Source organism: Bacteroides salyersiae (genome assembly GCF_031172035.1).
GTDB classification, from domain to species: Bacteria; Bacteroidota; Bacteroidia; order Bacteroidales; family Bacteroidaceae; genus Bacteroides; species Bacteroides salyersiae.
The window spans coordinates 692056-749726 of the sequence record NZ_CP133452.1 but is presented as its reverse complement, the minus strand read 5'-3'; the positions used below and the strand labels follow the sequence as shown (position 1 = coordinate 749726).

General features: G+C 42.6%; 47 protein-coding genes and 2 tRNA genes (1 of these 49 running past the window's edge). 26 read left to right on the top strand and 23 right to left on the bottom strand.

Annotated elements, in window-relative coordinates; genetic code table 11:
• Nucleotides 1-22: 22 nt before the first annotated feature.
• From RB604_RS03010 to RB604_RS02990, 5 genes are all read right to left on the bottom strand, one after another.
• Complete coding sequence (locus RB604_RS03010; protein ID WP_055293769.1) at nt 23-1966, bottom strand: LruC domain-containing protein; 1944 nt, start codon at nt 1964-1966, stop codon at nt 23-25.
• A 127-nt stretch (nt 1967-2093) separates the two neighbouring features.
• Nucleotides 2094-4439, bottom strand: a complete 2346-nt coding sequence (gene topA, locus RB604_RS03005; protein WP_025819229.1) for a type I DNA topoisomerase — start codon at nt 4437-4439, stop codon at nt 2094-2096.
• A 227-nt stretch (nt 4440-4666) separates the two neighbouring features.
• Nucleotides 4667-5530, bottom strand: coding sequence for a hypothetical protein (locus RB604_RS03000; RefSeq protein ID WP_007479783.1), 864 nt, complete (start codon nt 5528-5530; stop codon nt 4667-4669).
• Between the two features lie 226 nt (nt 5531-5756).
• Nucleotides 5757-7475, bottom strand: a complete 1719-nt coding sequence (locus RB604_RS02995; RefSeq protein WP_055293767.1) for a TonB-dependent receptor — start codon at nt 7473-7475, stop codon at nt 5757-5759.
• A 6-nt stretch (nt 7476-7481) separates the two neighbouring features.
• Complete coding sequence (locus tag RB604_RS02990) at nt 7482-10490, bottom strand: tetratricopeptide repeat protein (RefSeq protein WP_005928632.1); 3009 nt, start codon at nt 10488-10490, stop codon at nt 7482-7484.
• 654 nt (nt 10491-11144) lie between these two features.
• Between RB604_RS02990 and RB604_RS02985 the strand changes: the two genes are divergently transcribed.
• The 3 genes from RB604_RS02985 (at nt 11145) to RB604_RS02975 (ending at nt 12348) form a co-directional block, all read left to right on the top strand.
• Nucleotides 11145-11480, top strand: coding sequence for a type II toxin-antitoxin system RelE/ParE family toxin (locus RB604_RS02985; protein WP_025819230.1), 336 nt, complete (start codon nt 11145-11147; stop codon nt 11478-11480).
• The gene (locus RB604_RS02980; protein WP_005928638.1) at nt 11464-11766 is read left to right on the top strand and encodes a helix-turn-helix domain-containing protein; all 303 of its coding nucleotides are present in this window, start codon (nt 11464-11466) and stop codon (nt 11764-11766) included. The genes RB604_RS02985 and RB604_RS02980 overlap by 17 nt, the downstream gene beginning before the upstream one ends.
• A 213-nt stretch (nt 11767-11979) precedes the next feature.
• Nucleotides 11980-12348 carry a thioredoxin family protein gene (locus RB604_RS02975; RefSeq protein ID WP_055293765.1) on the top strand — a complete coding sequence of 123 codons (369 nt, stop codon included), beginning with the start codon at nt 11980-11982 and terminating at the stop codon, nt 12346-12348.
• Here the strand turns inward: RB604_RS02975 and RB604_RS02970 are convergent.
• Entirely contained in the window at nt 12339-12875 is a 537-nt protein-coding gene (locus RB604_RS02970) for an NUDIX domain-containing protein (protein ID WP_055293763.1), read from the bottom strand. The two genes, RB604_RS02975 and RB604_RS02970, sit on opposite strands and share 10 nt — an antisense overlap.
• A 258-nt stretch (nt 12876-13133) precedes the next feature.
• Here RB604_RS02970 and ahpC point away from each other — a divergent pair, with 258 nt between their 5' ends.
• The 5 genes from ahpC (at nt 13134) to RB604_RS02945 (ending at nt 19088) form a co-directional block, all read left to right on the top strand.
• Nucleotides 13134-13700: an alkyl hydroperoxide reductase subunit C gene (gene ahpC / locus RB604_RS02965; RefSeq protein WP_005928647.1), complete on the top strand. Its 567-nt coding sequence runs from the start codon at nt 13134-13136 to the stop codon at nt 13698-13700.
• Between the two features lie 18 nt (nt 13701-13718).
• Nucleotides 13719-15269, top strand: a complete 1551-nt coding sequence (gene ahpF / locus RB604_RS02960; RefSeq protein ID WP_055293761.1) for an alkyl hydroperoxide reductase subunit F — start codon at nt 13719-13721, stop codon at nt 15267-15269.
• A 105-nt stretch (nt 15270-15374) separates the two neighbouring features.
• Nucleotides 15375-17513, top strand: coding sequence for a polysaccharide lyase 8 family protein (locus RB604_RS02955; protein ID WP_007479860.1), 2139 nt, complete (start codon nt 15375-15377; stop codon nt 17511-17513).
• 43 nt (nt 17514-17556) lie between these two features.
• The gene (locus RB604_RS02950; RefSeq protein ID WP_055293759.1) at nt 17557-18351 is read left to right on the top strand and encodes an inositol monophosphatase family protein; all 795 of its coding nucleotides are present in this window, start codon (nt 17557-17559) and stop codon (nt 18349-18351) included.
• Entirely contained in the window at nt 18351-19088 is a 738-nt protein-coding gene (locus RB604_RS02945) for a ComF family protein (RefSeq protein WP_055293757.1), read from the top strand. Before RB604_RS02950 ends, RB604_RS02945 begins: the two co-directional genes overlap by 1 nt.
• Before the next feature lie 22 nt (nt 19089-19110).
• Here RB604_RS02945 and RB604_RS02940 read toward each other — a convergent pair whose 3' ends face one another.
• The 6 genes from RB604_RS02940 to RB604_RS02915 all read right to left on the bottom strand — a co-directional run bounded on the left by RB604_RS02940 (nt 19111) and on the right by RB604_RS02915 (nt 21078).
• Nucleotides 19111-19392: a putative quinol monooxygenase gene (locus tag RB604_RS02940; protein WP_007479865.1), complete on the bottom strand. Its 282-nt coding sequence runs from the start codon at nt 19390-19392 to the stop codon at nt 19111-19113.
• 71 nt (nt 19393-19463) lie between these two features.
• Nucleotides 19464-20051, bottom strand: coding sequence for an RNA polymerase sigma factor (locus tag RB604_RS02935; protein WP_005928661.1), 588 nt, complete (start codon nt 20049-20051; stop codon nt 19464-19466).
• Complete coding sequence (locus tag RB604_RS02930) at nt 20044-20379, bottom strand: hypothetical protein (RefSeq protein WP_005928663.1); 336 nt, start codon at nt 20377-20379, stop codon at nt 20044-20046. The genes RB604_RS02935 and RB604_RS02930 overlap by 8 nt, the downstream gene beginning before the upstream one ends.
• Before the next feature lie 19 nt (nt 20380-20398).
• Nucleotides 20399-20632 (bottom strand): ATP-binding protein, encoded by a 234-nt coding sequence (locus RB604_RS02925; protein ID WP_005928665.1) that lies wholly within the window; start codon nt 20630-20632, stop codon nt 20399-20401.
• A gap of 268 nt (nt 20633-20900) precedes the next feature.
• Nucleotides 20901-20974: transfer RNA gene (locus RB604_RS02920), tRNA-Asn, on the bottom strand.
• Between the two features lie 30 nt (nt 20975-21004).
• Nucleotides 21005-21078, bottom strand: a tRNA-Asn gene (locus RB604_RS02915).
• Between the two features lie 76 nt (nt 21079-21154).
• Between RB604_RS02915 and RB604_RS02910 the strand changes: the two genes are divergently transcribed.
• The 3 genes from RB604_RS02910 (at nt 21155) to RB604_RS02900 (ending at nt 24822) form a co-directional block, all read left to right on the top strand.
• Nucleotides 21155-22141: an adenosine kinase gene (locus RB604_RS02910; protein ID WP_005928667.1), complete on the top strand. Its 987-nt coding sequence runs from the start codon at nt 21155-21157 to the stop codon at nt 22139-22141.
• A gap of 44 nt (nt 22142-22185) precedes the next feature.
• The gene (locus RB604_RS02905) at nt 22186-23868 is read left to right on the top strand and encodes a S41 family peptidase (RefSeq protein ID WP_005928670.1); all 1683 of its coding nucleotides are present in this window, start codon (nt 22186-22188) and stop codon (nt 23866-23868) included.
• Nucleotides 23869-24051: 183 nt separating this feature from the next.
• The gene (locus RB604_RS02900) at nt 24052-24822 is read left to right on the top strand and encodes a carboxylesterase family protein (RefSeq protein ID WP_055293755.1); all 771 of its coding nucleotides are present in this window, start codon (nt 24052-24054) and stop codon (nt 24820-24822) included.
• A gap of 68 nt (nt 24823-24890) precedes the next feature.
• Here RB604_RS02900 and RB604_RS02895 read toward each other — a convergent pair whose 3' ends face one another.
• The 5 genes from RB604_RS02895 to rpoN all read right to left on the bottom strand — a co-directional run bounded on the left by RB604_RS02895 (nt 24891) and on the right by rpoN (nt 30092).
• Complete coding sequence (locus RB604_RS02895) at nt 24891-26738, bottom strand: 4-hydroxy-3-methylbut-2-en-1-yl diphosphate synthase (RefSeq protein WP_055293753.1); 1848 nt, start codon at nt 26736-26738, stop codon at nt 24891-24893.
• A 119-nt stretch (nt 26739-26857) separates the two neighbouring features.
• Entirely contained in the window at nt 26858-27367 is a 510-nt protein-coding gene (purE, locus tag RB604_RS02890) for a 5-(carboxyamino)imidazole ribonucleotide mutase (protein ID WP_055293751.1), read from the bottom strand.
• Between the two features lie 123 nt (nt 27368-27490).
• Nucleotides 27491-27871, bottom strand: a complete 381-nt coding sequence (gcvH, locus tag RB604_RS02885) for a glycine cleavage system protein GcvH (protein WP_005928705.1) — start codon at nt 27869-27871, stop codon at nt 27491-27493.
• A 26-nt stretch (nt 27872-27897) separates the two neighbouring features.
• Nucleotides 27898-28575, bottom strand: a complete 678-nt coding sequence (locus tag RB604_RS02880; protein ID WP_005928710.1) for a hypothetical protein — start codon at nt 28573-28575, stop codon at nt 27898-27900.
• Between the two features lie 35 nt (nt 28576-28610).
• Nucleotides 28611-30092 (bottom strand): RNA polymerase factor sigma-54, encoded by a 1482-nt coding sequence (gene rpoN / locus RB604_RS02875; protein WP_005928714.1) that lies wholly within the window; start codon nt 30090-30092, stop codon nt 28611-28613.
• Between the two features lie 144 nt (nt 30093-30236).
• Here rpoN and RB604_RS02870 point away from each other — a divergent pair, with 144 nt between their 5' ends.
• The gene (locus RB604_RS02870) at nt 30237-31607 is read left to right on the top strand and encodes an aminopeptidase P family protein (RefSeq protein ID WP_007479879.1); all 1371 of its coding nucleotides are present in this window, start codon (nt 30237-30239) and stop codon (nt 31605-31607) included.
• Between the two features lie 100 nt (nt 31608-31707).
• Here RB604_RS02870 and RB604_RS02865 read toward each other — a convergent pair whose 3' ends face one another.
• A complete protein-coding gene (locus RB604_RS02865) occupies nt 31708-33261 on the bottom strand; it encodes a sensor histidine kinase (protein ID WP_007479882.1) in 1554 nt (517 codons plus the stop codon).
• Between the two features lie 117 nt (nt 33262-33378).
• Nucleotides 33379-35052 carry a nucleoside kinase gene (locus RB604_RS02860; protein WP_005928724.1) on the bottom strand — a complete coding sequence of 558 codons (1674 nt, stop codon included), beginning with the start codon at nt 35050-35052 and terminating at the stop codon, nt 33379-33381.
• Nucleotides 35053-35137: 85 nt separating this feature from the next.
• Here RB604_RS02860 and RB604_RS02855 point away from each other — a divergent pair, with 85 nt between their 5' ends.
• Complete coding sequence (locus tag RB604_RS02855) at nt 35138-36835, top strand: Na/Pi cotransporter family protein (protein ID WP_005928727.1); 1698 nt, start codon at nt 35138-35140, stop codon at nt 36833-36835.
• A gap of 95 nt (nt 36836-36930) precedes the next feature.
• Here RB604_RS02855 and rd read toward each other — a convergent pair whose 3' ends face one another.
• Entirely contained in the window at nt 36931-37092 is a 162-nt protein-coding gene (gene rd, locus RB604_RS02850) for a rubredoxin (protein WP_005928729.1), read from the bottom strand.
• A gap of 138 nt (nt 37093-37230) precedes the next feature.
• Between rd and RB604_RS02845 the strand changes: the two genes are divergently transcribed.
• The 9 genes from RB604_RS02845 to RB604_RS02805 all read left to right on the top strand — a co-directional run bounded on the left by RB604_RS02845 (nt 37231) and on the right by RB604_RS02805 (nt 45635).
• On the top strand, nt 37231-37815 hold the full coding sequence (locus tag RB604_RS02845) for a hypothetical protein (RefSeq protein WP_007479885.1): 585 nt from the start codon (nt 37231-37233) through the stop codon (nt 37813-37815).
• 62 nt (nt 37816-37877) lie between these two features.
• Nucleotides 37878-40562, top strand: a complete 2685-nt coding sequence (locus RB604_RS02840; protein ID WP_007479886.1) for a calcium-translocating P-type ATPase, PMCA-type — start codon at nt 37878-37880, stop codon at nt 40560-40562.
• A gap of 3 nt (nt 40563-40565) precedes the next feature.
• Nucleotides 40566-41192, top strand: a complete 627-nt coding sequence (locus RB604_RS02835) for an HAD family hydrolase (protein WP_005928735.1) — start codon at nt 40566-40568, stop codon at nt 41190-41192.
• A gap of 7 nt (nt 41193-41199) precedes the next feature.
• The gene (locus RB604_RS02830; RefSeq protein ID WP_055293749.1) at nt 41200-42123 is read left to right on the top strand and encodes a riboflavin biosynthesis protein RibF; all 924 of its coding nucleotides are present in this window, start codon (nt 41200-41202) and stop codon (nt 42121-42123) included.
• Between the two features lie 598 nt (nt 42124-42721).
• The gene (locus RB604_RS02825; protein WP_005928740.1) at nt 42722-43228 is read left to right on the top strand and encodes a DUF3836 domain-containing protein; all 507 of its coding nucleotides are present in this window, start codon (nt 42722-42724) and stop codon (nt 43226-43228) included.
• 37 nt (nt 43229-43265) lie between these two features.
• Entirely contained in the window at nt 43266-44084 is an 819-nt protein-coding gene (locus tag RB604_RS02820; protein ID WP_055293747.1) for a CPBP family intramembrane glutamic endopeptidase, read from the top strand.
• Nucleotides 44085-44089: 5 nt separating this feature from the next.
• Complete coding sequence (locus RB604_RS02815; RefSeq protein ID WP_055293995.1) at nt 44090-44740, top strand: DUF2975 domain-containing protein; 651 nt, start codon at nt 44090-44092, stop codon at nt 44738-44740.
• 11 nt (nt 44741-44751) lie between these two features.
• Nucleotides 44752-45399 carry a DUF2975 domain-containing protein gene (locus tag RB604_RS02810; RefSeq protein ID WP_005928749.1) on the top strand — a complete coding sequence of 216 codons (648 nt, stop codon included), beginning with the start codon at nt 44752-44754 and terminating at the stop codon, nt 45397-45399.
• A 23-nt stretch (nt 45400-45422) separates the two neighbouring features.
• The gene (locus tag RB604_RS02805; protein ID WP_005928752.1) at nt 45423-45635 is read left to right on the top strand and encodes a helix-turn-helix domain-containing protein; all 213 of its coding nucleotides are present in this window, start codon (nt 45423-45425) and stop codon (nt 45633-45635) included.
• Nucleotides 45636-45667: 32 nt separating this feature from the next.
• Here the strand turns inward: RB604_RS02805 and RB604_RS02800 are convergent, their stop codons facing one another.
• Nucleotides 45668-46324 carry a YczE/YyaS/YitT family protein gene (locus tag RB604_RS02800; RefSeq protein ID WP_055293992.1) on the bottom strand — a complete coding sequence of 219 codons (657 nt, stop codon included), beginning with the start codon at nt 46322-46324 and terminating at the stop codon, nt 45668-45670.
• A gap of 82 nt (nt 46325-46406) precedes the next feature.
• Between RB604_RS02800 and RB604_RS02795 the strand changes: the two genes are divergently transcribed.
• Nucleotides 46407-47252 (top strand): helix-turn-helix domain-containing protein, encoded by an 846-nt coding sequence (locus RB604_RS02795; RefSeq protein WP_224203528.1) that lies wholly within the window; start codon nt 46407-46409, stop codon nt 47250-47252.
• 33 nt (nt 47253-47285) lie between these two features.
• Here the strand turns inward: RB604_RS02795 and RB604_RS02790 are convergent, their stop codons facing one another.
• Together RB604_RS02790 and RB604_RS02785 are read right to left on the bottom strand one after the other, a co-directional pair.
• Nucleotides 47286-49241, bottom strand: a complete 1956-nt coding sequence (locus tag RB604_RS02790) for an FG-GAP repeat domain-containing protein (RefSeq protein WP_055293743.1) — start codon at nt 49239-49241, stop codon at nt 47286-47288.
• Between the two features lie 203 nt (nt 49242-49444).
• Nucleotides 49445-51712 carry a glycoside hydrolase family 97 protein gene (locus RB604_RS02785; RefSeq protein ID WP_055293741.1) on the bottom strand — a complete coding sequence of 756 codons (2268 nt, stop codon included), beginning with the start codon at nt 51710-51712 and terminating at the stop codon, nt 49445-49447.
• 374 nt (nt 51713-52086) lie between these two features.
• Here RB604_RS02785 and RB604_RS02780 point away from each other — a divergent pair, with 374 nt between their 5' ends.
• The 3 genes from RB604_RS02780 to RB604_RS02770 all read left to right on the top strand — a co-directional run.
• Nucleotides 52087-55026, top strand: a complete 2940-nt coding sequence (locus RB604_RS02780) for a galactose-binding domain-containing protein (RefSeq protein ID WP_055293989.1) — start codon at nt 52087-52089, stop codon at nt 55024-55026.
• Nucleotides 55027-55318: 292 nt separating this feature from the next.
• A complete protein-coding gene (locus RB604_RS02775) occupies nt 55319-57094 on the top strand; it encodes a glycoside hydrolase family 43 protein (protein WP_122282020.1) in 1776 nt (591 codons plus the stop codon).
• Between the two features lie 12 nt (nt 57095-57106).
• A protein-coding gene (locus tag RB604_RS02770) for an FG-GAP-like repeat-containing protein (protein WP_055293736.1) crosses the window boundary here: on the top strand, nt 57107-57671 show its start. Its footprint extends 1154 nt past the window's final position; the window shows 565 of its 1719 coding nt (coding positions 1-565); its start codon is at nt 57107-57109; its stop codon lies beyond the right edge, outside the window.

Here is a 57671-nt window from a genome sequence, read left to right as displayed (position 1 = left end):
CAGGGATGAATGATGTTTCTGATTATTCTTTCTTGTGTAAGTACCAGTCAGTGTTTTCATTACCATTACTTTTTACCCAATTTGTGAAATTCGGATAAATCTCGTCAATTCGTATGCCTTCATTTGAGCAGTCGAAGTCTTTGATGTTAGGCAAATGTATGGCATAAGGCATGTTGTCTTTAGAGATATAATACATTTGTTGGCTCTCATCGGTCAGATCATTTCCTTTTCCAAAATGGCTGCTGTCTGCCCGTTTAGTGGGTACATAATTGGGAAGATGCAGTTCTTTACCTCTTTCATTCAAGGCATTGATAATGATAAACGGATTATAAGGGGGGAGCATGGCTGCTGATTCGATCTGTGGAGTTCCGAAAGTTGTAGTGACGGTAAACTTACCTTTTTGTTTTACAGCTTGCTTCATGTTGTCTGCAACAATAATAATGGCATTGTCATTATCTGCTCTTTCCTCCAAACCTTTATTGTCAAACTGGAACAGGGGGCTTGCTGTGAATGTATAGTTCTCATAAGCAATATTTACGGCAGTTACTTTATCGGGAGTAACTGATAGGCGGTATCCGAATCCGTTAAAATTATTGTATCCGGCGCCATCCCAATAGGGAGTGAATTCGTCTATAGTAGAGGTAATCCGGTTTTGCATATTCTTATATACTCTTGATTGATAGTATACCACTACGTCGTTCAAGTCATAGTCTCCTTGATCTGGCCATAGATCTTCAAAAGCGAGCAATCCGAAATAGGTTGTATAGTTATCCTCTTCGGAAGGACCCGGATCTTCTGGCTTTTCCAATTCAGCCATGTTGCTCCCATCAATAGCTCCTTCCACATCTGCATGACAATACATAATAACGTCGGTATAGTTAGGTCGCTGGCTTTCCAATGGTCTGTCTTCTATCCCTATGGTAACCGAGCTGTTGGCCTTATCAAAAATAGCGATTGTGTGCTGATTGTTTTCATCGCCGTTTTTGGTATTGAGTGCATTGACGGAGTAATAGTTATGATTTCCACTGGAGTGGCCGATATTTCCTTTGATAAAAGCACTCGAAGAGACTCCCCAACCAATAGTAACTCCTGCTGGAAATTTATCTTCGAATTGATTGGTTTCCTTATTCCAATAATGTAGTTGTATCGTACTTCCACAAGAGATACCTGCCGATACAGGGAAAGCAATAATTTTTTGTATGTCGTTGACAGAACTTGGTAGCTGTCCGGTGGGGTAGGTATAATAGAGAATCGTATTACTTACTGAAGGTGCATATTTTCCTATCATAGCCAAGTTCACCTTTGTTTCCTTTATAATGGGAATGCCTGTTTCTACTCCCGGTGTGAAATATTGTGGAAAATAACTTTGCATTTCTTCTTTGTATGGAGATGTAGTAGCTTTGGTAATGTTGTATAGTTCGTTTTCCGGGAAGATGAAACGCTCCGATAGTAAATAGCTGGGGTAACCGGATTCGTTCCAATTTCCTAATACCAGCATATCGGAAGGATAGGTGTATGTCGTGGCTCTGGTGTTTCCGCTTCTGTTTTTGGGGTCTTCTATGCCAGCAGAAATCCTGCTTGCAGTAACCTCTGTCTCTATGAAAGGTACACCTACATACGGTGAGTAGATATAGGCTTTCTTGATATAGGCTGGCAGGGTCGTTTCTCCTTTCAGTATGCCTTTGGCATCTGTTATACCGCGATAGATCGGCTCAATATCTTTCTTTGTACTGATCCCATCGTTTTCTTCAAAAGGGTTTTCGCTGTAAATTTCTATCGATACAGTATAGTCCTGCAAGCCTAAATCTATGTCTATCGGACAATTAAGCGTAGTTTGAAAATCGAAATAATCGCCTTTTACAGGCTTCTCGGGAGCTTGTGATAAATCTACATCTTTTACGCAAGATGATAAACCGAACAGTAATATACTACTGGCGCAGAGGAGTCGGGTCGTAATTTTTTTCATATATATGTTATTTGATTTGTTTGCTGCTGCAAAGATAATAAGAAATAGATATAAAACACTGAAAATGAGTAAAAAATAAGAGACATTCTACAAAATGAGAATGTCTCTTAGAAAAAATCTTATTATGTTATTTCTTTTTTGCTGTCCGTCCCTTTTTAGGAGTGGACGTTGCTTTTTCGCTTTGCAGCTTGATAATCTCCAAACAAGTTTTCAGATTCAAATCTGCGGGAACCACATCTTTAGGGATTTTATAGTTACTTCCTTTATAAGAGATATATGGTCCGTATCTTCCGTTCAGTATTTCCAGTTCCGGTTCTTCGGCGAATTGCTTGATGTGGCGTTTGGCCTCTGTGGCTCTCTTCTCTGTGATAAGTTCGATGGCTTCTTCAAGCGTAATGGCCATCGGATCGAGTGTCTTAGGCAGAGATATGTATTTACCGTCATGGCGTACGTACGGTCCAAAGCGTCCTGTACCTATGCTTACTTCTTTATCCTCGTATTCGCCAACGACACGCGGAAGTTTAAACAAGTCCAATGCTTCCTGAAGAGTGATCGTTTCCATTGACAGGCCCTTCTCCAAACGTGCAAAACGGGGCTTTTCTTCCGAATCCGTACTGCCGACTTGTACGACAGGTCCAAAGCGTCCGATTTTGACCGATACTACCTTCCCGGTTCCCGGTTCTTCACCCAGAATACGTTCACCTACTTTATGTTCTGTTTTAGTAGCTAATGTCGACTCTACCGAAGGATGGAATCCTTTATAGAAGTGTTTCATGATTGCTGTCCATTGCTTCTCTCCGTCTGCTACCTCGTCAAACTCTTTTTCGATATTAGCCGTAAAGTTGTAGTCCAGAATATTTGAGAAATATTCGTTCAGGAAGTCATTCACTACCGTTCCGATATCGGTAGGCAGTAATTTTGATTTTTCTGCTCCTACTATTTCGGTATGTATGGCATCACTTATATTTTGGCCTTTTAGTGTCAGTATATTGAAAGAGCGTTCCTCACCTGCTTTGTCTCCTTTCTCTACATACTCGCGTTGCTGGATAGTAGAGATAGTAGGAGCATATGTGGAAGGACGGCCGATACCTAATTCTTCAAGTTTGCGTACGAGACTGGCTTCTGTGTAACGCGGCGGACGTTGGGTGAAACGTTCGGTAGCGACAATATCATTGTGCTCGAGCACCTGTCCTTTTTTCAATGGAGGAAGCAGATGGCTTTCGTCTTCCTGTTCGTTTTCATCGTCATACGATTCTTTATAGACGCGAAGGAAACCGTCGAAAGTAATAACTTCTCCGGTTGCTGTAAACACATCATCATTGGTACTGATACCGATGGTTGCAGTTGTCTTTTCCAGTTCGGCTTCTGCCATTTGTGAAGCGATGGTACGTTTCCAGATCAGGTCGTACAATCTTTTTTCCTGTGAGGGTGCTTCTACGGTGGAGTTTTCCATATAGGTAGGACGGATGGCCTCATGCGCTTCTTGTGCACCTTTGGTTTTGGTGGTAAAGTGGCGCGGATGCACGTATTGTTCTCCCATCATGTTGATGATAGCCTGTTTGCTACCTTCAGTTGCATATTCCGACAAGTTGACCGAATCGGTACGCATATAAGTGATTAATCCGGCTTCGTATAATTTTTGTGCCAACATCATGGTTTGTGCCACTGTATACCCCAATTTGCGGGCCGCTTCCTGTTGCAGAGTCGAGGTTGTGAATGGTGCGGCCGGGCTTTTCTTTATCGGGCGTTTGGTAATATCTTCGATTGTGAATATAGCATCTTTGCAACTTTCCAAAAATGCTTTGGCTTCTTCTTTTGTCTTAAGGCGATGAGCCAGTTCCGCTTTCATTTCTGTCAGTTTACCGTCAGTGTCCGGTACGAGGAATATGGCGATAACGCGATAAGACGCTTCGCTCTTGAATGCCTGTATTTCCCGTTCCCGTTCTACAATTAGCCGTACGGCTACTGATTGAACACGTCCGGCGGAAAGAGCCGGTTTGACTTTCTTCCACAATACTGGAGAAAGTTCGAAACCGACGATACGGTCGAGGATGCGTCGTGCCTGTTGTGCATTGACCAGGTTGATATCGATTTCGCGTGGATTCTCGATGGCTTTTAATATGGCATTCTTGGTGATTTCATGAAAGACGATTCTCCGGGTCTGTTCCGGTTTTAGTTTCAATACCTCATAAAGATGCCAGGCGATGGCTTCTCCTTCGCGGTCCTCATCGGATGCTAACCATACAACGTCTGCTTTCTGGGCTTCTGCCTGTAGTTTTGTTACCAACTCTTTCTTGTCTGCCGGTATTTCATAATTGGGCTTGAAGTTTTTATCGATATCGATACTGAACTCTTTCTTCTTCAAGTCTCTGATATGACCATAGCTGGAGAGTACTTTGAAATCTTTCCCCAGAAATTTTTCAATGGTTTTTGCTTTTGCTGGAGACTCGACAATAACAAGGTTTTTCTGCATAACTTTTACTTTAATTAAGAATGCCGAGAGTGGTGCTTTTCTAAGTTTCAACTCCCATTTATTCTGAAATTCGCCGACAAAAGTAGAAAAAAACATTTTCCTTACCTTATAATATAGAGAGAATCTGTTCCTTTTTTGCAAAAAAAGACTTTTTTTAGGAGTCAGGGAAGCGAGGAGACGAGATTTTTTAGTAATGGACAAATCCCGGAATAGAGTGCAATACAGCTTTATCGTATCGGTATCGAAAAGCGTGGCGGTGCGAGGGTGGGACCGCTGCTGTTTTGTTTGTCAAAAACTGCTTCACGGAGAATTTCGTATATCAATCCGCCTACGTCCAATCCAAGTTTGAATTTCTCAAAGCGGTAGTAAGGAATCACGATCGGCACTGTTTCCCAACGCCCTCTCATAGCATTATAATAGCGCTGTGCCCCTACTTCCATACTGAATCGGTCGGACATGTCGACGGACATGGTGGCGCCGTATCGGTGGGTGCTCATCCCATAGGAGTTTCCAATATCATACGAGCCGAAGAACTTGAGGGTAACTTGATCCGAAGGATGATAGAGCAAGGCTCCCGAGGTACTGAATGCTTGTCCACTGATGTGGCTCATATTTATTTTCATAGCATTGACGCTCAGTTGTAATGCCAGTTTGGGATTTAAAACATGTTGGTAACCGAGAGAAGCGTTGTTGAAGCGTCCGATTCCCGGTAGACTTGTCTGTGTTCCGGAACCGAAGAAAGCTCCGTGGCGGAATTGTTTTATGATGCCGTCTGTTTGATAGTCTCCCCGAAAGATCGGGGAGGGATTGGTATAATAGGGCAGATAGATTTCCTTTTTCAGTGAGATTTCAGGTGGATGATTCATAGGTTTGTATGGATACGCATCGGACGGATACAAAGGATAAGTGGCTCTCTCCATAAACGGATCGGGTGGAAGAAGCTTAAATGAGGTTCGGGAGGAGGTATGTATGCTGTCGTTGATCATGTGTGTACTATCTTCCTGGGCAGAGAGCGACAGCGAAACCGAAATCAGCAGGAGAAACATGCCTAAACGGATTGAAAGACACGATATATCGGCTTTTTGTATCATATGCTTTTACCCTCCTTTGTTTTTGTGAGTTTTATGTACAAAAATAACTAAAATATTCTGAATAGCAAATAGTTAGTCTGTTTTTTGATTCTGTTGACAGGCGCTTTGTAGGGAATTTCCTTTTCGAAGAAACAGAATATGGGAATGGTACATAATAAAACACCCTTTGCTTTTGAAGTGCAGAGAGTGTTTTATCGTACCTATATTAATGAGAAAGTGATTCTGTTTAGAATTGGAAACTCAGTCCGCCTACGAAATTGATGCCTTGGGTCGGATAATCCAGGTAGTACTGATACTCCTTATTCAGTAAATTGTCTGCTTTGGCGTAGATGGAAACGCCTTTGAACAGGTTATAAGTCGCCTTTAGTCCAAGGTTACTGACAGCCGGCAGTTTGGCTCCGGTAAAGAAATAGGGTTCCGTCCGGGAGATATATTGATAGCTGATGTTCAATGACAGTGCATGGATAGGGCGCGCTTCTATCTGCAATCCGAGTTTAAACTGAGGTTTCATTAATAGGGCGTCGTTATAATTGACTGTTTCCGAATCGACGTTAGGATCGTCGGCATCCCAATGATAATAAGTAGCATCGGCAGCGAAAGAGAACAAATCCTTATAAGCATAACTGATTTGTGCTCCGGCATGGAAATTGTAACTGTCCGTTTGCCCGTAATCTGTAAATACGCCTCCCTGGCCACCGGTTATGTCACTCATGTATGGGTACAGGTCGTTTTTCAGATTCTGGTATCCACCAAATAAGTCAAACCAAAGTCCGTTCACCGGACTGGCTTTGAAACCGATACGGGCATTGACCTGTTCATACGTGTCTGTAATGGGGTGTGAGAAACAAGCGTATGGGTTTATCTGCTCCAGACGACGGAAATCGTTCAGCAATCGTCCTCCGGTTGCTCGGGCATAAAGTACATAGCTGTCTGAGAAAATGTAGGCAAGATCAATATCGGGAGAGACATAAAAACTTTTGCCGTTTTTGAAAGACAGGTCTACGTTAGCTCCGATATGAAGTCGCCAACTGTCGTCATTCAGTTCATAATATGGGTTTAAGTTTACCGTGGTACGGTTGTGGAATAACGTTTCTTTGTAGCAGCTTCCCATTTGTCGCGGATCATAAAGGAGGTTATCCATTTCTACAGCGATACTAATCAATTGTTCTTCGTTGATCATTCCCGTTACATTTCCTTTGGTACGAACTTGGGTTTCGGTGACTCCTAATTTATTTATCGCCGGGAAGCCTTGTTGTCGGTTGTACAACAACAGATTCGTTTCTGCCTGAAATTGAAGCGGTAATGTTTCGTCGGTCGACTTTAATCCGACGTGCATATCACCGGAAGTAAACTTCTGTTTATTGAAGATGGAATACGGGCGATAGTTGAAGTTGCTCAGTCCGAAGTGTCCGGCTATGTTCAGATTCATTCGGTTGAACTGGTGCAGGTAATCGATGCCTGCTCGTGTACGGTAGTAAAATGCATCCCATTCATCTGGCTTTGAAGTGCGGTAAGAAGGCATGTCCAATGTTCCTTTCATTCCCGCCATGTTGAAATTCACATTCAACTTATCCCGGTCGGAAAGGCGGAAAAGGTAATTGGCATAAGCGTCCAGATTATTGTAATTACCGTATCCTAAGCGTACATATCCCGGATGACTCGTGGCTTGTGTCTCTTTTCCCGTATAGGCCTGCATGGTTCCTGCCGGGATATTCGAAGCCGGTGTGGAACTGACAGCATATTCCACCTCTTTTTTATTAACTACGGGCTCTTCTACTTTCGGCAGAACATTCACCTTAGCGGCATCCATGATAATGGGATTGTATTCCTGCTCCACCACTACCGTGCGGTTTAGGGTAGTATCTTTTGGCTGGGTTTGTGCCTGTACTAATGAAGGGATGGCAATAAAGACCATTCCCAAGAAGATATATTGATTACGTTTCATACTTCGTTACTTATTAAGTTTTTCCAGTCTGCTTTCAATCATACTTTCGATATCGTCATTGGCATGGTAATTCTGTTGCAAGCTCAACAAGTATTGGCGTGCATCCAGTTTTTTATCCATGGCTACGTATACATCCGACAACAGGACGAAACTCCGTGCCAGCCAATAAGCATGTGGGGTGCTCCGTTCGATATAATCGAGTAGTTCTTTCTCGGCTGCTTCGTATTCTCCGGAGATGTAATATTGCTGGGCTACCAGGTATTTAGCTTCCGCACCGTAAAGGTTTCGGGTATCTTTGGCGAGTGCTTGTAAGTCGGCCAGTGCCTTTTTATCTGCCTTCTGATTCATATATGCCTTGGCACGATAGTAGAGAGCCTCGTTGCCCAATTCCGGAGTCAGTTTGGCTTCGGCCAGCAGATCGGTTGCTGCATGAATGGTTTCCGTATCATCTTTGATGAGATAGGCACAGCGCAGCATTCCTGTTTCGGCCAATAGGCGGCGGTCGGCTGTGGTTGCCTTTTCTTTCAGCATTTTATACGAAGCCAATGCATCGGCAAACTGTTGCATGTTGAATTGTACCTCTGCACGCATCACCAATGCCTCTTCTGAGAACGGATTATCCGGATATTCCAGTAACTTGCCCGAATGAAGCAGAATCATATCGTAGTTTTTCTGTTCTTTGCCGATGAGACAGAGATAATAATGGGCATTCAGACCGAAAGCCCCTTCAGGGAATGTTTGCAGGTATTTATTGAAACTGCTCTTGGCTTCTTCGATGCGGCCACGTCCATAAATCTTCTCGGCAGCAATGTAAGTCAGTGAATCCTGTTCGCTCGCATCGAAGCGGATATTGCCGGGCATGGCAGCCGCCAACGCTGCGAATTCGTCGATACGGTTCATGTCTACATAGATGGATTTGAGGTCGAGCATGGCCAGGCGGGCCTCTTCACTTCCCGGATATTTATTGATCACCTGTTTATAAGCCTCGATGGCTTGGTCGTAGTTCCCGTCCTGATAGTACAGCAATCCGATTTCGGCGGCGGCTTTTCTTCCGACCGGACTTTCGGGGTATTTGCTTAACAGATCTTTGAAAGAGGAGATGGCTTGACTGTTATTGTCCATCAGTACGTATGAACGTCCTTTTTCATAAAGGGCGCTGACTGCATAAGGGGATGAAGGGTACTTCCCGACCAAGCGGTTCAACAAGGTTATTTTTCCTGAATAATCTTTCTGTAATCCCGAAACAAGGGCAAGCTGATAGAACGAATAGTCTCCCGAAGGTGTCCCCATGTTTTCTGCCTGAGCATAATATTGCTTTGCTTCATCAAAACTGCGTTCGTTCAGGAAGCAGTCGCCGATGCGGTTGTAAGCATCCGCCAAGGCCGTTCTGTTTTCGCCTTTTTCCAGTTGTATGTATTTAAGGAACCAGTTTCGTGCTTGTGCGTAGTCTTTCTGGTGGAAAGCAGTATAGCCCAGGTTATAGTGTGCCAGTGCATACATTTCGTTGTTTGTCTGGCGCGTCAGTTGCAGGTATTCGTTGAAGTTGCGGGTGGCTTCCTGCATCCGGTTCAGCCGGTAGTAAGATTCGCCACGCCAGTAAAGGGCATCCGCCTTTATCTGTCGGTTATATTGGCCGATGGCGATAGATCGGTCGAAATACCCGATGGCCTGTTCAAAAGAAGCATTGGCAAAAGCCTGCGTACCCAGTTGGAACAGGATTCTTTGTTTGGCTTCCAGAATGCGTGCACCCGGATGTGTGATACGGTCAATCGATTTTAAAGCTGCATCGTAACTGCGGGTGTTTAGATAGACCTCCACCAGATAGTTGCTTACCATGTCGGCATAGGCAGAATTCGGGAACTCGTTTAAGAACTTCTCGAATACGGTGACCGACTCTCCGAAAGCGGAGTAGGACGTCTCATGGATACACAGCGCGTAATTGTAGGCTGCCTGTTCTTTGATCTTCATATCGGCATTGGAGGCGGCTGCCTGCTCGAAAGCCATGCGGGCTTTATTCTTCTCGGCCAGTTGCAGATAGGCAAGTCCCATATGCAGATAAGCATTTTGCGTCAGGGCATCATTAACGGTGGTTACTTCTCCCAATGTTTCGGCGGCCTTGGAGTATACGCCTATCTGAAAATAGGAGAGTCCCAACATGTAGAGAGCGTCCCGGCGGGGAGAAGCATCGCTTTCAAGATAGCTTTCGAATGCTTTGATGGCTTCCTGATATTTACGGAAATGATAAGAAGCGTCTCCCAAAATACGGTACATTTCGGCGGCATGTTCGTTTTGCGGATAAGCCGACAGGTAATTTTGCGCTACTATTTCCGCTTTGTCGTAGTTTTTCTTGACGATGTAAATCTCGGCTATGTAATAAGGTACCAATGCTTTGTATTTCGGGTCGTCTTGCAAAGGCAGAAATCCCGCAAGGGCCTCGTCGTAACGTTTTTGAGTATAACGGATGTATGAGATGTAGTAAGCACAATCTTTTTCATATTTTTCGCTGCTGGCTCTCAGTGTCTCAAACCAGATAGCTGCCTCTTTCAAGTTTCCTGTTTTCAAATAACAGGTAGCCAGGAGGTAGGTCATATCATCGCGTTCGGTGTTACTCAGTTGGTCGAGCCGGGAAGAGTTGAGAAGTGCCAACGCTTCGTCGTATTTCCCTTCGTAGAAATAGCAGGCCCCTAACAGTGCATAAATCCGGTTGGCATAAGGAGTGTCCGGATGCTGTTCGAGATAGTCTCGAAGCAGGGTAATACTGTTTTTATCTTTCAGTTCGTAGGCCGAACATACAAGCATATACTCTGCTTCTTCGCGAAATCGGGTAGCAGGTTCCTGTTTCACAAAAGCTTTCAGGGAGGCAGTTGCCGCTGCATAATTTTTCTGTTCGAACAGGTATCTTCCTTCCTTATATAAATTGGCAGGCGAAGTGATCTTTTCGCTGGTTTGTGCCGAAGTAATGATAGGTGCACAACATATCAGGGCACATATAAATCGTGAAATTTCTCTTTTCATAATTTAGTGTTTTGGCAAAAGTACTTGTTTTTGTAGACTTTACAGCAAACAACTCTTTAGTTTTACAGGTTTTAACGTCAACGGGAAGAAAATGTTTTTGTTATCTGACAAAATATCTTTGTGAGGGAGTTGTTTCTGTAATCCGATCGGATAAGCATATAGTTGCTTAAAACCGAAGTAGAGATCTTGGAATGAAAAAGTTACTTAGAAAAATTAAACGAGTGTTTGGATTGTAATGTTTTGGTTTATAGTGATTTATTGCTTCTAATTCTAAGAGTGCAAGAGTCTGTATTTATCTGGATGAAAAGTCTATGCTTTTACTATGTAAGAGTATAGAGGTTTGTAGTGCTTAAGTGTATACTTTTGCATCACAAAGATTGGAATGTTAAATCAGAAGGTTAATAAGGTTAATGCAGATAAAGGAATAGGTGGATATTAGCGCTTCTCATTTAGGATTATACTTTATCTTAGAAACACCTCAACTGTGGGAAGAAGTTTAAGATGAAGGATAAATTTCTCATTTTTCTTTATTTGGAGAAGGGAAACTTCTGTAAAGCCGGTACAATAATAAAGAATCAAAGTAAGTTGTGGCTGAAATCGAAGAAAAAGCCGAATGAAGTTGTTATATATGTAAACTTTATCTATATTTGCACCATGAGAAAAGAAAGAGAAATATTATACTATGAGAATTATTTCATAGACTTCTTTATGTCATTAGAAAATGGCGCAAAGAAAAAAATCTCTTATGTGCTCGATATGCTTAAAACACAAGAACGGCTTAACAAGAATTTCGTTAAGCTAATTCGTGATGGTGTTTACGAGTTGAGAGCAAGCCATAATGGAAATATTTATCGGGCTTTCTTCATCTTTGATGATGGGAATATAGTAATGCTATTCAATGGATTTCAGAAAAAGACGCAGAAAACGCCGGATAGTGAGATAGAAAAAGCATTAAAACTTAAAAATGAATATTATGCAAGCAAACCCTAAGATTGGAAGCATGGATGCCGTATTAGATAAATTGTACGGTAAGGTTGGCTCACCTGAAAGAGAGGAGTTTCGCAAAGAAGCATACTCTTACTGTGTGGGGCAGATAATCAGTAACGCGCGGAAACAAGAAAAAATGACACAATCCGAATTGGCTGAAAAAGTAGGAACTAATAAAACTTATATATCAAGAATAGAAAAGGGAGTTATAGAACCGGGGGTTGGTTTGTTTTTTCGTATTATTGATGCGCTTGGGCTTAAAATTGAAATTGTAAAACCGATCATGTAGGCAAGGGCCGGAATACTAAACTGTTGCAATAGAAGTCTCTCCCCAACTCTCTCCGTGGGAGAGGGGGTATAGATACTCTTGTTTGTTAATTAGTTACAGAACTTACTTGGCTCCCTCTCCTATGGAGAGGGTTGGAGAGAGGCTTTTTCGACTTCCGAAACCGGTAATTTTGCATTGTGAAGATTGATAATGATAAATGGAAAATAAGAAGATATGAAAGTAGTTGATTTGACACATGAGAGTTTTGCCGAGAGAGTATCGGATTTTCAACAATATCCCAATGGTTGGGTATTTAAAGGCAACAGGCCTTGCATCGTTGATTTTCATGCTCCGTGGTGTATTTATTGTAAAAGATTATCCCCTGTTCTTGATGAACTGGCAGTAGAGTACGATGGTAAAATCGACTTTTATAAAGTGGACGTTGATCAAGAACCTTTGTTGGAATCAGCCTTTTCCATCCGTACCATTCCGAATCTCCTGTTTGTACCGGTAGAGGGTACCCCTTGGATGAAGTTGGGGACAATCGGAAAGCCTCAATTAAAGAAAATGCTCGACGATTTGCTGGCCGGGATTCATGAATAACTCGGAGAGTTACTGTGAATAAACATGTCCAGTCCTTTCCGGATAGAATCCAATCCGAAATCTTCCGGGTGTATTTCCATAAGAGGAACGAAAAATGCATCAGCTGCATCGTCCATAGCGGCGATGTGGCTGGTATCTTTTACTCTGCAGAGGAAGAACATGTCCAATGTATGAACCGGGAATCCCGAATAAACGTAAATGTTCGGTAGCGTAAACAGATAGGTCGTTTTTTCTACTTTGAGTCCTGTCTCTTCCAGTACTTCACGGGCCACTCCTTCTTCTCCGGTTTCAGTCATATCAATAAATCCACCGGGGAGGTCAAGCGTGCCTTTTGCGGGGGCTTTTGCCCGGCGGCATACAAGCAATTCGTTTTTCTCATTCAAAATCAATGCAACAGTGGCGGACGAGGGATTGAAGTAGTATATAAACCCGCAATCGGCGCATTGTTTGGATTTCTCATTATGTACCTTAAAATGCTCCGAACCGCATTTCGGGCAATATCTGAATTGGGATAGAGGATGTTCCATGTCTGATAAAGATTGATTCATTGCTGCTTTTTTGATGTGTATTCAACAAATACTTGTTGCAAAAGTATTTTATAAAATGGAGAAAACAAAAGAATAGGCTATAACATTTAAGGAAAGTTGATATACGCCTGTATGATGGATTTTATCTATCAAGGCATAGAATTATTCGATTGGACTTTTTTTGTTCTTCCGGTAGCCATCGCCTTATCTTTGCATCGAAATCAAAAACAAGTTTAATCAATAAATAATAAGTTTAGTATGGAACCAATTCTTAATTCTCAACTTCCTGAATTCAGTGTTCAGGCTTTTCATAATGGTAGTTTTAAAACAGTGACCAACAATGATGTTAAAGGTAAATGGGCTATTTTCTTTTTCTATCCTGCCGACTTTACTTTTGTTTGTCCGACAGAGTTGGTGGACGTGGCCGAGAAATATGATCAGCTTCAGGCAATGGGTGTCGAAGTGTATTCCGTAAGTTGCGATTCGCACTTTGTACATAAGGCATGGCATGATGCTTCCGATAGTATCCGTAAAATTAAGTATCCGATGTTGGCAGACCCTACAGGCGCTTTGGCACGTGCTTTTGGTGTGTACATTGAATCGGAAGGTATGGCTTATCGTGGTACTTTCCTGATTAATCCGGAAGGTCAGATTAAAGTGGCAGAGATGCATGATAATAATATCGGTCGTGATGCAAACGAATTACTTCGTAAAGTAGAGGCTGCTCAGTTTGTGGCTACCCACGATGGAGAAGTTTGCCCTGCCAAATGGAAGAAAGGGGAAGCTACCTTGAAACCGAGTATTGATCTGGTAGGGAAGATTTAACTTCTAATTTTCACCACTATGCTTGAATCCGCACTAAAAGAACAACTGAAAGGCATATTTGCCAATTTGGAAGGTAATTTTACCTTTGATATCTATGTATCCCCTCAACATGAACATCGCAATGAGCTGGTTGAGCTGCTGACTGATGTAGCTGATTGCTCTTCTCATATCTCTTGCCGGGTGAATGAGGGAAAGAGATTGGAATTCACTTTGTTGAAAAACGACCATAAAACCGGTATTACTTTCCGGGGAGTACCTAACGGACATGAGTTCACCTCTTTACTGTTGGCAATTCTTAATCTGGATGGGAAAGGTAAAAACTTTCCTGATGAACAGGTTTGTAACCGGGTGAAGGCTTTGAAAGGGCCGATACGGTTGACTACTTATGTCTCATTGACTTGTACCAACTGTCCCGATGTTGTACAGGTACTTAATGCCATGACTACGTTGAATGAGGCCATTACCCATGAGATGGTGGATGGCGCTCTTTATCAAGATGAAGTGGAAGCTTTGAAAATTCAAGGTGTACCTTCTGTTTTTGCCGACGGCAAGCTATTACATGTAGGACGTGGCGATTTCGGTGAACTTCTGTCTGAATTGGAAGCCCGATATGGTGTGGAGGAAAGCCGGATAGAGGCAACGGTGAAGAATTATGACGTTATTGTTGCCGGTGGAGGCCCTGCCGGAGTTTCTGCCGCCATTTATTCGGCCCGTAAAGGTTTGCGTGTTGCCATTGTTGCTGAACGTGTCGGTGGTCAGGTGAAGGAGACAGTCGGTATTGAAAATTTGATTTCTGTAGTACATACTACAGGGAATGAACTGGCTGATAACCTCAAAAGCCATCTCTTGCAGTATCCGGTTGATTTATTGGAACATCGGAAAATAGTATCAGTCGAAGTCATCGGGAAAGAAAAGGTGGTAACTACCTCTGTCGGCGAAAAGTTTTCCGCTCCTGCTTTCATCATTGCTACGGGGGCGAGTTGGCGTAAACTGAATGTTCCGGGAGAAGCTGACTATATCGGCAAAGGGGTTGCTTTCTGTCCCCATTGTGACGGCCCGTTCTATAAAGGAAAACATGTTGCGGTAGTGGGTGGTGGAAATTCCGGTATAGAAGCAGCTATCGATCTTGCCGGAATCTGTTCGAAAGTGACGGTTTTTGAATTTATGGATGAGTTGAAAGCTGATAGCGTTTTGCAGGAAAAAGCAAAAAGTCTTTCCAATGTCGAGATTTTTGTAAGTTCTCAAACGGTTGAAGTTATTGGAGACGGTGATAAGTTGACGGCTCTTCGTATAAAAGACCGTAAGACGGAGGAAGAGCGTCTGGTAGAGTTGGATGGAGTCTTTGTACAAATCGGCCTGGCTGCCAATAGCGCATCTTTCCGTGATGTTGTGGAGATGAATCGTTCCGGTGAAATTGTGATTGATACACATGGTCGCACCAATGTACCCGGTATTTATGCTGCCGGTGATGTTTCAACTGTCCCTTATAAGCAAATTATAATTGCCATGGGAGAAGGTGCAAAAGCTGCTTTATCAGCGTTTGAGGATAGGGTACGCGGAGTTATTTGACAAATAGGTTTTTCTTAGGAGATTTTTTTAAGAAGGATAATCGGTATTTCATGAAAAATCGCCAACTTTACTCACTGTTATGATAACTCTTAAAAAACGTACAGTATGAGAACCGTATTTCATTGCATGTGGTTGGTTGTGTTGTTGGTGGTGCCTTTTGTGTCCGGAATGGCAGCTTCTCCGGAAGTCGATGAATTTGAAATACTTATGGACAAAATACGGATGGATTTTGTCCATAATCCTTCGATAGAATCTGCTTTGTCCAAATACAATCCGGCTGATGGCTCGTTTACCGATATCGATTATAGTCGAACGGATCGTACAAACTGGGAGCCGTTGATTCATATCGATCGTATTTCTGATTTTGTTTTTGCTTATACGAATGAGGAAAATAAATATTTTCAGGATGAGGCGCTTTATGATAAGATTGTTGCAGCTCTTGAATATTGGTATCGGCGTAATCCGAATTGCAGTAATTGGTGGTACAACCAGATTGCCGAACCGCAAAAAACAGGTGTACTTCTGATTCAGATGCGGGCAGGGAAAAAGCAAATACCATCTGATTTGGAAAACAGGACGCTGCAACGGATGAAGGTGGAGGGCGGTGATCCCGGCAAATGGACCGGAGCCAACATGACCGATATTGCCTTGCATTGGATTTACCGGGCTTGCCTGACAGCTGATGAAGATTTGCTGAAAACGGCTATCGATTATTCGTATAGTACGGTTAAGTATACCACGGCTGAGGGGTTTCAGTATGATAATAGCTATTTTCAGCACGGTGTGCAATTGTATATCGGTGGATATGGTGACGAGATATTAAAAGGAGTGACGCAGGTGGCAATGTATACACAGGGTACTCAGTACGCTTTGCCTTCTGAGAAAATGGCTATTCTGGATAAGTTCATGCGGGAGACTTATTATCAGACCATTCGTGGTAAGTATATGTTGTTTGATGTATTGGGACGTGGAATGAGCCGTCCCGGTATTACCGATAAAAGCGCTATGTCTCTGTTTGCCAAACGAATGATTGTATTGGCTCCGGAGCATGCCGATGAATATCGGGCTATTGTGGAACGTCTGGAGGGACAAAGACCGGCCGATTATGGGATAACTCCTTTGCATACACATTACTTCCGGGGAGATTATACTTTGCATGTACGCCCGGGTTATACGTTTGATGTCCGTATGGTTTCTGCCCGTACGGCCCGATGTGAGTATGGTAATGGTGAGAATCTGAAAACTTATTTTCTTTCGGACGGTTGTACGAATATGGTTATTGACGGGGATGAATATTTCGGGATTTTCCCTGTGTGGAACTGGACAAAGATTCCAGGGGTGACGGCTCCACAAATGCCTGTTGTGCCGAAAGCTGCCAGTGACTGGCAAACACCGGGAACTGCCACATTTGCCGGTGGGGTTTCGGATAGTATTTATGGAGTAACCGCTTACGCTTACGATGATAGGTATGCCGGAATAAATACGGCTGCTAAAAAGGCGTGGTTCTTTTTTGATGATGAGATTGTATGTCTCGGGGCCGGTATTACCTCTACGGCAACAACGGATTTATATACTACTGTCAATCAATGCCTTCTTAAAGAAAAACCGGTTACCGCATCTGTAAATGACCGGATCACTACATTGGGAATGGGAGATTTCTCTTATGAAAATAATCTGAACTGGGTTTTGCACAATGGGATGGGATATATGTTTCCGTCAGGCGGTCGTCTGTCTCTTACCAATCGTATACAGACGGGAGACTGGTATGATATCAATACTGCGGCTCCTAAGGGCGAACAGGAAAAAGAGGTGTTTACATTGGGGTTTGAGCATGGACGGTCTCCTAAGAATGCGGCTTATGCTTATATAATTATTCCTAATAAAAATACAGTGGAAGAAATGGAGGCTTATCGGACTGATGATCTGGAGATATTGACCAATACTGATTCAGTACAGGTAGTCAGGCATAAGAAATTGGGTATCTGGCAGATGGTATTCTACCGGGAAGCGACCTTTAAGCATAAGCAGATAAGTGTAACGGTAGATAGAGGGTGTGCTTTGCTTTTTAAAGAGACAGATCGGACTATCACGCAGTTTCATATTGCAGATCCTGCTCAAACACAATCTGTAATTAATGTAGATATTCGTATACCTGCTAAAGTGAAGAAAACCCAAAGAGTGGTATGTGATTTTACCGGTACGGGAATTTATGCCGGAATGTCTAAGGTATATTCTCTCAAATGAATTATCTTCGCCGGGAGAATCGGAGAAATAAATAAAAGAAGATATGTTGGATTTAGAGCAATTGACAGCGGATGTATGCCGTATCGCTACTGCTGCCGGGCATTTTTTGAAAGAAGAGCGAAAGAATTTTCGTCGTGAATCAGTGATTGAGAAATGTACGCATGATTACGTCTCTTATGTCGATAAGGAATCGGAACGCAGATTGGTTACCGAACTTTCGGCTTTGCTTCCGGAAGCGGGATTTATTGCAGAGGAAGGTTCTGCTACATATAATGACGAGCCTTATTGCTGGGTGATCGATCCTTTGGATGGTACTACCAATTATATTCATGATAATGCGCCTTATTGTGTCAGTATCGCTTTGCGCAGTCGGGATGAGTTATTGCTTGGTGTTGTCTATGAAGTTTGCCGCGATGAATGTTTTTATGCATGGAAAGGTGGAAAGGCGTGGTTGAATGGTGAACCGTTACATATCTCCGATATCGATGATGTGACAAACGCTTTCCTGATTGTAGAACTGCCCTATAATGATGCGGCTTATAAGCAGATTGCCATGCATTTGCTTGATGATTTATATGGCAAAGCCGGTGCTATCCGTATGAACGGCTCTGCTGCTGCCGCTATTTGTTATGTAGCTGCCGGACGCTTTGACGGTTGGCTGGAGGCTTTCATCGGGAAATGGGATTATTCTGCCGCTGCACTGATTGTGCTCGAAGCCGGTGGGGAAGTTACGGATTTCTATGGAAGTAGAGATTTTATGGAAGGACATCATATTATCGCTACCAATGGTCATCTGCATGCTTATTTGCAGGATTTGGTGAAAGAGGTTCGTTTTTAGTGATAAGCGAGGTAGTGATAAGTACTGTGCGGAGGAAGAGTATATTGATAAAAGACTGGTTGGATGCTTTTCTTTCGATCTTTTTTCCGCGGTGCTGCCTTGTATGTGGTGGGGTGCTGGCAAAGGGAGAAGAGTGCTTGTGTGCCCGTTGTAACATGGACCTGCCTCGTACGAATTATCATCAAATGAAGGATAATCCGGTGGAGAAGCTTTTTTGGGGGAAAATTCCTTTGGAACGGGCTACTTCTTATTTCTTTTACCGGCGGGGAGGAGACACGCGGCGCATACTTCATTCACTGAAATATGGCGGGCAGAAGGAAATCGGGGAAATTATGGGGCGGCATCTGGCGGTGGAATTATTGTCTTCCGGCTTTTTTGAAGGAATCGATATGCTTGTTCCCGTCCCTCTTCACAAGAAAAAGGAAAAGCTTCGTGGCTATAACCAGAGTGAATGGATTGCCCGTGGAGTTTCGGTAATAACGTTGATACCCGTGTTCACTTCCGGTATGGTACGTGAGAAGAATACCGAGACACAAACTCACAAATCTGCTTTTGAGCGTTGGGAAAATGTGGACGGTATTTTTCGGGTTACTATTCCTGAATATTTTTCGGGTAAGCACATACTTATCATTGATGATGTGCTTACTACCGGAGCGACTATCGTAGCTTGTGCTTCTGCTTTTGACAAAGTGGAAGATATCCGTATCAGCATTCTGACATTGGCAGTAGCGGAGTAATGCCTCTTTTGGAGCTTACCTTTTAGAATGACTCGATTACTAACTCTGAAGCCAATAACCCTTCGATTGCCTTTCCGAATGCCTGAAAATGTGCAGATGCGGCATGTACACTTATGGCATTTTGGTCTTTGTACTCCTCATAAAAAATAAATGCTGTAGGATTGGAAGGATTTTGATAAAGGTTGTAACTGATGTTGCCCTCTTCTGCTCTTGTTCCCTGAATCAGCGGCTCAGCCTTACTGATAAATTCCTGTTCTTTGCCCGGGAGTACCTCGGCACGGGCTACGATTGTTTTCTTTTCCATAATGTTATGTGATTGATATGCTGCAAAAATAGATATTAGTCTTGAGAAAAGGCTTGGTTTACATCAAAAAATCAATTGTCATTCAGAAGTTCGTCGTATAATCGTGCTAAACGTTTCCGCAAATGAAGCACGGCATAGCGTTTTCTTGATATCAACGTGTTGACTGTGATACCTGTGGATTCGGATATTTCTTTAAAAGAAAATCCTTCCAGTTCTGTCAGTTTAAATATGGTGCTCTGTTCTTCCGGAAGTTCATTCATGGCATTTTCCAGTTCTTCCCAAACCAGTGAACGGATGAAATCCATTTCCGGTGAAGCATCCTCGTCTAAAAGCAGACCGGTGAGCTCACTGATAAATGATTGATCCTCTTCGTTATTGTGAACTTCGGGTAATGCTTCTTCACGCTTTTTGCGGCTCCAATCTATGATCTGGTTGCGCGTTACGGAATAGAGCCATGCTGATACCTGCTCAATAGGATTGGTTTCAATGTTTATTTTAGCAAGCTGATAGAAAACATTCTGCAAAATATCTTCGCAATCCTCTTTGGAGGGAACCCGCTTGGCAATGAAACCTTTCAGTTGGGCTTGGTATTTCCGGAAGAGCTCTGATACATATTGATTCTGATTATCTCCGATTTTCTGAGACTTTTTCTCATTCATGTGCTTCTTGCTCGTGGAATTTAGCCATACGGCTACGTATATAAGCGCGTTTTTCGTCCCAGGTCATATGTTTCATTCTGTCGTGCATTTCAATATGCTCTTTGTTGAAACGGAAAGTGTTTGCGGGATGAGGGAAACCGAATCCCTTGAATAAAATGCGGCATAGGATCAGCAATCCGGCAGCTTGCCAGTAATTGATGGTACTCCAGCCGATGATAGATGGAATTAACGCATTCCATAACAACATAACAATGACAGCAGCAACAGCTATCGACAATATTACAATGGTGATTCCCCGAAAGATGTGTACGGCATTTCTTCTTTTCATTTTCATATTTCTTTTTTGATTAATCTACTATTTTCTTTGTCATTAAGCGGATAGCGTCTTCCGGACAATATCTTTGACATCTGCCACAACCGGTACATTCATCCGGACGTACCGCCCAAGCCCATTTATATCCGCCTTCTTCTGCAAGAGATATTACATTTCTGCGACATTTGTCTATGCATGTTCCACAACCGGTGCACTTGGCATCTATAATGAGTAAAGATATGATTTTTCTACTTCTTATTCCAAACATATTTCTAACTTGTTTTTATTCAACTGATTTTTATTTGATGGTATACCTTCTACTGTTGAAGACGAATCAGCACCGAAGATATTTTAAAGAAAAGTGTTTTTGTGTGTCGTTTTCGCACTTGTTACGATGGGATAGTCTTTGTATGGATATTAGAGAGTGAGAACGGCCCTTCACCCTGTATTGCCGATGAATAAGACTTAGAACTTATGTGTGGGTGTATCAAAAATCGTTTATAAAAAAAGGCTCGCCATTATGGCGAACCTTCTTGCTCTTCCTCTTGGACTTGAACCAAGGACCCTCTGATTAACAGTCAGATGCTCTAACCGACTGAGCTAAGGAAGAATGTCTTGCAACTGAGATTTTCGAACTTTGCTCTTCCTCTTGGACTTGAACCAAGGACCCTCTGATTAACAGTCAGATGCTCTAACCGACTGAGCTAAGGAAGAATGTTTTTCTCAATTGCGATGCAAAAGTAATAGGATATTTTGAAATATGCAATATCTTTGCAAAAAAAATATTGAAATGGACAAAATAATTGGTTTGGGCAATGCCCTTGTAGACGTACTTGCAACCTTGAAAGATGATACTCTGCTTGATGAAATGGGTTTACCGAAGGGGAGCATGCAACTCATCGATGACATTAAGTTACAGCAGATTAACGAGAAATTTGCTAACATGAAAACCCATCTTGCAACCGGCGGATCAGCAGGAAATACCATTCTCGGACTCTCTTGTCTCGGAGCAGCAACCGGTTTTATTGGAAAAGTGGGAAATGATGATTATGGGAAATTTTTCCGCGAAAATCTGCAAAAAAACAATATTGAAGATAAAATTCTCCTCTCTGATTTGCCTTCGGGGGTAGCTTCCACTTTTATTTCTCCTGGTGGTGAGCGTACTTTTGGTACTTATTTGGGAGCAGCCTCCACTTTGAGAGCCGAAGACTTATCTTTGGATATGTTTAAGGGATATGCTTACCTATATATTGAAGGATATCTGGTGCAAGATCACGATATGATTCTCCGGGCTATTAAATTAGCGAAAGAAGCCGGTCTGCAGATATGTCTTGATATGGCAAGTTATAATATCGTTGAAAATGATAAAGAATTCTTTTCCTTATTAATAAGTAAATATGTGGATATTGTGTTTGCTAATGAAGAAGAAGCAAAAGCGTTCACTGGAGAAGAACCTGAACAGGCTTTGGAAACGATAGGCAAACAGTGTAGTATTGCCATTGTAAAGATAGGTTGCAGAGGGTCTTTGATCCGTAAAGGTACGGAGGAGGTAAGGGTATCTGCTATTCCTGTGGCGAAAGTGATAGATACGACCGGAGCCGGTGACTATTTCGCTGCAGGGTTTTTATATGGTTTGACCTGCGGTTATTCATTGGAGAAATGCGCAAAAATAGGTTCTATTCTTTCGGGAAATGTTATACAAGTTATTGGAACCACTATCTCAAAGGGACGTTGGGATGAAATAAAGTTAAATATTAACGAAGTTCTGTCTGAATAAGCAGGTAATGAGTTACTTTTACGTTTCATTTTAACTAAAAGTGTATGAAAAAGTTTCTGAATAGGCGAAATGGTATCATTGTAGCAATTGTATTGATTACTGTTGCGTTCTTTAGTTTTAAAAGCGGTGACGACCGTAATTTTCAGATCGCTAAGAATCTGGACATATTCAATTCTATTGTAAAAGAGCTGGATATGTTTTATGTAGATACGATTGATCCTAACAAGACGATCCGTGAGGGAATCGATAATATGCTGTATTCTCTTGATCCTTATACCGTATATTATCCTGAAAATGATCAGGATGAATTGGAAATGATGGTGAAGGGGTCCTATGGTGGTATCGGATCTTTAATCAGATATAATCCCAAAAGCAAATATACGGTAATTGCCGAACCTTATGAAGGAATGCCGGCAGCAGAGAGTGGACTCAAAGCCGGAGATTTATTGTTAGAGATCGATGGAAAGGATTTGAAAGGGAATTCGGATGTGAGCACGCTGCTTCGTGGACAGGTAGGTACCAGTTTTAAACTGAAAGTACAACGTCCCGGTGTAAAAGAACCACTCGAATTTAATATTGTACGTCGCTCTATTCAGATGCCGACTATTCCTTATTATGGAGTCATGGACGGCCAGGTCGGCTATATTAACCTTAGTAGTTTTTCCGGAAACCCTTCAAAAGATTTCAAGAAAGCTTTTCTTGATTTGAAGAAACAAGGAATTACTTCATTGGTGATCGATTTGCGTAATAATGGCGGTGGTTTGCTGGATCAGGCGGTGGAGATTGTGAATATGTTTGTGCCGCGTGGTAAAACGATTGTGACAACAAAGGGTAAAATCAAGCAGGCAAGTAATACCTATAAAACTCTACGCGAGCCGTTGGATACCGATATTCCGATTGCAGTGTTGGTAAATAGCGGTACGGCTTCTTCTTCGGAAATTCTTTCCGGATCATTGCAGGATCTTGATCGTGCTGTCATTGTGGGTAATCGTACTTATGGAAAAGGTCTGGTACAGGTGCCCCGTTCTTTGCCCTATGGCGGTAATTTGAAGATCACTACTTCCAAATATTATATTCCCAGTGGTAGGTGTGTGCAGGCTATAGATTATGCACATCGTAATGAAGATGGCAGTGTGGCACGTATTCCCGATAGTTTGACAACAGTCTTTCATACAGCTGCCGGACGTGAAGTGCGGGATGGGGGCGGAGTAAGTCCCGATATTGAAGTGAAGCAGGAACGGTTACCCAATATTTTGTTCTATCTGGTACGTGATAATTTGATTTTTGATTATGCAACGGACTATTGTCTCAAACATCCGGCCATTGCTTCGGCAAAAGAATTTGAGTTGACGGATGCTGATTACGAAGAATTTAAGAATAAGGTGAAAGGGGCGGATTTCAAGTATGACCAACAAAGTGAGAAGATTTTAAATACTCTGAAAGAAGCAGCCGAATTTGAGGGCTATATGAAAGATGCTTCTGATGAATTCAAGGCATTGGAGAATAAGCTTAAGCACAATCTGGATCGCGATCTTGATTATTTTTCTAAAGATATAAAGAAGATGATCGCCGAAGAAATAATTAAGCGCTATTATTACCAAGAAGGTGCAATCATTCAGCAGTTGAAGGACGATAAAGACTTGGATGAGGCTGTTAAGGTTTTGACGAATCCGGAACGTTATCAACAGATATTGAGTGTAACTGCCGTTACTGCAAAAAAAGAATGAGAATAATATGTCAATGTACCGGTTGCTTGCGCTATTTTCCCAACCGGTATATTGAAATATAGTGGAATTTATAAAAGAGTACAGAATATGTGCTCTTTTTTTTATGGAGTAATATCTGTAATATGGTTATTTGATGAATATAGTGTATCTTTACGTTTAATTTTCAATTAGATAGAAGAATATATGCGAAAGATTTTTAGTTTTTACTTGCTGTGTCTGTTAACTGTTTCAAGCTGGGCACAAGAGAATTATCAAAAGAAAGAATTTGTTTCTTCTTTCGGTGATTCATTGTCATACCGTCTGTTACGACCGGAAAATGAACAAGCCGGTAGTAAATATCCGCTTGTTCTTTTTCTGCATGGTGCCGGAGAACGGGGAAGTGACAATGAAAAGCAGCTTACACATGGTGCACAGATGTTTCTTAATCCGGTGAACCGTGAAAAATATCCGGCTTTTGTTTTAATCCCGCAGTGTCCGGCAGATGCTTATTGGGCATATACATCCCGTCCGGCCTCGTTTTTCCCGGCAGAGATGCCTGTGGTACAGGACATATCTCCGATATTCAAATCATTGAAGGAGTTATTGGATAGTTATTTGGCTTTGCCACAAATCGATAAGAACCGTATTTATATTATAGGGCTTTCAATGGGAGGAATGGGGACATATGACATGGCTATCCGCTTTCCGGAGGTGTTTGCGGCAGCTATTCCTATTTGCGGTACGGTCCATCCAATCCGGTTGGCAAACGCTAAAGGAGTGAGATTTCGTATATTTCATGGAGATGCGGACAATGTAGTAACGGTAGAAGGTTCCCGTATGGCTTATAGAGCATTAAAGGCGGCCGGTGCTGATGTGGAATACATTGAATTTCCGGGATGTGGTCATGATAGTTGGACTCCGGCATTTAATTATCCGGGATTTATGGATTGGCTGTTTAGCCAAAAGAAGAAATAAGAATAAAAACAAGGACGCGTTCCTGAGAGAGTTCTTGGGGACGCGTCCTTGTTTTATGTATCTGGTGATTATTTCTCCGTATAATCGTTGTTCCTTTTGATTAGTTCGATCAATTTTTCCACGGCTTCTTCTTCCGGAATATTTTTCTCTATACACTCCTTGCGCTTGTATAGACTGACTTTTCCCCGTCCGGCTCCGACATATCCGTAATCGGCATCTGCCATTTCTCCAGGACCATTAACGATGCAACCCATAATTCCTATTTTTAAACCTTTCAAGTGTGAGGTGGCTTCTTTAATACGGGCAATGGTATGCTGCAAATTGAATAAGGTACGTCCGCAGCCCGGACAAGAAATGTATTCTGTCTTGGAGGTACGGATACGTCCTGCCTGCAAGATTCCAAAGGCAGTAGCATCTATTACGGCATGGCTTAGTGAACCTTGGTTGAAAAGGAAAATACCGTCGCATAAACCGTCGAATATTAATGCCCCCATATCAGCGGCGGCCTTTATTTGCAGGTCTTCAGCAACTTCTTCCTGATAGTGCTGGAAGAAGATTACTGGATTTTTCAGTCCTTCGGACATTAACTGGTGTACCAGTGCGCGGTGTTCACCTACTCGGTTGGGATGATTACTTTGAGAAATAATGACGACTTCCGGATGTATTTTGAGACAGGCGATCACTTCATCGGTCTGTGCCATATAAGGCATAAACAGAAATTTCAGTTCTGACTGACACATGCCTATCAATGGAAGCTGGGCATGATTGAATGCCGGCCATGTCCCTGTCTCGCCCTCCCATACATTTGCATCCAAAATGTACTCGACATTGGCTTCACGTTCGGCCGGAAGTTCTCTTCCTGCATAGATATAATCGGGAGTAAATTGCGGATTTACTTCTGTGTTACCATCCATGCGGTCAGCCAGAACAACAGGGAGGTGATCACCGCCTATATTACGGATGGCATTTGTCTTTCTCCGGGAAGGAGACACGTAATTGAATCCGGTTGCTTCTATACCGGGAATATAGGGGTGTTCGTGACGGGCAGTGATATAATCGACTAATTTACGTGCAACCGGAATTTCTGCTTCCGGTTCTTCACTGAGCGACACGCGAATCGTATCTCCTAATCCATCTGCCAACAGGGCACCGATGCCCAAGGCCGATTTGATACGTCCGTCTTCTCCATCTCCGGCTTCGGTAACGCCTAAATGCAATGGGAATGCCATTCCCTCTTTTTCCATAACAGTTACCAGCAGGCGGACCGTTTTAACCATTACCACAGTGTTGGATGCTTTGATGGAAATTACTACGTCGTGAAATTGTTCTTCTACACAGATTCGTAGAAACTCCATACACGACTCTACCATACCTTCGGGGGTATCACCATAACGGGACATGATACGGTCGGACAACGAACCATGATTTACTCCGATACGGATAGCCGTACGATTCTCTTTGCAGATATTTAGAAAAGGAACAAAGCGGTCACGGATTTTCTGCAATTCCTGGGCATACTCTTCATCCGTATATTCCAGTTGTTTGAAAGTACGTCCCGGGTCAACGTAGTTTCCCGGATTGATGCGTACCTTTTCGGCATATTGTGCCGCCACATCGGCTACTTTGGGGTTGAAGTGTACGTCGGCTACCAATGGTACCATGTATCCCTGACTGCGCAAGCCGATATTGATATTCATCAGATTTTCCGCCTCTTTGATACCCTGCGTTGTGAGACGGACATATTCTCCACCTGCATCTACGATACGTTTGGCTTGCTCTACGCATGCTTCCGTATCTTGTGTCGATGTGTTTGTCATCGACTGAATGCGGATAGGATGGGGGCCGCCCAATGGGACGGCCCCGATATTTACTTCTGATGTCTCTCTGCGGGAGTAATTGAATAAATCCCTTTCCATTTACTGTTTGCTATTTATTATTTACCCTTTGAACCGTTGCGATTTACATCTTGCGGCTGCGACAAACATGCGGCTGTCATGCAGCTAAACAGTAAATTGCAAATCGTTCAATCGTAAATTTAATTGGTTTTATATTCAAACTTAACTTCTTTCAGTTCCTCATTGGCTTTTACAATTTTCTTTTTCAAGCCTTCTTTGTAAGTCGCAAAAGTGTTTGCAAGTTCTGTATCGCCCAAAGCTAACATCTGTACAGCCAAGATAGCTGCATTCATTGCCCCGTTGATTGCTACGGTTGCTACCGGTATTCCGGGAGGCATCTGGATGATAGAATAGAGCGCATCTACACCATCGAGTACGGAACCTTTAATAGGTACACCGATAACCGGAAGAGTCGTATTGGCAGCGATTACCCCCGGAAGTGCAGCCGCCATGCCAGCAGCGGCAATGATTACTTTTATACCGCGTGAACAGGCATTCTTGGCAAATTCTTCTACTGCCTCAGGAGTGCGATGGGCAGAGAGGGCGTTCATTTCGAACGGCACATGCAAATCATTGAGCAGTTGTGCCGCCTTCTCCATAACAGGAAGGTCGGATGTGCTACCCATGATGATACTTACAATTGGAGTCATGATTTTATTTAAAAATTTAATGATTCTAAATTTGGCATTCTGATTAGTAAAAGTATAGCTGTGTAGTCATTAATCACTTATCACTAATCATTTATCACTATTTATATTACTATTTACCAGGTCTTATCCATTAACTACCGCTTTATATGCTTCCGCATCCAGCAAGTCGTCGATGTCTTTTATATCGGCAGGTTTCATTTTGATGAGCCAACCTTCGCCGTAAGGGTCTTTATTTACCAATTCCGGGTTTTCTTCAAGACTCTCGTTCTGTTCGAGCACTTCACCGGCTACCGGCAAGAAAAGGTCGGAGATGGTTTTTACCACTTCAATCGTACCGAAAGTTTCATTTGCTTCCAGTGTTTCGCCTACCGTCGGGATGTCAACGAATACGATATCACCTAATTGTTCTTGTGCGTAATCAGTGATACCTACATAAGCGATGTCACCTTCTACACGAATCCATTCGTGTTCGTTGGTGTACTTTAAATTTTGTGGGAAGTTCATAATAATTAGTTTTTAAGAATTTATATTTAAAATAAAAAGATTCGAAACAATACATTACTTAGCGGATGCAGTACAAGTAATGCACATATCAGTCCGACGGCAAAGCCGGATAATACTTCACCTAATGAATGATGCCGTAGTATGATTCGTGCCGATCCCAATACTCCGGCAACCAGAATAAACAAACATAGCCACCATACCGGGTTATATCCGAAGAGTTCGCTGAATGAGATTAATCCACCGATAATTCCACCTATACCGGCCATATGTTCACTCAACTTCCATCTCAGATTGACGATGATGCAAATGATCTGTACGACCAGTGCAGCCAGTATAATGCCGGTCATATACCAGGGGATATTCAACTTATGCATCATCAGCAGGCAGAAAACATATGAGATGATGGTGAGTGTAAAAGGTATGTAGCGTTTTTTACGTTCGCTTAGTTCCTGTAAGGCAAATCCGTTAATCTTACGAAACAGGAAAATGGTGATGGTAGGCATCAGTATGGTGAAACAATATACGATTCCCAATACAATTAGCTTGTATTGTAAAGGCATAATACGCAGGTAAGAAAACAGGAAAAGAACCAAAAAGGCTAAAAAGGGGATAGAGAACGGGGTCAGTATCCATGATGTAACCTGTGCTGTTCTGATAAGCGTTTTATCTGCAATAATATGTTGTTCTACATTCACTTCTCCCATACGACGGGCCTTTGATTTTAATTATTAATTCTTCATTATTTCCTCAGCCTTGCTACCGGTATATTCAATTGTTGCCGGTATTTGGCTACGGTACGTCTTGCGATTGGATATCCTTTTTCTTTCAGGATATCTGCCAGCTCGTCGTCTGTCAACGGTTTCTTTTTATCTTCGTTGTCGATACATTCTTTTAATATTTTACGTATTTCACGGACAGACATCTCTTCACCATCTTCAGTGGTATATCCGTCACTGAAGAAAAATTTTAACGGGTAAATTCCGAAATTAGTTTGTACGTATTTACTGTTGCTGACACGTGAAATGGTCGAGATATCCAACCCTGTACGCTCAGCAACGTCTTTCAGAATCATGGGGCGAAGCAATGATTCGTCTCCTTCAAGGAAGAACGGCCGTTGCAGGTCGATGATAGCCTGCATGGTGGTCATCAATGTATTCTGCCGTTGCTTGACGGCGTCGATAAATCCTTGGGCTGCATCCATTTTTTGCTTTAGAAACATCATGGCTTCTTTGGCCTCTTTGGATTGATTGGCTCTGTTTTTCGTATGTTCTTCCACCATCTCCGTGAAATCACGGCTCATGCGAAGTTCCGGTACATTCCGGTTGTTGAGGCTGACATTGATACTGCCGTCGTCATAAGTGTCTACGATGAAGTCGGGAACGATTTGTTGCAAGTTACGTCCGATGGCTTCTCCTAAAGAGGCACCGGGGCGCGGATTTAGTTTCGTAATTTCCGCAATGGCAGCATTGAAATACTCTTCATCACAGCAGAGTTTTTTTATAATTTTATCCCAGTGTTTACGGGTGAATTCTTCATAATGATCTTGGATAATTCTTATTTCCATCATCAGTAACCCGTTGGGTTTTCCTTTCTTTATTTTTCGGCGAAGTTGTATCAGCAGGCATTCCTGAAGATTTCGTGCACCCAATCCGGGTGGGTCGAAACTCTGAATAATATGCAGGGCGTCTTCCAGTTCTTCTTCTGTGGCATCGATACCGGCGTAAATCGCCAATTCGTCACTGATGCTTTCAAGTGATTTGCGGAGCAAACCATCGTCGTCCAGTGATCCGATAAGGTATTCTGTCAGTTCACGTTGGTGTTCCGTGAGATTACGCTCGCGCAATTGCTCTTTCAGTATTTCATAAAAAGAGGTAGCATCGGAAAAGGGAATTTCTTCCGCTTGTTCGCCTTTCGAACGGTTGTTTTCCTGTAATTTATAATCGGGGATATCGTCTTCGTTCAAGTAGTCACTTAAAGAATCATAGTCATTGCTGTCGCCTTCTGTTTCGCTATCTGCAGCATTGCTTTCGCCCAGTTCATCGGAGGAGGATTCTTCTTTTCCTTCTTCAAGTGCCGGATTCTCCAGTAGCTCGGCATGTACACGATCTTCCAGTTCTACGGCAGGAAGCTCCAGCAGTTTTACTACCAGAATCTGCTGCGGAGAAAGCGTTTGTATCTGTTGCTGCGCCTGGGATTGTATTTGACGGGAACCTTGTGCCATACAATTTTTGTTTTCTATATTTGGTTATTTCTCGCTACAAAAGTAGCTTTTTCACCACAGATTACACATATTATGAAGATTATTTTTATTTGTATAACGCTAAATTCTCTATCTTTGTTGCATTAACTTAAAAAATAGAACATTATGTTTGGCAAAGAGACGTATGTGCAGCGACGAGCCCTGCTAAAAAAGAAATTAGGCTCCGGGGTATTGTTATTTCTTGGTAATGACGACTATGGGTTGAATTATGAGAGTAACACGTTCCGTTACCGTCAGGATTCTACTTTCCTTTATTATTTCGGCTTACCGTTTGCCGGGCTTTCTGCCATTATTGATATTGATGATGATAAAGAGATTATTTTCGGTGATGAACTGACGATTGATGACATTGTATGGATGGGAGTTCAGCCTACTTTGAAGGAGAAAAGTGAGCGGGTAGGAGTGACACAGACCTTACCGTCTGCGGAAATTATGAATTATCTGCATAAGTGTGTTCAGAAAGGCAAGGCTATTCATTATTTACCCCCTTATCGTGCCGAGCATAAATTGAAGCTGATGGACTGGTTGGGCATACCGCCTGCGCGTCAGGAAGGCTCTATCCCATTTATCCGTGCCGTAATAGCCCAACGGAATTATAAATCTGCCGAAGAAATAGTCGAAATAGAAAAGGCGTGTGATGTTACTGCCGATATGCATATTACTGCTATGCGAGTTCTTCGTCCGGGGATGTATGAATATGAAGTGGTGGCAGAAATGAATCGGGTAGCGGAGGCAAATAATTGTGAACTGTCCTTTGCCACAATTGCTACAATTAACGGACAAACATTGCACAACCATTATCACGGGAATAAAGTGAAATCGGGTGATTTGTTTTTGATTGATGCCGGTGCAGAGGTAGAATCGGGATATGCCGGTGATATGTCATCTACTATTCCTGCCGATAAGAAATTCACTGTTCGTCAGCGTGAAGTGTACGAGGTGCAGAACGCAATGCATTTGGAGTCGGTGAAAGCACTTCGTCCGGGCATCCCGTATATGGATGTATATGAATTGTCTGCCCGTGTGATGGTAGAAGGGTTGAAAGGGCTTGGCTTGATGAAAGGCAATGCTGCCGATGCGGTACAGGAAGGTGCTCATGCCTTGTTTTATCCGCATGGATTGGGACATATGATGGGGTTGGACGTGCATGATATGGAAAATTTAGGTGAAATCTGGGTAGGCTATAACGGCGAGCCGAAGAGTACGCAGTTCGGGCGTAAATCACAACGTTTGGCCGTTCCTTTGGAACCGGGCTTTGTGCATACTGTGGAGCCGGGTATTTACTTTATCCCCGAATTGATCGATATGTGGAAAGCGGAAAAGAAATTTACTGATTTTATCAATTATGATAAAGTGGAGACTTATAAGGATTTCGGCGGTATACGTAATGAAGAAGATTATTTGATTACCGAAACCGGCGCCCGGCGATTAGGTAAAAAGATTCCGTTGACACCGGAAGAGGTGGAAGCGGTATAAAGGCAGAGGATGTAATAAAGGGAGATGGGAGAATGGAGATGGGAGAAGTGCTATGCAACATGATAGCGCAGCCACTTCTCCCATTTCCATTCTCCCTTTATTACCCGTGTAGTTCCAGTATAAACCGGCTTCCCTTTGTATAACTATTATCCAATGTCAGACTGCCGTTCATCTTTGTGGCAATAAGTGAGCAAATGGGTAACCCCAATCCGTCACCCAGAGTGAGGTCTTTTACTTCCGTGAAAGGTTTGAAGATTGTTTCTTGTTGCTCTGCCGGAATGCCTGTACCGGTATCCGTTACGATAAACTGATGGGTATGTGCACCGCGTTTTTTAAAGTCGAGACTGATACGTCCTTCTTCCGTATAGTAGGCGGCATTTTGCAACAGATGGAGAAGGATGCGTTCCAATTGTTCTTTATTTGCTTTTACTTGTAGTTTGGGTGCATTTACTGAAGTCGTAATGTCTGCTTTTATATTGTTTTTAGCCTTCTCCATTATTTCTTCACAGAAAGTATTTGCGTTGATTTCGTTCATTTCATAAGGTTCGGTTAAAGAACTCTCAAGAGAAGAGAGTTCTTGAATGTCGTCACTGAATTTCTTCAATGCTCCTACTTGAGTCTGTATCTGCCGGGACTGTTGCGCTGCTATCGCGGACAAACCGTTTGCCGAGGCCGACAGGGTATTCAAGGTCGGTTCCATTTGCGAAGATATATTTTGGATAAATTGAGTTTTCAATTCGTTGTGTTCATTGGCTATTTGAATGTTCTTTTTTAGTTTTCGGTTGCCAGCCATGAAACGTAGCAATACGAATGCTAAAAGTACCAATGCGGCGACGAGAATGGCTGCGAGGGTACAAAGTCCTATGATAACATACTGTTTGGTCGATAGTGTATCATCTTTATCTTGTATCGTTTGCAGGCTTTCATCATATTTTCTTTTCAATACATTCAGTTCATCTTGGGCGGTAAGTGCTTTTACCGAATCTGTCCATACAATATAGTTTTCGTAGGTACGTCCCATCAGTGCAGCATTATTTGCTTTACGGGCTATGGATATCAGATTTTTATAACATTCGTCCACCTTCTCATAGTTTTTCTTTTCTTTGTATTGGAGGATGAGCTTCCGAAAACATGCATCTCCTTGTGTATTCAGTCCGAAAGTGTAATAGTAATTGGTCTTTGTATAAAGAAGATCTTCATTGATCGAATCGTTTTTAGCAAGCTTGGCTGTTTCTTCCAACTTGTCGAGTTGGAGTTTGGCTTGTGCAGGATTTTTCAGTGCAATATACATTTGCAGACGCTCTTTGGTGATTAGAAAACGCAGGTCGTACAGCGTTTTTTTAGTTTTCTGCTCGCCGGCCCAGACCAGTTGATCCATGCTACGGCAGAGTTCGAACCCTTCTTTGTAGAAATTTTCCCGGATATAGAACCCGTTGGCTTTTATGCCGCATTCGATGGCTTGTGGATAGTCTTCCCGGGCAGCAAATACTTCATAGGCTTTCTTGAAAAGATAGCGTGCTTTGATATAATCTTTCTGACTCAGACTGTTTTGAGCTTGTTCTTTTAACTCTTGTCCTCTGTTTGGAGTTGTTTGCGCTTGAGAGAGTACATTGAAACAGAGCATTATGGCAATGATGACTATGGGTGTTTTCATCTTTATATTGTTTGTTTATAACCGACACAAAAATAGGATAAATATATTATTTAAGGCAGGAAAACGAATTAAAAAACAGGATTATCTGTAATTACAGATAATCCTGATGATGCTTTGTTAATATTTAAAGCTGCTTCCTCCTAAAAATTCCCTTAACAAAGAGGTTGGTGGAATTTCTTTATCTTGTACGGGAGTGAAATATTTTATGAATTTTAATAACCGGTACGCTTCACAATATTCCGGACAATTTCGTGGTACTCCCATAAGGATAGGCTCGGCGTGAAGCCTCAGTACTGCAAATTCAAAAAGTAGGGCGGAATTGAACATTACGTCGGCATTTTCCTGATAAGGGAATATCCATTTATCTTCGCCGGCACGTACACTGGGCCAACGAGAGATTGTTTCCTGCGCCGAATATCCGCGATAATTAAAATCACGAATGATGCGCCGTAGCAGGCGGTTGTCTGTCGTAGGAATCCAGTTATGGTCATCCAGTGAAATGGTGGTCAGTGCCGATACATATATTTTGAATTTATTCTCACTCGGAATATGCGGAGTCAGTTCCGGATTGAGTGCGTGAATACCTTCCAATATTAAAATGGTATGTTCGTCTATTTTTAGCTTGTCCCCTTTGTACTCCTTTTTTCCGATGTTGAAGTTGAATCGCGGCAACTCGACTTCTTCTCCGCGGAGTAATGCTTGAAGTTGCCGGTTGAACAGATCCAGATCGAGGGCGTATAAGGATTCATAGTCATAGTTTCCATTTTCATCGCGGGGAGTTTCTTCGCGGTCAACAAAGTAATTGTCCAATGAAATCGGATAAGGCTTTAAGCCGTTTGTCATCAGTTGGATAGAGAGACGCTTGCTGAAAGTGGTCTTTCCCGACGAAGACGGTCCGGCTATCAGTACTAATTTTATACGGTCACCGTTTTCTCCACGATGGAAGATCGTATCGGCTATTTGGGCAATTTTCTTTTCTTGCAGTGCTTCTGCTACATTGATCAGGTCGGTGGCATGTCCTTCTTCACAGGCCATGTTAAAGTCACCGGCATTGTTCAGTCCCATGATGTTGCTCCAGTTCAGATACTCTTTAAATACGTCGAGCATTTTTTCCTGCTTTACTACTTCTTCGAGTATTTCCGGATTTTCTTTGTTGGGAATACGTAATAGCAGTCCATCGTAATATTTTACCAGATCGAACAATTTGATAAAACCGGTACTGGGTAACAGATTCCCATAATAATAATCGATGGTATCACCTAACGTATAATAATAGGTGTATAATGAACCGGAGGTTTCCAGTAATTTAACCTTGTCATTCATCCCGTGCTCGCTGAAAATGCGTACGGCTTCCGCAGTATGGCATTCGATACGGTGGTAGGGAATGTTTTCGGCAATAATCTCCTGCATCCTTTTTTTGATGAGCGATACATCTTCCAATGTGATGGCACGGCCGATGCGGAGGTTACAGAAGTATCCTTTTGATACGGGATGCTCCACGAAAAGTTTACCATCGGGAAACAATTCGCTGACAGCTTTGTATAATACAAAGCAAAGCGAACGCACATAGGTGCGCATTCCGGAAGAATCTCTTACATCGAGAAAGTCTACATCTTTGTTGTTATAGACACGGAAGTTGAGACCTTCGGAACGATTATTTACCTTGGCGCTAACAACCTGATAGGGAAAATTAAGATTAAAACCGTAATAAATATCCAAAAGTGAACTGCCAATAGGGAATTCTTTAGAAATATTATTATTTTTGCAATATATTTGTAACATCTGTTTCATTTTGGCTTTTTAAGGGGTTAAAATAGAATTGGATAAATATAGACATAATCGGTTAGAGAACAAACAACTATTAAAATAATTATAGATGGAATATTCTTTTTATGATTTTTTAAAGCTCATCGGTTCATTAGGGCTTTTCCTTTATGGAATGAAAATAATGAGCGAGGGCTTACAAAAAGTCGCAGGTGACAGATTACGAAGTATTCTGACAGCAATGACCACCAATCGGGTAACAGGCGTTTTAACAGGAGTGCTAATAACCGCCCTTATCCAATCCTCGTCGGCAACAACAGTAATGGTGGTTAGTTTCGTAAATGCCGGGTTGTTGACTCTAACCGAGTCTATCAGTGTGATTATGGGAGCTAATATCGGTACTACGGTTACTGCCTGGATCATTTCCATATTTGGTTTTAAAGTCGATATGTCTGCTTTTGCTCTCCCGCTTCTGGCCATTGCACTTCCACTTATCTTTTCCGGAAAAAGTAACCGCAAGTCTGTCGGTGAATTTATTTTTGGCTTTTCTTTCCTTTTCATGGGACTTGCTTATTTAAAAAGTAATGCTCCCGATCTGAATGCTAACCCCGATATGTTGGCTTTTGTACAGAATTATACGGATATGGGTTTTTTCTCTGTGCTCCTGTTCCTTTTTATCGGTACGATATTGACAATGATTGTACAGGCTTCTGCGGCAACCATGGCTATTACTTTGATAATGTGTGCTAATGGTTGGATTAGTCTCGAACTTGGAGCGGCATTGGTGTTGGGTGAGAATATCGGTACTACTATTACCGCTAATCTGGCTGCTCTTACTGCCAATTCGCAGGCCAAACGGGCAGCGTTGGCGCACTTGGTATTCAATGTGTTCGGCGTTATCTGGGTATTGATTATTTTCCATCCGTTTATGACTTTTGTTAATTGGGTAGTCGATACTTTCTTCCATCCGGGAAGCGCAGAAGTCGCTATCTCTTATAAGTTGTCCGCTTTCCACTCTATCTTTAATATATGCAACGTTTGTTTATTGATATGGGGGGTAAAATTAATAGAACGTACGGTGTGTGCTATTATCCGTCCGAAAGAGGAGGATGAAGAACCGCGTTTGCGATTCATTACCGGCGGTATGCTTTCTACGGCAGAACTTTCTATTCTCCAGGCCCGTAAGGAGATTCATCTTTTTGCAGAACGGACGCATCGGATGTTTGGCATGGTACAGGATCTTCTCCATACGGATAAGGATGATGATTTTAATAAAGTGTTCAGCCGTGTAGAGAAGTATGAAAATATTAGCGATAATATGGAATTGGAAATAGCTAACTATCTGAATCAGGTTTCCGAAGGACGTTTAAGTTCGGAAAGTAAATTGCAGATACGTGCCATGCTTCGTGAAGTAACGGAGATTGAAAGTATTGGTGATAGTTGCTATAATCTGGCGCGTACAATCAATCGCAAGCGACAGACCAATCAGGACTTTACCGAAAAGCAGTATGAACATATCCATTTTATGATGAAACTCACAAACGATGCTTTGGAACAAATGATTGTTGTCGTAGAAAAACCGGAACATCACAGCATCGATGTCAATAAATCGTTTAACATCGAAAATGAAATAAATAATTATCGTAACCAATTGAAGAACCAGAACATTTTGGATGTCAATAATAAGGAATACGATTATCAGATGGGTGTTTATTACATGGACATTATTGCAGAATGCGAAAAGCTTGGAGACTATGTAGTCAATGTAGTAGAAGCAAGCAGTGATGTGAAGGAGAAAAAAGCATCATAAATAAAGGGAGATGGGAGAATTGAGATGGGAGAAGTGCTATGCAGCATAATAGCGCAGCTACTTCTCAATTCTCCCATCTCACATCTCCCTTTCAATTACCCTTCGTACGGTTCGAAATCTTCTTTTCCTACCCCACAGAGCGGACATACCCAATCATCTGGAATGTCTTCGAAGGCTGTACCTGGTTCAATACCACTTTCCGGATCGCCCAATTCTGGGTCGTAAATGTATTCGCATACAGTGCAAATGTACTTCATATGTTTTATTTTTTAATAGTTTACCATATAATATAACGGAGAAAAACCGGATATTGTTCATCGAGCTTTCTTTTTTATCTGATAAAAATAAGTATCTTTGTCACAAGATAGGTGTAACAATCAGCTATTAAAAGAATTATGGTTATAGAAATCTTCTTAATTACTTTATGTTTAGTTCTTTTAATCGCTTTCCTTTGGGAGAGAAGAAAGTGGATGCAGACACGCCGGGCATTGCAGAAAGAGGCGGATGAATTGAAAAAGACAAGTTATATTGCAGGGGCGGTATTGAGAAGCGTACATGCTTTTGTATTGTTGATCGATTCAAGCTTCACTGTATTGAATACAAATTATTACAGGCGTACCGGAACCAGAAAAGGATCGGCTGAAAAGAAAGTCGGTGATTTGCTGCAATGCCGTAATGCTTTGTCTGCATCGGGCGGATGCGGTACACACGAACTTTGTGGTACTTGCCCTGTGCGTTGTGCTATTCAAAGTGCTTTTGATAAGAAAGCAAATTTTACCGACTTGGAAGTTATTTTGAACATCTATACTTCTAATTACGAATCGGTAGAGTGTGATACAATTGTTTCGGGAAACTATCTCTTATTGAATGGCGAGGACCGGATGGTTATTACTGTACATGATATTACTCGTCAAAAGCGTGCCGAACATGCTTTGCAGCAATTGAGAAGCAAAGAGAACTGCCCCCTTAAAAAAAACTAATAAATATTCTATACCAATTTAATGTTGTATTTTTGTGACTTAAACTTAACGTATGTATCTGAATGACTGCAAAGAACGATGATTATTATCATTTAGGCCTTACAGATAGTGAGGTTTTACAAAGTAGAGAAAAAAATGGTGTAAACTTATTGACACCTCCTAAGCGCCCTTCCCTCTGGAAACTCTATCTGGAAAAATTTGAAGACCCTGTTGTACGCGTATTACTTGTGGCTGCTGTTTTTTCATTGATTATCTCAATCATAGAGAATGAGTATGCAGAAACCATCGGTATCATAGCTGCTATTTTGCTGGCTACTGGTATCGGTTTCTTTTTTGAGTATGATGCGAACAAGAAATTTGACTTGCTGAATGCTGTCAATGAAGAAACCTTGGTAAAGGTGATTCGGAACGGAAAGATTCAGGAGATTCCCCGTAAGGATGTGGTTGTGGGGGATATAGTAGTACTCGAAACCGGAGAAGAGATTCCTGCTGATGGTGAACTGATAGAAGCTATCTCATTGCAAGTCAATGAATCGAACTTGACGGGTGAACCGGTTATTAATAAAACGATTATCAAAGCCGATTTTGATGAAGAGGCTACGTATGCTTCCAATAGGGTGATGCGCGGTACGACGGTAGTCGATGGACATGGTATGATGAAAGTGCTTCAGGTAGGAGATGCCACTGAGATTGGGAAAGTAGCCCGCCAAAGTACGGAACAGAGCGGGGAGCCTACTCCTTTGAATATACAGTTGACTAAACTGGCTAAACTGATTGGCAAGATAGGCTTTACGGTAGCTGCCGCTACTTTTATTGTTTTTGTTTCCAAAGATTTGTACCAATATATTTCGGCGAATGAGATTAGCGGGTGGCACCATTACATGGCCATCGCCCAGATTGTATTGAAATATTTTATGATGGCCGTAACGCTGATTGTTGTTGCTGTCCCCGAGGGGCTTCCGATGAGTGTTACCCTTAGCTTGGCATTGAATATGCGGCGTATGCTTTCTACTAATAATCTTGTACGCAAAATGCATGCTTGTGAAACAATGGGAGCTATTACCGTTATCTGTACGGATAAGACCGGTACATTGACACAAAATCTGATGCAGGTGTACGAGCCCGGTTTCTATGCATTGAAAGAGAGAGGTATCCTTTCGGATGACGATATCAGTAAGTTGGTAATGGAGGGAATCAGTGCCAACTCTACGGCTTTTCTTGAAGAAACGGACGATGGTGGCAAGCCGAAAGGTGTCGGTAATCCGACAGAAGTCGCGTTGTTGCTGTGGCTGAATTCTCAGCACCGTAATTATTTGGAGTTGCGTGAACAAGCCGGTGTGTTGGACCAGCTTACTTTTTCTACCGAGCGTAAATTTATGGCAACATTGGTACAGTCTCCTCTCATCGGGAAGAAGGTATTGTATATAAAAGGTGCGCCTGAGATCGTGTTGGGAAAATGTAAAGAGGTGGTACTCGATGGTAAACGGATAGATGCAACGGAATATCGTTCCACTGTGGAAGAACAGTTGTTAGGGTATCAGAATATGGCGATGCGTACTTTGGGTTTTGCTTTTAAAATAGTGGACGATCATGCTCCGGATGATTGTGTGGCATTGGTTGCGGAAAATGACCTGAACTTCTTGGGAGTGGTTGCCATTTCCGATCCGATCCGCCCTGATGTACCTGCTGCTGTGGCAAAATGTCAATCGGCAGGCATCGATGTTAAGATAGTGACAGGTGATACTCCGGGTACCGCTACGGAAATAGCTCGGCAGATCGGACTTTGGAAACCGGAAGATACGGAGCGTAATCGAATTACGGGCACTGCATTTGCAGATCTCACGGATGAGGAGGCTTTGGATCGGGTGATGGACTTGAAAATAATGTCCCGTGCCCGGCCTACCGATAAACAGCGTTTGGTACAACTGCTTCAGCAAAAAGGAGCCGTTGTTGCCGTAACCGGTGACGGAACAAACGATGCACCTGCTTTGAATCATGCGCAGGTAGGACTTTCAATGGGTACGGGAACTTCCGTTGCCAAAGAGGCCAGTGATATTACATTGCTGGATGATTCGTTCAATAGCATTGGAACCGCCGTTATGTGGGGACGTTCGCTTTATAAAAACATTCAGCGTTTTATCGTATTCCAGCTTACCATCAATTTTGTGGCGTTGCTCATTGTGCTGCTCGGATCGTTCGTGGGGACAGCCTTGCCTTTGACCGTAACTCAAATGCTGTGGGTGAACCTTATTATGGATACTTTTGCTGCTCTGGCTCTTGCTTCGATTCCGCCCAGTGAGGATGTAATGAATGAAAAGCCGCGTCGTAGCACTGATTTTATTATCAGCAAAGCGATGCGATACAACATATTCGGAGTCGGTACTGTCTTTTTGATCGTATTGATGGGAATGATTTACTATTTTACGAATGCTGAAAGTGGAATGACGGTACACCGGCTTACTATTTTCTTTACTTTCTTTGTCATGTTGCAATTCTGGAACCTGTTCAATGCCCGTGTATTTGGAACGAACGACTCTGCTTTCAAAGGACTTACCAAGTCTTATGGAATGGAATTGATTGTGATTGCCATTTTGGGTGGTCAGATTCTCATTGTGCAGTTCGGTGGAGCTGTGTTCCGTACGGAACCGCTCGATTGGCAAACGTGGTTAGTGATAATAGGGGCTTCGTCACTTGTTTTATGGGTGGGAGAACTTATTCGTTTCGTTCAGCGTTTAATACATAAATAAGGAATGAAAGCTAAAGGAATTAAAAATCTTCTTATTGATTTTGGCGGTGTCTTGATCAATCTCGATCGTCAGCGTTGTATAGAGAATTTTAGGAAACTGGGCCTGCAAAATGTAGATGAACTATTGAATGTCTATCATCAGCAAGGGATTTTTATGCAGCAGGAAAAGGGATTGATCACTTCTGCGGAATTCCGGGACAGCATTCGGGAGATGGCGTCAAAGTCGTTGACCGATCAGCAGATTGATGAGGCATGGAACTCTTTTTTGGTGGATGTACCGACTTATAAACTCGATTTGTTGCTGAAACTTCGTGAAAAATATGTCGTTTATCTTCTGAGCAATACCAATGAGATACATTGGAGGTGGTCTTGCGAGCATGCCTTTCCTTATCGGGGCTTCCGGGTGGAAGATTATTTTGAAAAAATATATCTCTCATTTGAAATGAGGATGGTGAAGCCCGATGCGGAGATATTCGAGACGGTGCTTGCTGATGCCAATATCGACCCGAAAGAGACTTTTTTTATAGATGATTCCGAAGCAAACTGTCAGGCGGCACAGAAATTAGGTATTTCTACCTATACACCGCAGGCTGGTGAAGATTGGAGTTCTATTTTTAACTTGAAGAGATAGCTTACTGATGCAGATTATTAGTGATATACCGGATATATTGCCCGAACTTTGTGTAGCTACCATCGGATTCTTTGATGGAGTACATGCCGGACACCGTTTCCTGATCGAACAGGTGAAAGAGGTGGCGGCTGTTCGTGGAATGCGTTCGGCATTGATTACTTTTCCTGTTCATCCCCGTAAAGTGATGAAGACGGACTATCGTCCGGAGTTACTGACTACTTTGGATGAGAAAACAGCATTGCTTTCTGAAACCGGGGTCGATTACTGCATCATGCTTGATTTTACTCCGGCGGTTTCACAACTTACCGCCAGAGAATTCATGACCGATATTTTGAAAGAACGTTATCGGGTAGAGGCGCTCGTGATTGGCTACGATCATCGCTTCGGTCATAATCGCAGTGAGGGCTTCGAAGAGTATCGCCGTTATGGTGAAGCGATTGGGATGCAGGTTATCCTCGCGCGCGCGTACATATATAATGATCTTCATATCAGCTCTTCCGCCATACGCGATTATTTGCATTTAGGAGATGTGAGCATGGCAAACCGTTGTCTTGGATATGATTATTTTCTGGATGGTATCGTTGTGGGAGGATATCAGGTAGGACGTAAGATCGGTTTTCCTACTGCTAATCTGAATGTGGACGATCCGGATAAACTTATACCGGCAGATGGTGTATATGCAGTTCATGTCAGTTTTGATGGCCGTATTTATGCCGGAATGTTGAATATCGGACATCGGCCTACTCTTGATAATGGTATGAACCGGAGTATCGAGGTACATATTCTTCATTTTCATTCTGATATTTATGATAAGTTTATCCGTATCTCTTTTGTACAACGTATCCGTTCTGAAATGAAATTCGATGGGATAGATGCACTTATCGAACAGCTTCATAAGGATGCGGCAACTGTAGAGGCATTATTGCTGTAACTATTGTCATTCTTTTATTTTTTTTGGACTTTTTCTTACATGATAGGAGCAGGCTTTTTCTGCTTGCTGTACTTTTTGTTGTATTTTATAAATAGACCTCTTATTGGTCGTAGAGTTTTGAACTGTTCCTCGTAGAGAAACGACCTCTTTCTCTACGAGTTTCACTCTTTTTCTCTATGGGGAAAAGTATGAGTGATTAATATGTTGATAACTAATGTGTTGTATATCTACTCTTCTGTTCGTATTTTTCATTGCCGAATACCTTCTTACTTTTCTTTTAGGAGTGAGTGATTGATGTTAAATAGTTACAAACGACTAATGACTGTTTTCATATACTGTATTTGGAACTGAATTGCTGTTGTCAGTTACTCTCTCTGCGGATCATTTTTCGGGTTGGTATTCCCTTTTCCCACCTCGTAAAACTCATATTTTTCGTATGATTATCGAAAAATAGGTGGAAAATATCGAAAAACGTACTTTTTTTATTGTTTTTCGATAATTTTTTATCGATTTACTTTGTGGGTTTAAAAAATATATCTTTCTTTGCATATCGAAAAACGATAAATAATCATTGAATAACAATTAAAAATATAGTCTTATGAAAAAGTCATTTATGAGTATCTCGATGTTGGTTGTATCCATCTCAATGTTAGCCCTGTTTTTGTGTAGCTCTGCAATTAATGCACAGGCCTCTTCAAAGTTTATTTATGATAAGAGTGAAAATTCGGAAACTGTGTATACTCTTGACAAAAGTGGAAAGTATCTGACTCCGAAACTTAAATACGAATATAATAAGGAAACAAAAGGCAATAAGGAGACGAAGAAAGCATACCGTTGGAATGCAAGTGAACGGAAATGGATACCTTATTACTTGATCAGTATGTCCGAGTCGGGAAATAATTCTATTGTAGAGTATGCGGCATGGGATAACCAAACGCAGGATTTTTCATTAAACTGCCAGAAAGCCGTATATAACAGAGGTTTTGAAAATGATATTCTGTCATATGTGCTTTATAAATGGAATCCGGTAGAGGAAAATTGGGAAGCCGATCAATACTTATTGTGCGGGGATTATCTGGCATTGGAAGCTGACAGTATGAATTAAAACAATTATCTTTGTACTCCTTTAAATACAGAATGAGATGAAAACTGCTATACAATTAGTCCTTATTTACTTTGGATTTCTACAGATTTTGGCACCGATGTTGATGGTTGTCCCTTGTATAATTTATTTACTGGCCACTACCGGTGCGGTAGACAAAGATTCGCTGATGCAGATGATCATTATTCCGGCACAGATGACGGGAATCCTGTTGATGGTAATCTATCTTTGGAAAGCAGGCTATATAAGTAAAGAGAAAACAACCTGGTCTGCGGTATCCCCTTCTTATTTGGGACTGAGTGTTGTTAGTCTTCTCTCATGTTCATGGCTGGTTTCTACATTAATTTCTCATATGGAGTGGTTGCCCAACATAATGGAGCAGACTTTCGATATTCTGCAATCCGGTTGGGGAGGTATCTTGGCTATCGCCGTGGCAGGGCCTGTTCTTGAAGAACTGTTGTTTCGCGGTGCTATCACCAAAGCCTTGTTGAAGCAGTACGATCCAGCAAAAGCAATTCTGATTTCCGCATTTATATTCGGCATTTTCCATATCAATCCGATACAGGTGGTTGCTGCATTTCTCATCGGGCTTTTGTTGGCGTGGGTGTATTATAAAACGGCCAGTTTGCTGCCTTGTATTCTGATGCACATATTGAATAATAGTATTTCGGTATATCTTAATATAAAATATCCCGGCATGGATGATATGGATGCTCTTGTTGGAGGAACGGCCAGTTTGATAATTACTTGCGTGGCTGTTGTATTATTGGTTGGATGTTATTGGCTGATGAAACGGACCACGATATCTTATCCCTGGAAAAAAGATACTGACATAGAAATATTGACTGATAACGATTGATAGCCATGAAAAAAAGATTGAATATACTTTGTTTATTGGTGATGCTGGTATTCTGCTACTCGGTATTCGAGTCCGCTTACTACATTAGTAGTGCGTTTGTAGATGGCTTTCGGGCGGGTATGAACTATGTTGACAACAAGGAGCAGTTTCAGAAGACGAATAATATGAAGAGCATTGCCTTGTTTCCGGATAACTTTGCAAACTTGAAAGATTCGGTTTATAATGAGAAAACGGGCGAGTTCGTTCCGGCTATTTATGGCAAACTGGTTGTGAGTGTGAATACACCTGTCAATATCTGGCTGAAGTTTATCACCATGATGTGTAACTTTATAGGGATTTTCACCATGATCTTCTCTGTGGTATTTTTTGCCAAATTGATTATTGCCATCAATAAGTCCAGAATATTTGATTGGAAGAATGTCCGGCGGCTTCGTTGGTTAGGGGCTATACTCATTCTTAATTTTATTTGTTCGGCTTTTCCTGCTTATATTTCCGCTTATGAGTTATCGGGGGTATTTTCTATATCCGGTTATTCAGTGAATTTGTCCGGTCTTGTTTCTAAATTGACTTTAGTCCTGGGGCTGGTTGCATTGATCGTTGGTGAGGTCTTCGCTATCGGATTGAAGATGAAAGAGGAGCAGGACTTGACTATTTAAAGAAAGAGGTTATGAAAAGAATTAGTTTTTTAGCTTTTTTTACATTATTATTTATGGCGGTAGAAATGGTAACTGCATTTATTGATATGTGGGGACATACCAATCCGCGTACTTTGGTAGAAAAGAGAACGGAACTGATACAAGAACAGGTGGAAACAGGAAGTCAGATTGGGACAAAGTTTGTGCAGGAACTGAATATAATGCCGGCTGATGATCAATTGACTTTAGATTCTGTACAAAACACCCGTTTTGACGTGCAGACTCCTTACGCAGTGAAGAAAGTGATCGCTTGCGGGTGGGTTCCCTGGTGGATGGGGCTTTTCGGAATTTTGTTTTTGCCGATTCTTCCGTTGCTTATTTGGGGGGCTGTCAACTTTATTAAATTGTTGATTTCTGTATTTAAGCATGAAATATTTACGCGGAAAAATGCGCGTAGATTGCGCATATTCGTATATACTATCAATGGCTCTTTGGCCTTCATCTCATTGTATGATTGGTTGGTATATCATTGTATAGCCAGTCAGACTACAGTGCCCGGATATGTGATAAGCAATTATGAATTTGCTATAAGCTGGAGTGATATGTTCCTGATGTTGCTTTTCGCCGAGATTTTTGCATTGGGTGTGAAGTTGCAAGAGGAACAGGAACTGACCATTTGACCTAAACTGAAAATAAAGAAATTATGGCTATAATAGTAAACCTTGATATTATGATGGCCCGAAGAAAAATCTCTTTGGGCGAGTTGGCGGAAAAGGTGGATATTACACCTGCTAATCTTTCGATCTTGAAAACCGGTAAGGCAAAAGCGATCCGGTTTTCTACGCTTGAAGCTATTTGTAAGGAGTTGGATTGCCAACCGGGAGATATTTTGGAGTATAAGGAAGGCGACGAATAAAAGGAGGGGCTTCCTGTTCGGTGCAATTTAGTTTACAGATGAACCGGATCAGGAAGCCTTTTCTGCAAGAAAGTCAGCTTATGGTTGAAGTACCGGGCTACTATCCCGACAAGTAATGCCGCAATGATGGTGCCTTCGCGTACTCCCGTCACTCCACCGGACAATAGCAGCGATGTGATGCATGCCAGTGTCATTAACGTGCAGTCAAAACCTATTTTTACCCATCCGAATTCTTTCTTCTTTTTCTGTGAGATTGCATGTACGAATGCTTCTCCGGATAGCATTACCACATTGGCTATTACTTCCAGACTTACCCCTAACCCCAAGATGATACAGCCCAAGACCAGAGTTATTATTTTCCAAAGATAAAATTCAGGCACGACCCATGACAGCATAAGCATGGATATGTCTATGAAAAAGCCGAAAAGGACGGAAATGGGGAGCTGTAGCCATTGCTTTTTCTGGAAATCTTTTTTTAATAATAGCATTTGTCCCGTTATGAGGAGCAGATTCAGGATAAAGGTCAATGTTCCCAAAGTGACAGGGAATCCTAAGCTGATGGTGTAGGGTAAACTGGAAATGGGAGAGGAGCCGAGACCTGCTTTGATAATTAAACTGATACCTACTGCATTTGTGAATAGTCCGATGGTGAATAGTGTGTATCTTCTTACCGTTTCTTTTTTTGACATCTTTATTACTTTTCTTTTCGGCGGCAAAATTAAGCAATTCTTCTTTGGTAAATTTATCGCTAAGTTTCAAAGTTTGTTGTCTGTGAGAGTCAGATTTGCTACCTTTGCCGGTATGAATCAACAGCGTGAATTTCGAAAATCAGAAGAACCTTTCTATTTTGTGTGTTATGACAAGCCGACACAGAAAGAGTTGTACGAACGCAATTATAAGCTGATAAAGGTAGCGGAAGGCGGAACGATTACCTTGTCTTGCTGTGGGGAGACACTTACCGCGAAGGAGGGAGATTATTTGTTTGTAAATCGTGGTGGATTTTCAAAAATACGGATATTACCCGGCAAAAGCGGCCGTTTTCGTTTGTTATGTTTGAATCTTACAGAAAAGTTTCTGAAAACATATGCGCAGAATAATTTGATTCCCGTGTATTCCTGCTCTACTTCATTTTATTTTCGGAAGATCGGTGAGAATACTCTGCTGAAAGCTCTCTTTTCTTCCTTGGCTGTTTATGCGGATGAGGAGGTAAAGCCCGATAAAAAGCTGGTTGAGTTGAAGTTAGAAGAATGTCTGCATCTGTTGACTTTTATAGATAAGGAAATTGTTTCGGCTCTTTTTTCCGGTCAACTGGATATTCAGAAAGATTTGGTGGAGTTTATGAATGCAAATTATATGTTTAATGCACCTTTGGAACATTTTGCCGAGTTTTCCGGCAGGAGTCTTTCCACTTTCCGCCGGGAGTTTGTACGGCTTTTCGGTACCACACCCAATAAATGGTTAATAGCTAAACGGCTTGAAGTGGCTTATCAGAAGATAACGGAAGAAAATCTGAAACCATCGGATATTTATTGGGAGTTGGGTTTTGAAACATTGGCACATTTTTCCCGGAAATTTAAAGAGCGGTATCATATAGCGCCTTCACAGTTGAGAAAATGATGTGCCAATGTGTCAATAGGTTAATGTGCCGGATTAAGGCAGTACGCACACTTTGTGCATAGCACCGGCTACTTTTACAATATAGATGCCGGTGTTTACCGTTTCGTCGGCTTTCTGATTGCATGTACCGTTTGCCACCGGTTTGCCATCGGTTGTAACGATTGTATAGTCTGCACAAACATCGCTTTCGATGATGATTTTACCATTGGCTGCATATACTTTTGCGTTTACGGCTTGAGCTTGTTTGATGCCGGTATCCTTGGAACTTGCCACGACAAATTTGCCGCCAAGATTACCGTTATCTACCGGCTGCACGGCAAATTCATAATCGGTAGTATTGAAACCTTTCATGCGGATTTGCTGACCGTTGATTAAACGCGCGCTTACTTTGGAGTCATAAGTGGTGTTTCCGAGTTGAAGATTGGTTTCAATGTTGGCAGGAACATAGGTATATGTATAGGTAGTTCCGAATTCATCCGCTTTTTTGGCTTTGATGTATATATTGTAACGGATTGCTTCTGCCGGAGTGGTATCATCTGTTGCACTTCCCCAAGAGATGATTACGTCGGAATCTTCTTCTTTTACTTGCACATCTGCATCATTCACGAACTTCGGAGCTTCGTTCATGGCCAGATCGCTGGTCAGATTGTTGGGAACGACCCGGTTGAACCAGTTAGGCTCTTTCGGTCCCCATCCACTGATAGAGTAGTCCAGAGCACCGTCATGGTTGAAATCAACGAAGTTAACATCGGATTCGTGAGAGTTAACATTGTCATTCAGGTATTCACGGGTGAAACTATTGTCTCCGTTGTTGTAATACAGGTTGGTAAGTGAATATTCTGTTTCGGTCTGTCCGTCTGTCGATGACCAGCCACACTGAATCATAATATCGATTTTTCCGTCGTTATTGATGTCACCTACAGCCGGTACGGCTCTGGCTGCCAACAACTGAGTCACTTCGGTTTTTAAAGGTTCGGCAAAAGTTCCGTCACCATTGTTGATATATAGGTTACCGATGGTGTTTTGAGTTTCTGTTTCGCTGTTTTTAAAGTCTCCAAACTCCAGAATATCCGGATAGCCGTCGTTATTGACATCTGCGGTAAAGGTAGTACCGCTTTTTTGTCCTTCAAAGAAGCCTTGTTGGGTTGTTTCGCGGAAAGTTCCGTCACCATTATTAAAGTAGATGGTAGTTGTAGCCACCCAGCCATTGGTCTGATCGTTTCCGGAGACAATGAGGTCGAGATAACCGTCTTTGTTTAAGTCGCTCAAGTAGATAGAACCGGTTGTGATTGTCTTGAAAGGCTCGATCCCTTCACCGTCTTCTCCTACCGGATTTTGTACCTCTTCAAAGGTTCCCTGATTATTCCGGTATAGAATGACGTGCCAGCTTTCGTCTTTACGCGCCCAGCCGGTCATGAATAAATCCGTCCAGCCATCATTGTCATAGTCGCCGGCTGCACAGAAATATCCCCGGTGTTGGCCTTCGCTTTCTCCGATGCCCAATTCGTCTATTTCTTGCTGAACCGCATGCTCAAAAGGATTTTCCGGGTCTCCCGTTCCTCTCCAAATGGCTGTATAGTTTTCCCGGCCGTTATCGGTTGCTCTTTTTCCTTGCACGTAGAGGTCCATGATACCGTCGTTGTCAAAATCTAAGACCACCGCTCCGGCAATTTCCAATTTGGGGATATCGACCGGTATGTTTGTGAATTCGCTTCCCTCTTCATTTCTGAACAGATATGCATGTCCCAAATCTTCGTGTTTTCCACCGATAACAAAGCGATCCATGTATCCGTCGTTGTTATAATCGAACCATAAATCCTGTCCCCATTGGAACCAGGAGCATACATTTGCCCCTTCCGGGTCGCTGGGGTCTCCCCAAGGTTGTTTGACGGGATCTCCCCATTCTACTTTTACAGGTTCTGTTGCCAGTGCATTCGAGGCTACTATAGCGCTCAATGCCATTGTCGATAGTAATTTTCTAATTTTCATAGCGTGAATATTTAATAGTTAATATTAATCAGAATAACTCATGGTCAGTAGTAAGCTGGGCAGTAGTAAGTAGTTAAGTAGTCAAGTAGTTAAGTAGTTAAGTAGAAATGACTTGTCTAATGTATCCTCCTTAACTACTTACTACTTAACTACTTACTACTGCCCAGCTTACTACTGCATATGAATGATTCCGGTTGAAATGATTAGTTTTTATAAATAAGTGTACTTTGGCTGATATCGGGGGTGGTACATTTTATACAGTAATATCCTTTGGATAAATAGGGTACCGGGATGCAAAGCGGATTATTATTGGCTGCATAGTTCGGATAAAACGGACGCCCTGCAATATCGTAAAGATGAATGTCGGCAGTAAGCTCCCGTTCCGGAAGTTGTACGTAGATACTTTCATTCTTCTGCTCATACCATATTTTTACTTTCTCCGTTATTTCCGTGCCTTTCATTTCGGTATCATCGGGATCCGGATAAATACGTATCACGAAACCGCCTCCTTCTGCTACTTGAAAACTCATTTGAGTCTGACTGGTAACATCGGCCGTATAGCATTTGCATGCTGTCGCATCTCCGGTACGGCTCGATGTATCGTTGTTCTTTTCCGGTATATCTTCAATAATGTAGGCTTTATAACGTGTATTAGGATCAAGGAATGAAAAATCAACGTTGAGACTGCGTTCTGTCCAGTTGCTTAATCCGCCTATATACCATTCGTTTCCTGCCCTGCGTGCCATGACTGCATATTCGCCGATTTTCCCTTGCAGGGGTTTCGTTTCGTTCCAGACGGTAGGTACGTGCTTTAAGAACTCCATTATCTCCGGGAATTTCCGGTATTCCGTCGGTGCATCGCTCACGAATCCCAATGTCTGATGATATACTACATACTGAGCCATCTGGTGTGCGCGTGTACCCAAGCTCCAAGGGGCGCCGGTACCTTTCCAGGTCCATCCTTTCCGGGTTTTGTTGCGCAGAGAGCCGGGTGTCATATCCATTGCTCCTCCAAGCATGCGAAGGAAAGGGATCACCGTGTGGTATACCGGGTTACAATTATCGTTCCATTTGTTACTTTCTTCACCTGTCACTGCCTCGTAACTGATGATATTCGGGTAGGTACGGTGCCATGCCACCGGTTTGGGACAGCCGTGCAGCAACAGCATCAACTGGTTCTTTGCACAACGTTCTGCCATAGTCGGTATCCAGCCGGCTGCAATCTGATCGTCTCTGGACATGAAGTCGGCTTTCACACCGGATATCCCCCATTTTTTGAAACGGGCAAGCATCGGTTCATCAACAAGCAGGAAATTGAAATAGCTCCACACCATAATTTTAATGTTCTTGCTCCGGGCATATGTACACAGCTCTTTGATGTACTCTTCCCCCCAGCCGGCATCACAGGTCATCCATTCAAATCCCATTTCTGCTGCAAAGTCGACATAATACTTATAGAATTCGAGCGTATGAGGACGTCCGTCGCCGAACGGACCATAGATAAAGCCTAAATCACCTTCAAGCTCGCCGTCGTGCAACCATTCGAAAGCGGTTCTGCCTCCCGATATCCAGGAAAAGTCTCCTTCTACCTGTGGTTTTGCTAATTTGTAAACCAAGTCATTGTTCATAAGTTCCGAATCATCATGGCTGATGATAAATCCACGCCACGGGTAAGTGCGTTTTCCCGGTGTCACGGCAATGTAGTCGTAACGCTCTAATACAGCCTGTGAGTCGTATTTATTTTCGTTCTTGATCTTTTTGGGATATTCGGCCCATTTGCCTACTAATTTATTTCCGGCCTCTTTTTTTAATAAGTACATACCCGGGTAATTTTCCAAGTCGGACTCGATAACCGTGATTCCGATTGCTTTCTTATTATTTCTGAAAAAGCAGGGATTAATGCCGTAGTCTCCTGTTTTGATCGACTTCACACTTAACTCACGTTTATAGGGGAGTTCCCACTGGCTCATGGTACGTTTGTCTTCGTCATAGGCAATCCAGACTTGCGGATTGTCTTTAAAATTGAATTCTGCTATTTCGGTACGAACGGTGATACTTCCACTGATTTTACTTTCCATCCGGTAGGCTACTCCTTCGTCATACGCCCGGCAGTGCAAGGAGTAAAGAGAGCCTAAATCGAGTATCATTTCATTGTAAGTGTCGTCTATTTCGTCATTTTCGCCCAGATGCATCGGGATTTTCTGACTGATAAAATTCCGGGTACACTTTTCCACTACCGGATTTTCTCCTAAAACCAGTTGGCGGCCGTTCCTCTCTACCACCATTGCAATGGGAGAGATTTCAGAGATCGCCTCTCCGCCGGAAAATAGTTGGTAAGAGAGAGTATCTTCTGTTATAATTTTAAGTTCCAGCGTTCCGTTAGGCGAACTGACTGTATACTCTTTTTGTGCTTTTAGCTGCAAGGTTGCTGCAAAGCATAAGACGATGATTAAAATAAGATGTTTTTTCATATTCCGTATGGTTATTAACAAGTTCTATCTGTCTCTTTTATTGGCTGCTACAAAGGAACGGCATAGTTGTCACATGTGGAATGGATATTTCTATTCTGAATATGGATAATTTTACCTTTACAGAAAGCGTTATCATGAAAAGTAAGATTATCCATATTCGTGGTAAGATTATCTATTCTTTTTTTTCTGTCAATCAGCTTATTTTGCAATCGGATAGGTCAGGAGGAGGTAAGTAGTCAGGTATTAGGTAGCAAGTAGTAAGCAGGTAGGTGGATAAGTAGTTAATTAATAGGGTTGTAGATAGGTAAGTAGTTCGATGGTAAGAAGTATAAGTTATATATTATAAATACGATAAAATGGAAATAAAAAGAAAGATGAGTAACACATTGGGGGCCGGCCTTTTACTGCTGGCATCCGCTTTTAGTTTTTCTGCACAGGCTGCACAGGTTTTTCTGCATAGCGGCGAACCGGTTGTTGCCTGGAAGTTGAAACCGCAGGCCGAAGTGAAAGAAGACGCAAACACTTTGTGTAATAAGGGATACAATGTATCTTCATGGGTAGATGCTGTAGTTCCGGGGACTGCTTTTACGGCTTATGTAAATGCCGGACTGGAAAAAGACCCTAACTTCGGTGATAATATCCATAATGTAGATCGTGCCAAATACGATCGCAGTTTCTGGTACCGTACCGAGTTCAGGATTCCTGCCGATTTTGATAAAGAACTGATCTGGCTCAATTTTAACGGGGTGAACCGTAAGGCGGAAATTTATCTGAACGGACACAATTTGGGTATTCTGGATGGCTTTATGCACCGGGGACGCTTTAATGTAACCGATATGGTGGATAAAACCGGTGAAAATGTATTGGCTGTGTTGGTACATATGCCGCAAACTCCGTTGGCCAACTGCGGTAGCCCTACCTATCTTTCCAGTGGTGGCTGGGACTGGATGCCATATGTCCCGGGATTGAATATGGGTATTACCGATAAAGTATTTTTGAGCAATACGGGAGGTGTGACTCTGATTGATCCGTGGATACGTACTGATTTACCCACTCGTGCGCGGGCGGATATATCTGCACAATTGGAAGTGAAGAATAATGAGAATAAATCGGTTAAGGCCGTAGTGACGGGTATGATCAAGCCGGGTAATATTACTTTTAGCAAAGAGATCGATTTATCTGCCAATACGACTTCTACCGTCAGCTTTGACAAACGTTATTATCCGCAATTGATGCTCGACAGTCCCCGGTTGTGGTGGCCGAACGGATACGGAGAACCGAATCTGTATACTTGTACCTTCGAAGTAAAGGTGGATGATAAAGTTTCCGAAACGAAAGATGTTACTTTCGGTATAAAGAAATATACTTATGATAAGGAGAATAACACTTTCCACATTTATATCAATGGGGTTCCCGTATTTGTAAAAGGGGCCAATTGGGGGATGTCGGAATACATGCTTCGTTGCCGTGGTGCCGAATATGATACAAAGGTTCGTTTGCATAAAGAGATGAACTTTAATATGATACGTAATTGGCTGGGCTCTGTGACCGATGAGGAATTTTATGAAGCTTGTGACAAATATGGAATTATGGTGTGGGATGATTTCTGGATTAATTCCAATCCGAATTTGCCTTACGATCTTAACGTGTTCAATAATAACATGATGGAGAAGATTAAACGCATACGCAATCATCCGAGTGTGGCAGTGTGGTGTGGAGATAATGAATCCAATCCGCAACCGCCGTTGGAAGGCTGGATGGCCGAGAACATCAAAACGTTTGATGGGGGCGACCGTTATTTTCAGGCAAATTCCCATGCACAGGGGCTGACCGGTAGTGGCCCGTGGGGGGCTTTCGAACCTCGTTTCTACTTCTCTAAATATCCTGACGGACTGGAAGGCGATCCGGCACGCGGCTGGGGATTCCGTACGGAAATAGGTACTGCTGTAATGACTACTTTTGAGAGCTTTAAAAAGTTTATGCCGGAAGAAAACTGGTGGCCGCGTGATGATATGTGGAATAAGCACTATTTCGGGCAGAATGCTTTCAATGCGGCTCCCGAACGTTATGACGCTTCTATCGCAAAAGGTTTCGGTAAGCCTGAAGGCATTGAAGATTATTGCCGTAAAGCGCAGCTTATCAATATCGAGTCGAACAAAGCGATGTATGAAGGCTGGCTGGATCGTATGTGGGAAGATGCATCGGGCATCATGACCTGGATGGGGCAGTCGGCATATCCTTCAATGGTTTGGCAGACATATGATTATTATTATGATCTGACGGGTGCTTATTGGGGGGCGAAGTCGGCTTGCGAACCGGTACATATTCTTTGGAATCCGGTGACGGATGGTGTAAAGATTGCCAACACAACGGCACGTGATCTGGAAGGGTTGACTGCCGAGGTTAAAGTATACAATCTGGATGGTAAACCGGTAGCGACTTACACGAAATCGGCTACGGTCAATTCGCCCAGTAACACTACCGTACAGTGTTTTACCATCGATTTTAATAAAGAACGCAAAAATCTGTCTTTAGGAAAACCGACTTATGCGTCGAGTGTCACTTACGGGCAACCTTCGGATGCTACGGACGGTAAGAAGGACACCCGTTGGGCAGCAGCCAAAGCGGATAATGAGTGGATCTATGTAGATCTTGGCAGTGTGCAGCCTGTCGGTGGTGTTCGTTTAGATTGGGAGGCTTCGTTCGGAAAAGCTTATAAGATACAGGTATCGAACGATGCGGAAAACTGGAAGGAAGTCTATAAGACGGATGAAGGACGCGGTGGTGTAGACGAAATTACCTTCCCCGAAGTGGATGCCCGTTATGTACGTATGTTCGGTATCGAACTCGGCTGGTGGTTCGGTTATTCCTTGTGGAGTTTCGATGTCTTGAGTGGAACGCAGCCCAGTGAAGGATTGAGCGATGTTCATTTTATCCGCCTGACCTTGAAAGATAAAGCCGGAAATGTAGTTTCGGAAAATAACTATTGGCGTGGTAACGACCGTTTGAACTTTACGGCTTTGAACACTTTGCCGAAAGCGGATTTGAAGGTTTCTTCCAAAATGGTGAAAAAAGATGGAAAGGCGGAAATCCAGGCTTCCATCACCAACCCCGCTTCTGCCAAAGGTGTTGCCTTTGCCGTGCATGTGCAGGCATACCGCACCTCGGATGGTGAGCGCATTTTGCCGGCTATCATGAATGACAACTATTTTACCCTTATGGCGGGTGAGAGGAAGAATGTTACCATTACGTTCGACGAAAAGTTATTGGACGGCGGTTCTTATAAACTGGTGGTGACCCCTTATAACAACTAACATATAACTGTTCGGGATTTGCGATTAGACGGTTTATGATGTTGTACGATTGAAATAACTCCAATCGCATATCATAACCGTCTAACTGCAAATCCCAATTTTTTTCTCGAAGATAGATCAATACTCTCATTTTATAGTACAAATGTAGAAGATCGGCCCGGAATATATTTAAACACACCAAGATATCTACATTGATTATATTTATCGATACATTTAAAACTCGATCCGAGAGTCGATAATACTACATTTGCAACAGGTCTTTGACTATTAACCAAGTTTTAAATTAAAAATTATGAAGCACATTTTCTCTTTAAAGAAAAGTATTTCCCTTTTGTCGGTTGCGTTTGCCTGCTTACCTTTTACAAGTGGCGTTGCCCAGCAAATGACTGCTTTTGAAAGGGTGGGAACAGATGATGAATCCGTACAGGAGTTTTTTCCCGGTGAGCACCGGGCGCGCCCGGTATTGGGCGCATATACCAATAGCGGATATATGGGATTGTTCAGTGGCGGCCAGGATTTAGGTGGTTCGAGTGGTTGGTACACCGATTCCCGTTGGGGAGATTTGGGTGACGGGACATTTGCCAACCCCATCCTGAATGGCGACTATTCCGATCCGGATGTTATCCGGGTGGGAAATAAATATTATATGATCTGTTCTGAGTTCCATTTTATGGGAATACCGGTTCTCGAATCCGAAGATATGGTTAACTGGACCATTATCGGTCAGATATACGATCGTATCGACTATCCCGGCTTTTCGGAAATGAAACGTTATGGCGACGGTAGCTGGGCGCCTGCTTTGCGCTATCATGACGGGAAATTCTGGATGTTCGTCTGTATGCCGAATGACGGTTTGTTTATGTCTACCGCCACAAATCCGGCCGGCCCCTGGTCTCCGTTGCATTGTGTGAAGAGTGCCGGTGGTTGGGAAGATCCCTGTCCGTTCTGGGATGAGGATGGGCAAGCTTATGTCGGGCGTAGCCAGTTGGGCGGTGGCCCTATTTATATTCATAAAATGAGTGCGGACGGCACACGGCTTCTTGACGATGGTCAGAAAGTATATGAAGGTCCGGTGGCCGAAGGCACGAAACTTTTTAAAAAGGATGGTTACTATTACATCAGCATTCCCGAAGGCGGCGTCGGTTCCGGTTGGCAGACGGTGATGCGTTCTAAAGATATTTACGGTCCTTATGAATCGAAGCGTGTGCTGGAGATGGGAGTGACCAAAGTAAATGGTCCGCATCAAGGTGCTTTGGTAGATACTCCCGAAGGAGAATGGTGGTTCTATCATTTCCAGTCGGCTGATCCTCAGGGGCGTGTCGTACATTTGCAGCCGGTGGTATGGGAAGACGGTTTCCCGGTTATCGGCATGGATTATGACAAGAATGGAGTAGGCGAGCCGATGAAAGTCTGCAAGAAGCCTTCTATAAAATGTAATCTAACCCCTCATGCCCCGCAATCGAGTGACGATTTCACATCGGATAAGTTAGCTTTGCAATGGCAGTTCAACCACAATCCGGCAAACGAAAACTGGTCTTTGACATCCCGTCCCGGATGGCTGGAAATTAAAGCGTTAAAGGCAGAAAACGTGCGCGAATCCCGTAATCAGTTTACACAGAAAACGATGGGATACAAAGGAGAAGCCGTCATTCGGATGGATTATTCGGATATGACAGAAGGACAACGGGCCGGTCTGGAATGTATCGGTGATAAATTCTGCGGTGCAGGTATCTTGATGCAAATGGACGGCGGAGTGTTGCAGCCGGTTGTCTATTATGAGAATGAAGGGCAGGTAAAATTGATTAAAACAATAGAGAGAGCGGATGACCGGATAGTTTATGTGAAATTAGTGATCGACGCCTTGACGAATAATCATCAATTTTCCTACAGTTTGGACGGACAGAATTATCTGGACTGCGGCGATTCGTTTCGGGAAGGTTCCCGCGACTGGAAGGGTTCCCGCGTAGGCCTTTACTCCTATAATACGAAAGCGGATGGCGGAAGTGCCTGGTTTGATTCATTTGAGTATAAATTTGACGGCCCCGGCGGGTTGGCGGCAGAAGAATAAAAGGAGGGACTTATGAAAAAGAGATTGATTGCCTGTCTGCTTATGGCGTTGCCCTGTATCGGGGGGATTGCCCACGTCTGGGATGAATTGGCTATTCTTGTACGGTGTAATAGTGATGGAATTTTTACACTTGAAAAGGAATCCTATCTGCCGATAAGTACGTATACCAATGCAGTGTTTTTTGATTTTAACAATGACGGGAATCTCGATTTGCTGATTATGGGGCAGGGAGGAGATTGGAATGTAAGCGGTGATGTTAAGATTGTGGCCTTGTATCGGAACTTGGGAGAAGAGAATGATTATCGTTTTGAGAAAGTTGCCAATCCGGGATTCTTCCCATACAAAGATGAAGGTTTTTACAATCCGATCTCCGTAGGCGATTATAATCACGACGGATATACGGACGTTGTTGTGATGAACTATCACGAGGGGCGGCGTGTGGACTTGTATCTGAATGACCGTGGGAGCGGTACCTTTATCCATCAGGAGCAACAAGTGTTTGAGGGGGCTACCAATGGTTCGGTTATGTTTGGCGATCTGAATAACGACGGTTGGCTCGATATTGAATTTTCCGGAT

Coding starts and splice junctions, on each gene's coding strand:
- RB604_RS03010 (WP_055293769.1), bottom strand. CDS start 1,966: ATGAAAAAAATTACGACCCGACTCCTCTGCGCCAGTAGTATATTACTG.
- topA (WP_025819229.1), bottom strand. CDS start 4,439: ATGCAGAAAAACCTTGTTATTGTCGAGTCTCCAGCAAAAGCAAAAACC.
- RB604_RS03000 (WP_007479783.1), bottom strand. CDS start 5,530: ATGATACAAAAAGCCGATATATCGTGTCTTTCAATCCGTTTAGGCATG.
- RB604_RS02995 (WP_055293767.1), bottom strand. CDS start 7,475: ATGAAACGTAATCAATATATCTTCTTGGGAATGGTCTTTATTGCCATC.
- RB604_RS02990 (WP_005928632.1), bottom strand. CDS start 10,490: ATGAAAAGAGAAATTTCACGATTTATATGTGCCCTGATATGTTGTGCA.
- RB604_RS02985 (WP_025819230.1), top strand. CDS start 11,145: ATGAGAAAAGAAAGAGAAATATTATACTATGAGAATTATTTCATAGAC.
- RB604_RS02980 (WP_005928638.1), top strand. CDS start 11,464: ATGCAAGCAAACCCTAAGATTGGAAGCATGGATGCCGTATTAGATAAA.
- RB604_RS02975 (WP_055293765.1), top strand. CDS start 11,980: ATGAAAGTAGTTGATTTGACACATGAGAGTTTTGCCGAGAGAGTATCG.
- RB604_RS02970 (WP_055293763.1), bottom strand. CDS start 12,875: ATGGAACATCCTCTATCCCAATTCAGATATTGCCCGAAATGCGGTTCG.
- ahpC (WP_005928647.1), top strand. CDS start 13,134: ATGGAACCAATTCTTAATTCTCAACTTCCTGAATTCAGTGTTCAGGCT.
- ahpF (WP_055293761.1), top strand. CDS start 13,719: ATGCTTGAATCCGCACTAAAAGAACAACTGAAAGGCATATTTGCCAAT.
- RB604_RS02955 (WP_007479860.1), top strand. CDS start 15,375: ATGAGAACCGTATTTCATTGCATGTGGTTGGTTGTGTTGTTGGTGGTG.
- RB604_RS02950 (WP_055293759.1), top strand. CDS start 17,557: ATGTTGGATTTAGAGCAATTGACAGCGGATGTATGCCGTATCGCTACT.
- RB604_RS02940 (WP_007479865.1), bottom strand. CDS start 19,392: ATGGAAAAGAAAACAATCGTAGCCCGTGCCGAGGTACTCCCGGGCAAA.
- RB604_RS02935 (WP_005928661.1), bottom strand. CDS start 20,051: ATGAATGAGAAAAAGTCTCAGAAAATCGGAGATAATCAGAATCAATAT.
- RB604_RS02930 (WP_005928663.1), bottom strand. CDS start 20,379: ATGAAAAGAAGAAATGCCGTACACATCTTTCGGGGAATCACCATTGTA.
- RB604_RS02925 (WP_005928665.1), bottom strand. CDS start 20,632: ATGTTTGGAATAAGAAGTAGAAAAATCATATCTTTACTCATTATAGAT.
- RB604_RS02910 (WP_005928667.1), top strand. CDS start 21,155: ATGGACAAAATAATTGGTTTGGGCAATGCCCTTGTAGACGTACTTGCA.
- RB604_RS02905 (WP_005928670.1), top strand. CDS start 22,186: ATGAAAAAGTTTCTGAATAGGCGAAATGGTATCATTGTAGCAATTGTA.
- RB604_RS02900 (WP_055293755.1), top strand. CDS start 24,052: ATGCGAAAGATTTTTAGTTTTTACTTGCTGTGTCTGTTAACTGTTTCA.
- RB604_RS02895 (WP_055293753.1), bottom strand. CDS start 26,738: ATGGAAAGGGATTTATTCAATTACTCCCGCAGAGAGACATCAGAAGTA.
- purE (WP_055293751.1), bottom strand. CDS start 27,367: ATGACTCCAATTGTAAGTATCATCATGGGTAGCACATCCGACCTTCCT.
- gcvH (WP_005928705.1), bottom strand. CDS start 27,871: ATGAACTTCCCACAAAATTTAAAGTACACCAACGAACACGAATGGATT.
- RB604_RS02880 (WP_005928710.1), bottom strand. CDS start 28,575: ATGGGAGAAGTGAATGTAGAACAACATATTATTGCAGATAAAACGCTT.
- rpoN (WP_005928714.1), bottom strand. CDS start 30,092: ATGGCACAAGGTTCCCGTCAAATACAATCCCAGGCGCAGCAACAGATA.
- RB604_RS02870 (WP_007479879.1), top strand. CDS start 30,237: ATGTTTGGCAAAGAGACGTATGTGCAGCGACGAGCCCTGCTAAAAAAG.
- RB604_RS02865 (WP_007479882.1), bottom strand. CDS start 33,261: ATGAAAACACCCATAGTCATCATTGCCATAATGCTCTGTTTCAATGTA.
- RB604_RS02860 (WP_005928724.1), bottom strand. CDS start 35,052: ATGAAACAGATGTTACAAATATATTGCAAAAATAATAATATTTCTAAA.
- RB604_RS02855 (WP_005928727.1), top strand. CDS start 35,138: ATGGAATATTCTTTTTATGATTTTTTAAAGCTCATCGGTTCATTAGGG.
- rd (WP_005928729.1), bottom strand. CDS start 37,092: ATGAAGTACATTTGCACTGTATGCGAATACATTTACGACCCAGAATTG.
- RB604_RS02845 (WP_007479885.1), top strand. CDS start 37,231: ATGGTTATAGAAATCTTCTTAATTACTTTATGTTTAGTTCTTTTAATC.
- RB604_RS02840 (WP_007479886.1), top strand. CDS start 37,878: ATGACTGCAAAGAACGATGATTATTATCATTTAGGCCTTACAGATAGT.
- RB604_RS02835 (WP_005928735.1), top strand. CDS start 40,566: ATGAAAGCTAAAGGAATTAAAAATCTTCTTATTGATTTTGGCGGTGTC.
- RB604_RS02830 (WP_055293749.1), top strand. CDS start 41,200: ATGCAGATTATTAGTGATATACCGGATATATTGCCCGAACTTTGTGTA.
- RB604_RS02825 (WP_005928740.1), top strand. CDS start 42,722: ATGAAAAAGTCATTTATGAGTATCTCGATGTTGGTTGTATCCATCTCA.
- RB604_RS02820 (WP_055293747.1), top strand. CDS start 43,266: ATGAAAACTGCTATACAATTAGTCCTTATTTACTTTGGATTTCTACAG.
- RB604_RS02815 (WP_055293995.1), top strand. CDS start 44,090: ATGAAAAAAAGATTGAATATACTTTGTTTATTGGTGATGCTGGTATTC.
- RB604_RS02810 (WP_005928749.1), top strand. CDS start 44,752: ATGAAAAGAATTAGTTTTTTAGCTTTTTTTACATTATTATTTATGGCG.
- RB604_RS02805 (WP_005928752.1), top strand. CDS start 45,423: ATGGCTATAATAGTAAACCTTGATATTATGATGGCCCGAAGAAAAATC.
- RB604_RS02800 (WP_055293992.1), bottom strand. CDS start 46,324: ATGTCAAAAAAAGAAACGGTAAGAAGATACACACTATTCACCATCGGA.
- RB604_RS02790 (WP_055293743.1), bottom strand. CDS start 49,241: ATGAAAATTAGAAAATTACTATCGACAATGGCATTGAGCGCTATAGTA.
- RB604_RS02785 (WP_055293741.1), bottom strand. CDS start 51,712: ATGAAAAAACATCTTATTTTAATCATCGTCTTATGCTTTGCAGCAACC.
- RB604_RS02780 (WP_055293989.1), top strand. CDS start 52,087: ATGAGTAACACATTGGGGGCCGGCCTTTTACTGCTGGCATCCGCTTTT.
- RB604_RS02775 (WP_122282020.1), top strand. CDS start 55,319: ATGAAGCACATTTTCTCTTTAAAGAAAAGTATTTCCCTTTTGTCGGTT.